At 32.3% G+C, this 57,671-nt stretch carries 54 protein-coding genes and 1 riboswitch; of the genes, 35 read left to right on the top strand and 19 right to left on the bottom strand.

Annotated elements, in window-relative coordinates; genetic code table 11:
* The first annotated feature begins 54 nt into the window (after nt 1–54).
* The 3 genes from IEW40_RS03235 to IEW40_RS03225 are packed head-to-tail and all read left to right on the top strand — an operon-like array spanning nt 55 to nt 2,218.
* A complete protein-coding gene (locus IEW40_RS03235; protein WP_188616642.1) occupies nt 55–1,269 on the top strand; it encodes a TCR/Tet family MFS transporter in 1,215 nt (404 codons plus the stop codon).
* Between the two features lie 32 nt (nt 1,270–1,301).
* Complete coding sequence (locus IEW40_RS03230; RefSeq protein WP_188616641.1) at nt 1,302–1,658, top strand: Sec-independent protein translocase subunit TatA/TatB; 357 nt, start codon at nt 1,302–1,304, stop codon at nt 1,656–1,658.
* Nucleotides 1,658–2,218, top strand: coding sequence for a phosphatase PAP2 family protein (locus IEW40_RS03225; RefSeq protein ID WP_188616640.1), 561 nt, complete (start codon nt 1,658–1,660; stop codon nt 2,216–2,218). Before IEW40_RS03230 ends, IEW40_RS03225 begins: the two co-directional genes overlap by 1 nt.
* A gap of 40 nt (nt 2,219–2,258) precedes the next feature.
* Here IEW40_RS03225 and rlmH read toward each other — a convergent pair whose 3' ends face one another.
* Entirely contained in the window at nt 2,259–2,732 is a 474-nt protein-coding gene (gene rlmH, locus IEW40_RS03220) for a 23S rRNA (pseudouridine(1915)-N(3))-methyltransferase RlmH (RefSeq protein ID WP_188616639.1), read from the bottom strand.
* A 35-nt stretch (nt 2,733–2,767) separates the two neighbouring features.
* Between rlmH and IEW40_RS03215 the strand changes: the two genes are divergently transcribed.
* Nucleotides 2,768–3,775 (top strand): YihY/virulence factor BrkB family protein, encoded by a 1,008-nt coding sequence (locus tag IEW40_RS03215; protein ID WP_188616638.1) that lies wholly within the window; start codon nt 2,768–2,770, stop codon nt 3,773–3,775.
* A gap of 58 nt (nt 3,776–3,833) precedes the next feature.
* Here the strand turns inward: IEW40_RS03215 and IEW40_RS03210 are convergent, their stop codons facing one another.
* The 5 genes from IEW40_RS03210 to IEW40_RS03190 form a co-directional block, all read right to left on the bottom strand.
* A complete protein-coding gene (locus tag IEW40_RS03210) occupies nt 3,834–5,750 on the bottom strand; it encodes a TonB-dependent receptor plug domain-containing protein (protein WP_188616637.1) in 1,917 nt (638 codons plus the stop codon).
* Between the two features lie 128 nt (nt 5,751–5,878).
* A riboswitch (cobalamin riboswitch) is annotated at nt 5,879–6,103 on the bottom strand.
* A 76-nt stretch (nt 6,104–6,179) separates the two neighbouring features.
* Nucleotides 6,180–6,659 carry a cytidine deaminase gene (gene cdd / locus IEW40_RS03205; protein ID WP_188616636.1) on the bottom strand — a complete coding sequence of 160 codons (480 nt, stop codon included), beginning with the start codon at nt 6,657–6,659 and terminating at the stop codon, nt 6,180–6,182.
* Nucleotides 6,660–6,728: 69 nt separating this feature from the next.
* Nucleotides 6,729–7,889 (bottom strand): Na+/H+ antiporter NhaA, encoded by a 1,161-nt coding sequence (gene nhaA, locus IEW40_RS03200; RefSeq protein ID WP_188616635.1) that lies wholly within the window; start codon nt 7,887–7,889, stop codon nt 6,729–6,731.
* A gap of 3 nt (nt 7,890–7,892) precedes the next feature.
* Nucleotides 7,893–10,091: a RelA/SpoT family protein gene (locus IEW40_RS03195; RefSeq protein ID WP_188616634.1), complete on the bottom strand. Its 2,199-nt coding sequence runs from the start codon at nt 10,089–10,091 to the stop codon at nt 7,893–7,895.
* 149 nt (nt 10,092–10,240) lie between these two features.
* Entirely contained in the window at nt 10,241–10,675 is a 435-nt protein-coding gene (locus IEW40_RS03190) for a hypothetical protein (protein ID WP_188616633.1), read from the bottom strand.
* 242 nt (nt 10,676–10,917) lie between these two features.
* Here IEW40_RS03190 and dacB point away from each other — a divergent pair, with 242 nt between their 5' ends.
* Both dacB and IEW40_RS03180 read left to right on the top strand, forming a co-directional pair.
* Nucleotides 10,918–12,267, top strand: coding sequence for a D-alanyl-D-alanine carboxypeptidase/D-alanyl-D-alanine endopeptidase (dacB, locus tag IEW40_RS03185; RefSeq protein WP_188616632.1), 1,350 nt, complete (start codon nt 10,918–10,920; stop codon nt 12,265–12,267).
* Between the two features lie 55 nt (nt 12,268–12,322).
* Nucleotides 12,323–13,477, top strand: a complete 1,155-nt coding sequence (locus IEW40_RS03180; protein ID WP_188616631.1) for a sensor histidine kinase — start codon at nt 12,323–12,325, stop codon at nt 13,475–13,477.
* A 137-nt stretch (nt 13,478–13,614) separates the two neighbouring features.
* On the opposite strand, the gene IEW40_RS03175 is transcribed toward IEW40_RS03180, so the two are convergent.
* From IEW40_RS03175 to IEW40_RS03160, 4 genes are all read right to left on the bottom strand, one after another.
* Nucleotides 13,615–15,228, bottom strand: coding sequence for a M1 family metallopeptidase (locus IEW40_RS03175; RefSeq protein WP_188616630.1), 1,614 nt, complete (start codon nt 15,226–15,228; stop codon nt 13,615–13,617).
* A gap of 63 nt (nt 15,229–15,291) precedes the next feature.
* Nucleotides 15,292–15,816, bottom strand: coding sequence for a hypothetical protein (locus IEW40_RS03170; protein WP_188616629.1), 525 nt, complete (start codon nt 15,814–15,816; stop codon nt 15,292–15,294).
* Nucleotides 15,817–15,909: 93 nt separating this feature from the next.
* A complete protein-coding gene (locus tag IEW40_RS03165; RefSeq protein ID WP_188616628.1) occupies nt 15,910–17,094 on the bottom strand; it encodes a sigma-54-dependent transcriptional regulator in 1,185 nt (394 codons plus the stop codon).
* Between the two features lie 112 nt (nt 17,095–17,206).
* Nucleotides 17,207–17,860, bottom strand: coding sequence for a YggS family pyridoxal phosphate-dependent enzyme (locus IEW40_RS03160; RefSeq protein WP_188616627.1), 654 nt, complete (start codon nt 17,858–17,860; stop codon nt 17,207–17,209).
* A 123-nt stretch (nt 17,861–17,983) separates the two neighbouring features.
* Here IEW40_RS03160 and IEW40_RS03155 point away from each other — a divergent pair, with 123 nt between their 5' ends.
* The 5 genes from IEW40_RS03155 (at nt 17,984) to arsB (ending at nt 21,674) form a co-directional block, all read left to right on the top strand.
* Entirely contained in the window at nt 17,984–18,313 is a 330-nt protein-coding gene (locus tag IEW40_RS03155; protein ID WP_188616626.1) for an ArsR/SmtB family transcription factor, read from the top strand.
* Nucleotides 18,314–18,513: 200 nt separating this feature from the next.
* Nucleotides 18,514–19,353 carry an arsenite methyltransferase gene (locus IEW40_RS03150; protein WP_188616625.1) on the top strand — a complete coding sequence of 280 codons (840 nt, stop codon included), beginning with the start codon at nt 18,514–18,516 and terminating at the stop codon, nt 19,351–19,353.
* Nucleotides 19,354–19,381: 28 nt separating this feature from the next.
* On the top strand, nt 19,382–20,005 hold the full coding sequence (locus IEW40_RS03145) for a class I SAM-dependent methyltransferase (protein WP_188616624.1): 624 nt from the start codon (nt 19,382–19,384) through the stop codon (nt 20,003–20,005).
* Nucleotide 20,006: 1 nt separating this feature from the next.
* Nucleotides 20,007–20,621, top strand: a complete 615-nt coding sequence (locus tag IEW40_RS03140; protein ID WP_188616623.1) for an arsenate-mycothiol transferase ArsC — start codon at nt 20,007–20,009, stop codon at nt 20,619–20,621.
* A gap of 21 nt (nt 20,622–20,642) precedes the next feature.
* Entirely contained in the window at nt 20,643–21,674 is a 1,032-nt protein-coding gene (arsB, locus tag IEW40_RS03135) for an ACR3 family arsenite efflux transporter (protein ID WP_188616622.1), read from the top strand.
* A 21-nt stretch (nt 21,675–21,695) separates the two neighbouring features.
* Here the strand turns inward: arsB and IEW40_RS03130 are convergent, their stop codons facing one another.
* The 5 genes from IEW40_RS03130 to IEW40_RS03110 form a co-directional block, all read right to left on the bottom strand.
* Nucleotides 21,696–22,376, bottom strand: coding sequence for an SIR2 family NAD-dependent protein deacylase (locus IEW40_RS03130; protein WP_229663370.1), 681 nt, complete (start codon nt 22,374–22,376; stop codon nt 21,696–21,698).
* Nucleotides 22,372–23,937 (bottom strand): amidase, encoded by a 1,566-nt coding sequence (locus IEW40_RS03125; RefSeq protein ID WP_188616620.1) that lies wholly within the window; start codon nt 23,935–23,937, stop codon nt 22,372–22,374. The genes IEW40_RS03130 and IEW40_RS03125 overlap by 5 nt, the downstream gene beginning before the upstream one ends.
* 51 nt (nt 23,938–23,988) lie before the next feature.
* Complete coding sequence (locus IEW40_RS03120; protein WP_188616619.1) at nt 23,989–26,514, bottom strand: heavy metal translocating P-type ATPase; 2,526 nt, start codon at nt 26,512–26,514, stop codon at nt 23,989–23,991.
* 109 nt (nt 26,515–26,623) lie between these two features.
* Nucleotides 26,624–27,184 (bottom strand): helix-turn-helix transcriptional regulator, encoded by a 561-nt coding sequence (locus tag IEW40_RS03115; RefSeq protein ID WP_188616618.1) that lies wholly within the window; start codon nt 27,182–27,184, stop codon nt 26,624–26,626.
* Entirely contained in the window at nt 27,185–27,577 is a 393-nt protein-coding gene (locus tag IEW40_RS03110; protein WP_188616617.1) for an acyl-CoA thioesterase, read from the bottom strand.
* 185 nt (nt 27,578–27,762) lie between these two features.
* Between IEW40_RS03110 and IEW40_RS03105 the strand changes: the two genes are divergently transcribed.
* Nucleotides 27,763–28,629: an aldo/keto reductase gene (locus IEW40_RS03105; protein WP_188616616.1), complete on the top strand. Its 867-nt coding sequence runs from the start codon at nt 27,763–27,765 to the stop codon at nt 28,627–28,629.
* A gap of 208 nt (nt 28,630–28,837) precedes the next feature.
* Nucleotides 28,838–29,182 carry an RNA-binding regulator gene (gene rbp, locus IEW40_RS03100; RefSeq protein WP_188616615.1) on the top strand — a complete coding sequence of 115 codons (345 nt, stop codon included), beginning with the start codon at nt 28,838–28,840 and terminating at the stop codon, nt 29,180–29,182.
* Between the two features lie 70 nt (nt 29,183–29,252).
* Here the strand turns inward: rbp and IEW40_RS03095 are convergent, their stop codons facing one another.
* The 3 genes from IEW40_RS03095 to IEW40_RS03085 form a co-directional block, all read right to left on the bottom strand.
* Nucleotides 29,253–31,028: a DUF4153 domain-containing protein gene (locus tag IEW40_RS03095; protein ID WP_188616614.1), complete on the bottom strand. Its 1,776-nt coding sequence runs from the start codon at nt 31,026–31,028 to the stop codon at nt 29,253–29,255.
* A 78-nt stretch (nt 31,029–31,106) separates the two neighbouring features.
* Nucleotides 31,107–31,490, bottom strand: a complete 384-nt coding sequence (locus IEW40_RS03090; protein WP_188616613.1) for a BlaI/MecI/CopY family transcriptional regulator — start codon at nt 31,488–31,490, stop codon at nt 31,107–31,109.
* A 12-nt stretch (nt 31,491–31,502) separates the two neighbouring features.
* Complete coding sequence (locus tag IEW40_RS03085) at nt 31,503–32,111, bottom strand: phosphatase PAP2 family protein (protein WP_188616612.1); 609 nt, start codon at nt 32,109–32,111, stop codon at nt 31,503–31,505.
* 170 nt (nt 32,112–32,281) lie between these two features.
* Here IEW40_RS03085 and pdhA point away from each other — a divergent pair, with 170 nt between their 5' ends.
* From pdhA to IEW40_RS02975, 22 genes are all read left to right on the top strand, one after another.
* On the top strand, nt 32,282–33,283 hold the full coding sequence (gene pdhA / locus IEW40_RS03080) for a pyruvate dehydrogenase (acetyl-transferring) E1 component subunit alpha (protein WP_188616611.1): 1,002 nt from the start codon (nt 32,282–32,284) through the stop codon (nt 33,281–33,283).
* Nucleotides 33,284–33,287: 4 nt separating this feature from the next.
* Entirely contained in the window at nt 33,288–34,889 is a 1,602-nt protein-coding gene (locus IEW40_RS03075; RefSeq protein ID WP_188616610.1) for a dihydrolipoyl dehydrogenase family protein, read from the top strand.
* 474 nt (nt 34,890–35,363) lie between these two features.
* Nucleotides 35,364–36,029: an ABC transporter ATP-binding protein gene (locus IEW40_RS03070; protein WP_188616609.1), complete on the top strand. Its 666-nt coding sequence runs from the start codon at nt 35,364–35,366 to the stop codon at nt 36,027–36,029.
* A 127-nt stretch (nt 36,030–36,156) separates the two neighbouring features.
* Nucleotides 36,157–36,834, top strand: a complete 678-nt coding sequence (radC, locus tag IEW40_RS03065) for a RadC family protein (RefSeq protein ID WP_188616608.1) — start codon at nt 36,157–36,159, stop codon at nt 36,832–36,834.
* A gap of 77 nt (nt 36,835–36,911) precedes the next feature.
* Entirely contained in the window at nt 36,912–37,424 is a 513-nt protein-coding gene (locus tag IEW40_RS03060; RefSeq protein ID WP_308421279.1) for a DUF7935 family protein, read from the top strand.
* 31 nt (nt 37,425–37,455) lie between these two features.
* Nucleotides 37,456–38,073 carry an inorganic pyrophosphatase gene (locus IEW40_RS03055; protein WP_188616607.1) on the top strand — a complete coding sequence of 206 codons (618 nt, stop codon included), beginning with the start codon at nt 37,456–37,458 and terminating at the stop codon, nt 38,071–38,073.
* Between the two features lie 176 nt (nt 38,074–38,249).
* On the top strand, nt 38,250–40,571 hold the full coding sequence (locus tag IEW40_RS03050; RefSeq protein ID WP_188616606.1) for a sodium-translocating pyrophosphatase: 2,322 nt from the start codon (nt 38,250–38,252) through the stop codon (nt 40,569–40,571).
* A gap of 167 nt (nt 40,572–40,738) precedes the next feature.
* Entirely contained in the window at nt 40,739–43,834 is a 3,096-nt protein-coding gene (locus IEW40_RS03045; RefSeq protein ID WP_188616605.1) for a sensor histidine kinase, read from the top strand.
* Nucleotides 43,831–44,574, top strand: a complete 744-nt coding sequence (locus IEW40_RS03040) for a LytR/AlgR family response regulator transcription factor (protein ID WP_188616604.1) — start codon at nt 43,831–43,833, stop codon at nt 44,572–44,574. Before IEW40_RS03045 ends, IEW40_RS03040 begins: the two co-directional genes overlap by 4 nt.
* An 88-nt stretch (nt 44,575–44,662) precedes the next feature.
* Nucleotides 44,663–45,739: a T9SS type A sorting domain-containing protein gene (locus IEW40_RS03035; RefSeq protein WP_188616603.1), complete on the top strand. Its 1,077-nt coding sequence runs from the start codon at nt 44,663–44,665 to the stop codon at nt 45,737–45,739.
* 7 nt (nt 45,740–45,746) lie between these two features.
* Nucleotides 45,747–46,178 carry a hypothetical protein gene (locus IEW40_RS03030; protein WP_188616602.1) on the top strand — a complete coding sequence of 144 codons (432 nt, stop codon included), beginning with the start codon at nt 45,747–45,749 and terminating at the stop codon, nt 46,176–46,178.
* 35 nt (nt 46,179–46,213) lie between these two features.
* On the top strand, nt 46,214–47,071 hold the full coding sequence (locus tag IEW40_RS03025) for a hypothetical protein (RefSeq protein ID WP_188616601.1): 858 nt from the start codon (nt 46,214–46,216) through the stop codon (nt 47,069–47,071).
* A gap of 7 nt (nt 47,072–47,078) precedes the next feature.
* Nucleotides 47,079–48,503, top strand: a complete 1,425-nt coding sequence (locus tag IEW40_RS03020) for a ricin-type beta-trefoil lectin domain protein (RefSeq protein ID WP_188616600.1) — start codon at nt 47,079–47,081, stop codon at nt 48,501–48,503.
* A 128-nt stretch (nt 48,504–48,631) separates the two neighbouring features.
* A complete protein-coding gene (gene dnaX, locus IEW40_RS03015; protein ID WP_188616599.1) occupies nt 48,632–49,717 on the top strand; it encodes a DNA polymerase III subunit gamma/tau in 1,086 nt (361 codons plus the stop codon).
* Nucleotides 49,718–49,743: 26 nt separating this feature from the next.
* Nucleotides 49,744–50,313: a DUF8439 domain-containing protein gene (locus IEW40_RS03010; protein WP_188616598.1), complete on the top strand. Its 570-nt coding sequence runs from the start codon at nt 49,744–49,746 to the stop codon at nt 50,311–50,313.
* Nucleotides 50,314–50,315: 2 nt separating this feature from the next.
* Entirely contained in the window at nt 50,316–51,593 is a 1,278-nt protein-coding gene (locus IEW40_RS03005) for a TIGR00341 family protein (protein WP_188616597.1), read from the top strand.
* A gap of 174 nt (nt 51,594–51,767) precedes the next feature.
* Complete coding sequence (locus tag IEW40_RS03000) at nt 51,768–52,844, top strand: chorismate mutase (protein WP_188616596.1); 1,077 nt, start codon at nt 51,768–51,770, stop codon at nt 52,842–52,844.
* A 77-nt stretch (nt 52,845–52,921) separates the two neighbouring features.
* Nucleotides 52,922–53,704: a Fic family protein gene (locus IEW40_RS02995; RefSeq protein WP_188616595.1), complete on the top strand. Its 783-nt coding sequence runs from the start codon at nt 52,922–52,924 to the stop codon at nt 53,702–53,704.
* Between the two features lie 27 nt (nt 53,705–53,731).
* Nucleotides 53,732–54,658: a ribosome small subunit-dependent GTPase A gene (gene rsgA / locus IEW40_RS02990; RefSeq protein ID WP_188616594.1), complete on the top strand. Its 927-nt coding sequence runs from the start codon at nt 53,732–53,734 to the stop codon at nt 54,656–54,658.
* Between the two features lie 3 nt (nt 54,659–54,661).
* Nucleotides 54,662–55,306, top strand: coding sequence for an alpha/beta fold hydrolase (locus tag IEW40_RS02985; RefSeq protein ID WP_188616593.1), 645 nt, complete (start codon nt 54,662–54,664; stop codon nt 55,304–55,306).
* 78 nt (nt 55,307–55,384) lie between these two features.
* Nucleotides 55,385–56,311, top strand: coding sequence for a GHMP family kinase ATP-binding protein (locus tag IEW40_RS02980; protein WP_188616592.1), 927 nt, complete (start codon nt 55,385–55,387; stop codon nt 56,309–56,311).
* 85 nt (nt 56,312–56,396) lie between these two features.
* Nucleotides 56,397–57,284, top strand: a complete 888-nt coding sequence (locus IEW40_RS02975; protein WP_188616591.1) for a UbiA family prenyltransferase — start codon at nt 56,397–56,399, stop codon at nt 57,282–57,284.
* A 74-nt stretch (nt 57,285–57,358) separates the two neighbouring features.
* Here the strand turns inward: IEW40_RS02975 and IEW40_RS14120 are convergent.
* Nucleotides 57,359–57,671, bottom strand: a 313-nt coding sequence (locus IEW40_RS14120) for a GDP-mannose 4,6-dehydratase (protein WP_229663356.1), incomplete at its 5' end; no start/stop codon positions are given.

Here is a 57,671-nt window from a genome sequence, read left to right as displayed (position 1 = left end):
TATTGGAAGTTATTTTTTAATTAGAAAAAGTGTAAATTCGTTTTTATTAAATAAATGGAAAGTTCAAAAAAAACAGTCGGGATTTGGTTTATTTTTATCACCTTAATTATAGACATTACAGGTTGGGGAATCATCATTCCTGTAGCTCCAAAACTGATAGAAGAATTAATTGGAGGTGACATTAGTTTGGCCTCAAAGTACGGGGGATATTTGGTGCTTATGTACGCTTCTATGCAGTTTATTTTTGCATCGGTTATGGGTGGTCTTAGTGATAAATTTGGAAGAAGACCCATCATTTTAGCGTCTTTACTTGGATTTTCTATTAATTTTTTAATTCAAGCTATAGCTCCCAATATTTTTTGGCTTTTTGTAGGAAGAATTTTTTCTGGAGTTACAGGAGCTAGTATTACTACAGCCACAGCATATATAGCAGATGTTTCTACAGATAAAGATCGAGCCAAAAATTTTGGTCTAATAGGGGTGGCATTTGGTTTAGGATTCATTATAGGTCCTGTTTTGGGAGGTTTATTGGGGCAATATGGAGCTAGAGTTCCTTTTTATGCAGCTTCTGTACTATGCTTAATTAATTTTGTTTTTGGTTATTTTCTTTTACCCGAAAGTTTAGATAAAAAACACAGAAGAGATTTTGATTGGAAGAGAGCCAATCCTTTTGGTGCATTATTAAGATTAAAAAAATATCCTCAGATTTTAAATTTAATTGTTGCTTTGGTTTTAGTTTATATTGCAGGTCATGCCATACAAACCAATTGGCCTTATTTCACCATCTTTAAATTCAATTGGGATTCTAAGATGGTAGGATTGTCATTAGGTGTTTCAGGAGTGATGGCTATTCTGGTACAAGGAGGATTGATACGATATCTTAATCCAAGAATTGGCAATGAAAGAAGTATTTATTATGGATTGTCTATTTATGCCATGGGTATGCTGATGTTTGCTTATGCACAAAAAGAATGGATGATGTTTGCCATACTCATTTTCTATGGATTGGGCGGTATTGCAGGACCAGCATTACAATCTGTGATTTCTACTCAAGTTCCTAAAAATGAACAAGGTGAGTTACAAGGTACCTTAGCAAGCTTAATGAGCCTAACTTCTATGATTGGGCCTCCGCTGATGACCAATTTGTTTTTTTACTTTACGCATAACTCTGCGCCTTTTCAGTTTGCTGGTGCACCATTCTTTTTAGGATTTATTTTAATGTTTGCCAGCGTATTTTTTGTATATTTTGCTTTTCAAAAGAAAAAATAGAATAAATTTGTACCCTATAAAATATTAGTAGTATGGAACTAAGTTTTGGAGAAATGTTGATGATTGCTTTGGTAATCGTTGTTCTTTTTGGCCCAAATAAAATCCCTGAAATCGCAAGAGGATTAGGACAAGGTGTAAGAAAAATGAAAGATGCCATGGAAGATGTAAAATCTGAAATAATGAAAGAGGCAGATAACCCGGTTTCTGAAATTAAAAAAGAAATCGAAAAAGTGAAAAAAGCAGCTCAAGAATATGATCCAACCGAAAAAATAAAGCAAGAACTTGACCTAAGAAAGCAGTTTGACCTTAATGCATCTGATTCTAATAAAGCAACAGAAGAGAAAATAGACCAATTGAGTGATGATTATAATGGGCCAGTAAGTAGATAATGGAAGAAATTATTTTAGAAGACAAAAAAGCCATGATTTTCCTAAATAATTTAGGAAATTCTACTTTTGACCAATTTTGGATTTTAGTCTCTGAGAAGTGGTTTTGGATTCCACTTTATATCATTTTTCTTTATTTCTTGTTCAAAAATTTTAGCAGAAAATCTTTTTTATACATTCTTCTTTTCATCGCATTAGGCATTACGGCATCAGACCAAATTGCCAATATTTTTAAATTCGGATTCGAGAGATTAAGACCTTGTCATGACCCTTCACTAGAAGGTTTAATAAGAGAAGTGAAATGCGGTGCTCAATTTGGCTTCTATTCTGCACATTCTTCTAATTCCTTTTTTATAGCAACATTTTTGACCATTTTATTGGGGAAAAGACTAAAATGGTTGCCTTACTTCTTACTAGTTTGGGCTTCTACGGTTGCCTACAGTAGAATTTATTTAGGAATGCACTTTCCTGGAGATGTACTTTTCGGCGCTTTTATGGGAATTGTTTTAGGAATCTTCTTTTCTTTTTTAGCTTTGAAAGTTGTTAATAAAAGTTTGAAATAGTTTGAAGTGGTTTGAATAATTTGATTCCCAACATCTAACATCAATCATTATGATAAGGTTTTCCTTGCAAGATTTGGTCTGCTCGGTAGATTTGTTCTACGAAAAATAATCTAATCATTTGGTGAGTAAAAGTCATTTTAGAAAGAGACAATTTTTCATTAGCTCTACTATATATTTCATCAGAAAAACCATAAGCTCCGCCGATTAAAAAGCAAACTCTTTTGATGGAATTGTTTTGATAATGATTCAGTTTCTGAGCAAATTCTCGGCTGGTAAATTCTTTGCCTTTTTCGTCTAAAAGAATCACTAGATCTGAGTTTTCTATTTGATTAAAGAATAATTTAGCTTCTTCCTTTTTTAGTAAATCAACGCTTAAATTTCTGGCATTTTTAGCATCTGGAATTTCTATCATTTCAAAATTCCAATGCTTTGGCAATCTAGCAATGTAATAGGAGATGAGTTCTGTGATTTTTTTGTCATCTGTTTTCCCGATACAAAGTAGGTTTATTCTCATTTATTATTATATTTGTGTATTGCAAATATAGAATAATGCGCCTCAAAACCCCTACATTTATTTTAAAAATTCACCGTTTTTTAGATGAATTGCATATTCCGATTTTGGGAATTTCACTCTGGAAAATGTTTGAAATATACGGTGAAGGTATTTTTAAAAATAAAATTTTGAGACAAGCCGCAGCAATCTCTTGGAGTTTCTTTCTCAGTTTGTTCCCTTTTATTCTCTTTTTGTTGTCTATTTTGCCGTATTTACCACATTATGACAAGCTTCAGTTCTATATTTTTGAAGTATTAATGCACAAGGTTTTTCCTGCGCATATGCAAGCAGATGTGTCTAATTATATTCAAAATAGTATCATCCCAAATATGAAGAGCATCAGTAATTTCACGATTGTTATTGCCCTAATATTTGCTACTAACGGAACTTTTTCTTTGATTAATGGTTTTAATGAACATACAGAAGAGAAAAAAAGTGATGTTAAGGAATATATAACCTCATTTTTTATTACTATTGGTTTTATAAGCATTATTTTTCTTTCTCTTTTGGGTATTTATTATTCTGAAGTGGTACTTAAGCTTTTTACCCCAGAATATGATATTACATGGTTAGTTGATAATCTTACCAAAATCATCAGTTTTATTTCTTTTCCGTTGTTTTATTTCTTTTTGTTGGCCCTTTTCTATTGGGTAGGAACAGAGAGAATTACACGATTCAGGTATGCTATTCCTGGTGCTATTTTTTCTACCATTTTATTTATTGTAACCACTTATTTGTTTGCTTTTTATGTGAGTAAAATTGCCAGATATAACGTTCTATATGGTTCTATAGGTTCTATTATTATCTTAATGATTTGGGTGAATTTTAATGTGATTCTTCTACTTTTAGGAAATGAATTAAACCTAGCTTTCAGAAAATTGAGAATGGAAAAACTTTTAGCAGATGAACTTAAAAAAGATGTAGAAGAATTTCATCAAGATATTCCAGAATTTCTAGAAAATACAGATGAGAATGCAATTATGATAGATGATAAAAGCAAATAAAAAGCTCCGAAAGACCGAAGTCCTTCGAAGCTAACACATAAACACAAATGAATGATATCTAAAATTTATAATCAATTCCTAAAGTAAAAGCTCTTGGTTTTGTCTTAAAACCGATAACATCTACATAACTGGTATTGAATAAATTACTTACATTAACAAAAGCTTCAACGTTTTTTCCCAATTTTTGATTGATGTTTACATTGAATAAATTAAATGCATCTAAAACTACTTTTTGGGTACTGTATGTTGAGCTATCGTAGTACGCATCGTCTCTCTTAGAAACATATTGGTAAGCAATATTGATTCTGCTATTTTTAAAAGGAAGAACTTCTACAAATGCATTAGCTCTTTGTTTAGGAGCACGCAATCTGGTTGCGACATTACTTTTTTCAGCAAAACTAAAATTCCCTCCGAAATTAACTGTTTCGTTGATTTTATATTTTAACCCAAATTCTAAACCTCTTATATTATTTCTGTCCACATTTAAGAATTTACCTGCATAAGTCGTAAAATCTACTGTTTGGTATGCAAAAACATCTCTTTCTTCTCGTAGAAAAGCACTTGCATTGATCACAAAACTTTGGTCTGGTTTTCCTATGCTAAAATCAATTTCGTAAGAACTGTTGGTTTCTGGTTTTAAATCAAAATTAGCCAAGGTATAAGGCAAAGAACCATACGTTTGATACAACGTAGGCGCAATAAATGCCGTAGCATAAGAGAATCCTATTTTGTAATAATATTGCTCTAAGTTTTTCAGATAATAGGGATTAATGCTATATACGAAATGACTGTTGTATTTAGAGTGATTATTTAATCTTCCGCCTAAATCCAAATGAAAATCAGAAATTTGTAAATTGGTATTAATAAAAGCATCAAAAGTGGAAACTCGGGTATTGTCAAAGTTTAAAACATCTTCTAAAGCAGCACCTCCCCAAGGTAAATTTTCAGAGCCTAAATTCTGAACTTCATATTGTAATCCGCCTACTACATTAATATTTTCTGAGATTTTGTACTGATTGTAAAGTTCGGTAAAAATGTTTCTTCCTTTGTAGCTGTATTGGTCTTGGTAAGAATTGCCCGCTAAATTTTGTACCAATCTATCATTTCCATTAATTCTGCTATTGAAGACTAAATTTCCTTTTTCGTATTGAAATTGAGCATTGATACCTCCAAAAAGTTGCTCGTCATTTCCTCTGTACGTTCCATCTGAAAAAGCACCATTGTCAAAATCATAAAAATGATGCTGATAACCACCATTAAAATTCAAGTTAAGTTTTCCTAATTGAACGCCAAATTGGGTATTAATGTTTTGTTTTTCGTAGCCATCTTTATCGAAAGAATCTGGTCCTTCAGCCGAAGAAATTCCGTCTGATTTTTCGTTAGAACCAGTAATTTGATAATTAAATTTTTCTATTTTTCCGTTCACTAGAGCGTTTTGAGAAAAAGTACCAAAACTACCTATTCTAGCTCCAATTCTGCCTTCTATGTTTTTTTGTGAGTTTTTCTTAGTTTTGATATTGATTACAGATACCGTAGCATTAGAACCATACAAAACCGATGATGCGCCGTTTAGAATCTCAATGCTCTCAATGTTTTCAGCGGCAAAAAGTCTTAAATCTACTGCGTTATAATCGTTTCCTGTAACATCTTTTAGCGGAACTCCATCTACTAACACAACTACGTTTGCCATTTTTCCGCCTCTTATTTTCAGAGATTTTGGTTCGGTATTGTTATTTAAATTTCCAGTGATTTGAAAACCAGAAACTTGGGATAGTACTTCACTCAGATTTTGACCTTTGTACTTTTCTAAATCTTTAGAAGTAATGAGTTGTACATTTTTTCCGGTTTTGTGCAATTGTTGGTTAGATTTTGCAGCAATGGTAACTTCGGGTATGTTACCTTCTTTTTCTTGTGCAGTCATTTGCGATACGCCCGTCACAAATAATAAACCTGCAAAGACTAGGTTTTTCTTCATTTTTTTTTGATTTTTAGTTAAACATTCTAAAAATCAATGCCTCTAAAAAGAGTAATACAGAAATTTTAGAAAACACTTTATCAAGTGAATTCTTTTGAATTTCTCTACTTTTCCTCCGAAAGTATTGATTTTTTGGATTGTTTTTGGCAGGTCTCCTGACTTTCGCATTTTCTACGCCTTCTCATCTCGTTTAAAAATGAAACAATGGCTTTTTTGTAGAAAATTAATAAACTTCGGTATTCTTTCAGACTTCCGACTTTTATACGATTTACAGTTGCGGGGACAGTTTCGGATTTACACCAAATTCCCTTTTACATCCCGATATTTCGGGAACCAAAAGCAATGCAAAGATATATTTTAATTTAAGATTGATGAAACTATTTTTAATAAAAAATCCATCAATTGGTGAACTGATGGATTTTCAATATTTTATAAAAAACTTGCGTCAAAAGAAAATGGTAGTAAATCTTTTACAGAATTGCATTTATAAACGCTGCCTTCTAACCCAGAAAAATAGATTTCTATAGGAAGGTTTTGCTTGGTTTCGTATTCTAGTAAACTTTGTCTGCATCCTCCACAGGGTGGAGTAGCGGTATTGAAGGTTGCTAATCTAGACGGGCCTCCTATGACAAACAATTTAGTGATTTTCACATCAGGATAGTTAGCTCCTATGTGAAAAATAGTCACTCTTTCTGCACATAATCCAGAAGGGTATGCTGCGTTTTCTTGATTATTACCGGTGATGATTTCGCCATTTTCTAAAAGTACGGCACAGCCTACATGAAAATGAGAATACGGAGCATAAGCATTTTCTCTTGCTTTTTTAGATGATTCGAAAAGTTGTCTTTCGATTTCTGATAAATCGTTAATTGCTATCTGAGAAAATTTAATTTTTAATTCTTTTTCCATTTTAAAAAATCGGAGAGTAAAGATACAATTTTTTTCTAAATCTGTTTTTATTATTGATAAAGGCTACACTTAATCGTGTTCTAGAGAATCGTATTTGTCAGATATCGCTTTTAATAAAAAATATCCCATAAATCCCGATAGGGCAGATGCTACCAAAATAGCAAACTTGGCCTCATCTTGAATTTCTATGTCATTTTTATAAGAAAGTAAAGCAATAAAAATAGACATAGTAAAACCAATTCCTGCCAATAAACCTGCTCCTATCATTTGAGACCATTTGCTATTATTAGGCAAATCACTCAAATTTAATTTGATGGCGATAAAAGAAAACAGATTGATACCGATTACTTTTCCTAATACCAAGCCTAAGATAATTCCATAACCAAAGTTGGTAAACAGCCCATCTACCATACCATCATGAAATTTAATATTGGTATTGGCCAATGCAAAAATCGGCATTATAAAATAATTTACTGGCGTGTGAAGTTTTTCTTCTAGTTTTTCTAACGGAGATATTTCTGTGTCACTGTCATTAGTAGGAATGGTAAATGCTAATAATACACCTGCAATTGTAGCGTGAATACCAGAATGGTGCATAAAATACCAAAGGAAAACTCCTGGAATTAAGTAAAAAATATGTCTTTTGACCTTAAAGAAATTTAATGCCACTAAAATAAGCATCACCAAGCCGCAAAGCAAAAGGTAATTTGTTTCGAGTTTTTCGGTGTAGAAAATTGCTATAACTACTATAGCGCCTAAGTCATCTACTATGGCCAAAGCAGTAAGAAAAATTTTGACAGAAACCGGAACTCTTTTTCCCAACATAGAAATTATAGCTAAAGAAAATGCAATGTCTGTAGCCATAGGAATTCCCCAGCCGTTTTCGTACTTAGAACCTTGATTGAAAAAATAGAATATAGCAGCAGGAACTAGCATACCGCCAAGAGCTGCAAATATGGGCAACGTGGCGTTTTTAAAACTAGAAAGTTCTCCTTCTAAAATTTCACGTTTTATCTCTAATCCTACCAATAGAAAAAAAATGGTCATCAATCCATCATTAATCCAAAGGCTAATGCTGTAACTTCCTAGTTGGTAATCTAATAATTCTTGAAAGCTACTTCCTAAAGAAGAGTTAGCAATCATAAGAGATAAGATTACACAGATAATGAGTAAATTTCCTGAGGATTGTGCAATTTGAAAGAATTTTTTGAAATAATTGGTGATAATCATGGCTTACATTCTTTTTACGGTTGTTACACTAAAAACACCTTTTAGTTGTTTCAGGGTTTCTTCTAGTTGATTTTTATTTTTTACCTCTAGTGTGATGGTGCCTAAGAAAATACCATTATGACTTTCAATAGAAATACTTCTCATATCTATATTCATGGCATTACTAATCACTTCTGTAATGTCGTTTACCAACCCTTTTCTGTCTATGCCTTCTATTTCTATTTTTACTCTACTGCTGTATCTTTGCTCGTTTACCCACTTTGCAGGCATTACCCTATAGTCATAATTAGCACGCAGATTAATAGCATTAGGGCAACTATCATTATGGACTTTGATGCCATCAGAAATGGTGATAAATCCAAAAATTTTGTCACCTGGGATTACCGTGCAACATTTAGCAAAGGTGTAATTGAGTTTTTCTTCATCTTTTCCAAAGACAATTAAGTCTAAATCGGTATTAGGAGCTTCCTCAAAAGCAGTAGGAGACGATTTTCTAAATTTTTGTAAAAATGTTTTGATAGCACTTTTAGAATCTACATATTTTTTAAGGTCTGTGGTATCATAAGTGCCATCATAAAATTTCAAGAATAAGTCTTGAGAAGTTTTTAGGTTGAAATATCGTTGTATATTATTGACCTCTTCTTCGGTATAATTAATTTTGGCATGTCTTAATTTTCTTAAGAAAATTTCTTTACCTTCTGTAACTTGATTGTTTTTTTCGGAGTTGAGCGCAGCTTTTATCCTAGATTTTGCCTTAGAAGTGATTACAATATCTAGCCAATCTTGTTTGGGTTTTTGGTTTTGCGAAGAAAGTATATCTATTTGGTCACCATTTTGTAAAACATAAGAAATAGGAACTAATTTGCCATTTACTTTAGCTCCAAGACATTTCATTCCCAAGTCTGTGTGTACAGAAAATGCAAAATCTAATGCAGTAGAGCCTACTGGCAATATTTTAATCTCGCCTCTGGGTGTGAAAACAAAAACTTCCTTAGAGTATAGATTTAGTTTGATATTGTCTAGAAGTTCTGTAGTAGAGAGGTTTTGTTGTTGTTCTATAACTTCCCTTATTTGGGTAACCCATTGTTCAAAGTTTCTATCATCACTATTTTGTTTGAAACCTTCTTTGTATTTGTAATGAGCCGCAACTCCTTTTTCGGCAATTTCGTCCATTCTTTCAGAACGAATTTGTACCTCAATCCATTTTTTATCAGGCCCTAAAACGGTAAGATGAAGGCTTTCATAGCCTGTAGAACGCGGGTTGGTAATCCAATCTCTCATTCTTTGCGGATTGCTGTGGTATAAGTCTGTTACAATAGAATAAATTTTCCAAGCGATAAATTTTTCGTTTCGGGCATCAGATTTGTAAATGATTCTAATGGCATAATTGTCATAAACTTCCTCGAAAGAGACATTTTGCTTGAGCATTTTTCTGTAAATAGAAGAAATGGCTTTGGCTCTACCTTTAATGGTGAAGTTTAGATTTTCTTCTTTCAACTGCTCAGAAACTTCTTTTTTAAATTCTTCTACGTATTTTTCTCTTTGGTCTCTTGCAACTTCTAGTTTATCTGCAATTTCATAATAAACATCAGGATTGTTGTATTTAAGAGATAAATCTTCAAGTTCAGATTTAATATTGTACAAACCTAAACGGTGGGCTAGAGGAGCGTAGATGTATACCGTTTCTGAAGCAATTTTTTTCTGTTTGTCATCTCTCATGCTTTCTAGCGTTCGCATATTGTGCAAACGGTCTGCAATTTTGATGAGAATCACTCTGAAATCTTCTGAAAGTGTAAGAAGAAGTTTTCTGTAATTTTCGGATTGTACAGAGATGTTTTGATGGTTCATTACCGAGATTTTGGTAAGTCCATTTACAATGTCTGCTATTTTTTTTCCAAAAATCTTTTTTAAATCTTCATAGGTATAATCAGAATCTTCAATTACGTCATGCAACAATGCACAAGCAATAGAAGTAGTACCTAATCCTATTTCGTTGGCAACAATTTTGGCAACTTCTATCGGATGATAGATGTAGGGTTCACCTGTTTTCCTTCGCTGGTCTTTATGAGCATCTAAAGCGATATCAAAAGCTTTACGTATAATTTTGTTTTGCTCTTCATCCAGGGTTCTATAAGTATTAGAAATCAGGTTTTTGTACCGTTGCTGAATTTCTTTATTTTCTTTTTCTATATCATATACCATCTTCAATTGTGATTTTAACTTAACGAATATACAAAAATTGCATCAATGCCTATCGTTAATGATTGTTAAAAATCAAAAAACCCGAACCAAAATTCGGGTTTTGTAGAAAAAATTAATTTGATATGAAATAATTTAGATAAATTTCGATTTTATGAACCTACTTCAGATGAGATACCTGTATGGATGTCTGTGCTAGAAGTTTTGGCTTGTGGCATAGCATAGATTAAACTTTTTGCTTTTAGCGCAACCACTTTTTTTACATACTCTAGGTCAACTGCTTTTCCGAAGTCTAATTCTTCTAAAGTGTAAATATTAACTACACTGTTGTCTTTAAAAACTTTTTTAGCATTTTCTAATTCGTCATTATTGTTGATCCCCACACTTACGATCAGAGAATCTACATTCATTGCTTCTTCGTCTATATTTTCAGTAAAAAGTTTAGCCCAAAAAGATTTATGCACTGGTTTTTTCTCTTCTAAATAGATAATATAATCTTCATTTTTAAAGCCTATATTTTCTAAACCTTCCGAAACTTTTTTCGAATTTTCTTGGCTAGGAAAAAGCCCAACAATTGTGTATGCCATGATTTTTAAGTTTTATGTTTTTGTTGAAACAAATGTACATATAATTTGCGTTAAAAATTGTTAAAAAATACAATATTGTTGAAAAATTGATAAAAATCAGATTTTATTTTGTGAATTTGATAATTGTAAATACTGCGATTATTCGCTATTTTAAATACTATTTGTCTTTTACGATTTCCCGGAAGATATTTTTATTTATCTTTGAATTGAATAGTAGTTTTTTTATTTAAAATCACTTCCAAATGAAGAATTGTCTTTTTTTACTTTTTTTTATTGTTTCTCAAGCTTTTTTAGCTCAAAAACCAATTTCTGAACAGTTGGATGATAAAGTAAAACAACTTTTAGAATCTGAACCTATGTTTTCTGGAAGTTTATCTTTTTATGTAACAGACGAAAATGGCAATCAAATCTACGATTATCAATCCACAAAAGGACTTTCTACTGCTTCTACCATGAAGGTTTTTACTGCAGCTGCTGCTCTAGAAACTTTGGGGAAGGATTATCAATATAAGACCAAAATAGCTTTTGATGGTAATTTATACATTACTTCAAACGGTGATCCTACTTTAGGAAATGACAGGTTTGATGGGTATAAAGCAGAAAATTTTAAACAAAAAGTAATAGAAGCCATAAAAAAGAACAAAATTTCTAAAATTTCAGGAGATATAGTTATAGATGATACTTTTTTTGATTTTCAAAAAATACCTGGTGGTTGGCCTTGGAATGATATAGGCAATTATTACGGAGCTGGAGTTTGGGGCGTAAACTGGCGAGAGAATGTTTTCGAAGTCAATACTTTTGGCAAAGAAATTAAAAATTTTTCATACCTGAATGATGTAAAGTGGGTCAATGAATTAAGAGCAGAAGGCAGCTCTGACAAGAGTATAATCTACACTTCGCCCTATTCTGAATTTGCCCATATCAACGGAAGTTTGCCTGCAAAGGCGATGAAAGTTTCTGGCGCAATGCCTAATCCACCCATGCAATTGGCAATAGAAATAGCAGAGGAATTGAAAAAACAAAATATAGATTTCAAAGGGAAAATAATGATTAATTCTGAAAAAGTAATCAATGGTGAAAAGCCGATTTCATTTCCTGATGATAAAGTGATTTTAGAATATAAATCGCCTACCTTAGACAAAATAGTGTATTGGTTTTTAAAGAAAAGTATCAATCTTTTTGGGGAAACTTTCGTAAAAACTATGGCGAAAGAAAAAACAGGAAATCCTAGTTTTGAAAGCGGTATAAAATACCTTAAATCTTTCTGGAAATTCAGAGGAATTGACGAAAGAATGATTAATTTTGTAGACGGAAGCGGACTTTCGCCACAGAATTACGCTTCGGCAAAAGCAGAAGTTCAGGCATTACTTTGGGCAAAAAAACAACCATGGTTTTCGGCTTATTATGATGGTTTCCCAATAATGGCAAACGGGATGAAAATGAAAAGTGGAAGCATAAAAGACAGCAGAGCATTTGCTGGTTATCACACTTCTGCAACAGGAAAAAACTATGTTTTTTCTATTATTATGAATAATTATCAGGCAACAGACCTTAGTAATGCACTCTATAATGTTTTAAACGTTTTGAAGTAGCTTAATTTTTTAAATCGTAAATTGTAAATCAAAAGTCGTAAATATTTAAGTCGTTTTGAGAAAAAACCTTCTTTCTAAAATTAATAATTGGTTTGTTTTTACAGTCCTTACCATCATTGTAATTGGTTTGGCGGTGTCTTCTAATTTTCTGATTAATCATCTTAGAGAAAAAGAATCCGAAAGGATAAAATCTCTGGCTACCGCAATGAAATATTTGCAAGATAATGAGGATTTTGACTCTAGACTTAATGAACTTTCTCTCTATGTAATCAATGAAAACGAAAACATTCCCATTATTGTAACAGACAAGAATAAAAACTTAATTCAAAGTAAAAATATTACGGATGATATTCTGAAAAATCCCGAAAAACTGAAGCAAAAAATTAGTGAAATGGAAGATAAATATCCTCCGTTCGAAATTCAGTTGCCCAATTTTAACAATCAATTTGTTTTTTATGATAACTCAGATTTATTAAATTATCTCAGGTATTATCCTTATGGTTTGGCGCTATTTATTGGAGCTTATTTATTGTTTTCGTTTTGGTTTTTGAGAACGATTAAAAAATCCGATGAATCTATGCTTTGGGCAGGTTTGGCAAAGGAAACAGCACACCAAATTGGCACGCCGTTATCTTCTATGATTGGTTGGATTGAGATTATGAAACTCGATAAAAACAGAAATGATGATGGTTTGGTAGAAATTAATAAAGACATCAATCGTTTGAAAACCATTTCTGAGCGTTTTTCTAAAATTGGTTCGGTTCCTGAGTTGAATGATTTGAATTTAAAGGAAACCATTCAACAGAATTTTGATTATTTAAAGTCAAGAATTTCCAGAAAAGTAATTTTTGATTTAAAAACTCCTTCATCAGAAGTTCTTACTCCTCACAATAGAATTTTGATAAGTTGGGTGATTGAAAATTTGGTTAAAAATGCTGTAGATGCAATGAAAGGCGAAGGAAATTTGACCATAAATCTTTATTATAAGAACAAAAATATCTTGATTGATGTCAAAGATTCTGGCTCTGGAATGAGCAATGCACAAATTAGAAATGCTTTTAAGCCAGGCTATTCTACCAAAAAAAGAGGGTGGGGATTAGGTTTGTCTTTGGCAAAGCGTGTGATACAAGAATACCACAATGGCGATATCAAAATTGCAGAATCCGAAGTAGGAAAGGGTACTACCTTTAGAATTGTACTCAAATCCTAATATTTGGAGTAGAGTAGGTTCCCCTCTTTCAGAGGGGTGGCTGAACGAAGCGAAGTCGGGGTGTTAAAGAATTAAAAATCTTTTTTTTGAAAAAAAATTGGCTCCGTTTGGAGCCGAAAGTCATTGAATATTTAGCATTAATTTTTTTGATATTTCACGTAATAATTATCATCAAATTTTACATCAGAATTATCTTTTAGACTCATTGTTTTCCAATCTTTCGATGGCGAAATCGTTTCCGTTCCGTTAATTCTAATCGGCATATCAAAACCATCTACGGTGTTTGTCCATCTGTATTTCAGGATATTTCCTTCTTGAGAATATTCCAAAGTTGGGATTTGGGTGGTTCTGAGATATTGGTCAAAAACTTTAGAAAAGTTAATTCCAGATTTTGTAGAAATGTAATTTTCAATTTGCACTGTAGTTACCGTTTGATGGTAAAAATCTTTACCTAAACCTCTTAAAATTTGTCTGAATTTTTCATCATCATTAATTACAGTTCTAATGGTGTGTAACATATTTGCACCTTTGTAATACATATCGCCACTGCCTTCATTTCTTACGCCATATTTTCCAATAATAGGACTGTCATTTTGAATATTATTTCTAATTCCTTTGATGTAAAGTTCCGCTTTTTCTTTTCCGAGTAAACTCTCTGTGTAAAGTGTTTCAGAATAACAAGTAAATCCTTCGTGAATCCACATATCAGCTTGGTCTTTTGCGGTAATATTGTTGGCAAACCATTCGTGTCCGCTTTCGTGAATGATAATAAAATCCCAAGCTAAGCCCACACCAGTTCCTGATAGGTCGTTTCCTAAGTAACCATTTAGATAATGATTGCCATAGGCAACGTTAGATTGATGTTCCATTCCTAAATGGGGCGTTTCTACCAATTTATAACTGTCTTCGTAAAAAGGATAAGGACCAAACCAATATTCAAAAGATTTCAACATAGATTTCACTTGTTGAAACTGAATTTTTGCTTTTTCTAAATTATAATCCAAAACATAATAATCGCAATTGAGCTTTCCTTTTTCGCCATCGTAGATTTCAGAAAAATGAGCAAATTTCCCAATCACAGGAGCTAAATTGTACAAATTAATAGGATTTTTAACCTCCCAAACGAAAACGTTTTTGTCATTTTCTGTAGTTTTGGAAATCAATTTTCCATTTCCTACACCTGTTAAGTCTTTTGGCGTGATAATTTTCATTTCTACACCATTGTCTGGTTCGTCATTCCAGATATCTTTAGAAGGCAACCAAAGGCTAGTTCCGTCTCCTTCCTGCGCTACCGTAACCCAAGGATTTCCTTGTTTGTCGGTAGTAAAAACCCAACCACCATCCCAAGGTGCACGTTTTGCAATTCTAGGATTTCCTGAATAATCGATATCTATGGTGTATTTTTCACCTTTTTTAAATTTCTTTTTGGCATTAATGTAAATAAAATCTCCATCTCTTTTGTAGCTGTCAACCGTTGGAAAACTTGCAATAAGTTTCTCTACTTTCATAGGTTGTTGTAGGTCTATTTGAAACGTAGGATTAAGGATGTCTTTGGTAATGGTAAATTCAATTTTATTGCTTCCTTTCAAAGATTTTTCTGAAATATTGGGCTCTACAGAAAGTCGATACTTTTTAACATCCCAAAAATTTCTGAATTTAGTATCAGAACCTTTTAAAGTATCTATTTTGGTGAAAGTTTGTGCAATAGCAATCTGACTAATGACTACGAAAAGTAAACCTATTTTTTTCATGAATTTATTTTAAAGCATAAAATTAAGAAAAACCATTTAATTTAATTGATTTTTGAGCGAAGTTTAAATTTTTGATTTTATATAAAGAGGAGTTTTTGAAGAACCATCTGACAAAACTTCAGAATCATACAATTCATTTTTGTTGATGTTTTTATTCAATTCATTTTCGAATTTTTCAATTCCCATACTTCGTTCATCATTATTATGAATTTTATAGATTTTATGGGAAGTCGAAATCTCAATACCTGTACTATTTACATTCTTAAGGATATGATAATCAAAGTAAATCACACTTTCTATTTCTATCCATTTAATATATTCTCTAGTCTTATTTTGTTTTAGGTAAAATCCATCACTTTTGTATTCAAAAATGCCATCATTGTTATTGATTTTATCAAATTTTTTTTCAGTTTCTTCAAAAGTATTTTCATCATTTAATGCACTATCTGAATATATTTTTGCTATTGAAAATGCTATAATACTCAAACAAACAAGAAAAACAATCAGTGGAAAGCCTTTGTTCACATGATAATTGTATGCGGTATAAAACAGGACTATAGAGGCTAGTACTATAATTTTTTTGGCCATTAGGATTTTGGTTTTGAAATTTAAAAATAAGAAAAACCACACAAACTAGTATGGTTTTATATATTTTTGTTAAATCTTCCGTCTTAGGGATTATTATTTTCTTACAAAAGCAGTTACATCTTCTACAGTTACAGGATTTGCACCGAGAATAATCAAACGTTCTACTACGTTTCTCAGTTCTCTGATATTACCTGTCCAACTAAATTCTTGTAAAGCTTCTATGGCTTTTGGGTCGAAAGCTTTCACGGCATTCCCTTGTTCGTCTGCAATAGCCTGTGCGAAATGAGCAACCAAAAGCGGAATGTCTTCTTTTCTTTCGTCTAGCGCTGGTACATAAATTTCTATTACGGACAATCTATGGAATAAATCTTCACGAAATTTTCCTTGTTCTATTTCTTTTTTTAAGTCTTTATTGGTAGCGGCAATCACTCTTACATCTACTTTTATTTCTTTGTCACTTCCTACTGGCGAAACTCTGCTTTCTTGTAAAGCTCTTAATACTTTTGCCTGAGCCACCAAACTCATGTCTCCAATTTCATCTAAAAAAATAGTGCCACCATTGGCGAGTTCAAATTTACCCTGCTTGTCTTTAATAGCACCTGTAAAAGAACCTTTTACGTGGCCAAATAATTCACTTTCAATGAGTTCCGAAGGAATAGCGGCACAATTTACCTCAATCATTGGTCCTCTGTTTCTCTCACTTTGGCTATGAATAGCGTGTGCTACCAATTCTTTACCAGCTCCATTTGGTCCGGTAATAAGTACTCTAGCATCAGAAGGTGCTACTTTTTCTATCATTTCCTGAATTTTTGAAAGTGCCGCAGATTGACCAATCATTTGGTATTTTTTGCTCACTTTTTTCTTCAGTTGAGTATTTTCTTTAAGTAAAGTATTGGCTTTTTGTACCAAGTTTTTTCTATCTAATGCATTTCTTACACTGGTAATCAATCGGTTGATGTCAATGGGTTTCGAGATAAAATCATAAGCACCATCTTTTAGAGCACTTACTGCAGTGTCTATATCTGCATGACCAGATATCATCACAAAAGTAGTGTCTGGCTTCAACTGTAAAGCTTGTTTTAGAAGTTCTAAACCGGATAATTTAGGCATTTTGATATCAGAAATTATCAGTGCGAAGTCATCTTTTTCTAATAATTTATAGGCTTCTAGCCCATCTTCTGCCACTAAGATTTCATAATCTGTAAGTTCGTCTGATAAAATGCTATGAAGGACGCCAGAAATGGCTTTTTCGTCTTCTACGATTAATACTTTTTGCATAAGGCAAATTTAGTTAATTTTTTTTGCGTTTATTGATAGAATTTTGATGTTTTTATCAAAAAAAATGTGATTTTTCTATATTTTGACACTTTTAGAGACATAAAAGAAAAATTTAATAATTTCTAATCCCGAAAATTGCTGAACCTATTCTTACTGAATTTGCCCCGCATTCTATCGCTAATGGAAAATCATCACTCATGCCCATAGAGAGTTTTTCTAATTTTTTGAATTTTGACAGTTCATCAAAAAGTGATTTTAGAACCATAAATTCCGCTTTAACTTGGATTTTGTTATTGGTAAAAGTAGCCATTCCCATCAATCCAGTAATTTCTACATTCGGGTATTTTTGTTCTAAATAATTGCTGAAAATTTCTTTTGCTTCCTGAATTTCAAGACCATATTTGGTGTCTTCTTCTGCGATTTTTACTTGAAGCAGAACTTTTATTTTTCTATTATTTTTGACTGCTTCTTTGTTGATTTCTAAAAGTACTTTTTCACTATCCACACTTTGAATAGTGTCTATAAAAGGAGCAATGTATTTCACTTTATTGGTTTGTAAATGTCCTATCAAGTGCCATTGGATATCTGATGGGAGTTCATTTACTTTTGTAAGAAGCTCTTGAACTTTGTTTTCACCAAAAACACGCTGCCCACAATCATAAACTTCTTTGATTTTTTCTATAGGATGAAATTTAGAAACCGCTACTAATTCTACATTTTCAGGAATTAATGCTTTTATTTTATTGAAATTTTCAGGAACTGACATAATTAGATTTTACTTTTCAAATTTATGAAGAAAATTTTTGTTTTAAAAATTATTATTGTAATATTGCAATATGAAAATATGAATTAATATCATTCATCAATCATCAATCATCATTTATAAAACATGGGAATTTCTAAAACAGAACATTTTACAGAAGAACAAAACGAAGTAGCCAAACTGATGAAAGCACTTTCTCATCCTGCAAGAATTGCAATTGTAGAATATTTGCTTTCTGTAGACGCTTGTATTTGTAACGACATAGTTGAGGAAGTGAAATTGGCTCAACCTACCGTTTCTCAACATCTGAAAGAATTGAAAAACGCAGGAATTATACAAGGTGAAATTGATGGAAAAGCCATTTGCTATTGCATAAATCCCGAAACATTGAAAAAAATGGAACATTTTATTTCTGAAATTTTCAGGAAAATAGACAAGCAGAAATCTTGCTGTTAAAGTACTTTTGAAAACGAAACGTAACCAGCCCTGATTGAACGGCATGTTTGAGCTCTTTTTATAAATTAGAAATGGGCTAGAATAGGAGAATTTATAAAAAAGCGAGTAGTGAAAGCAGGAATAGCTGCTAAAAATTAATCTAAAATACAAAATTTATAATCTAAAATTAATTATCAATCATCAAAAATCATTTATCAATTATGAATACCAACGAAGAAATTAAAGAAATGGTGAAGCAAAAATATGCAGAAATTGCTTTGCAAAACCAAGATACTAACGCTTCATCTTGTTGTGGAAGTGGCGGTTGCAGTACAGAAGTTTATAATATAATGACGGATGATTATGACCATTTAGAAGGGTATAATCCTGATGCAGATTTGAAATTAGGTTGCGGTTTGCCCACAGAATTTGCAAAAATAAAAAAAGGCGATTACGTAGTAGATTTAGGAAGTGGAGCAGGAAATGATTGTTTCGTGGCACGCGCAGAAACTGGCGAAACTGGTAAAGTAGTTGGGATAGATTTTACGCCAGAAATGATAGAAAAAGCGAGAAATAATGCAGATAAATTAGGTTTTAATAATGTGGAATTTAGGTTGGGTGACATAGAAAATATTCCTTTGATGAGCAATGTTGCCGACGTTGTAGTAAGCAATTGCGTGATGAATTTGGTGCCGAATAAGCCAAAAGCATTTGCAGAAGTGCAAAGAATTCTGAAGCCAACAGGTCATTTTTCGATTTCGGATATTGTTTTGGTAGGTGATTTGCCAGAAAAAATAAAATCTGCTGCCGAAATGTACGCAGGTTGCGTAGCTTCGGCCATTCAAATGGAGGAATATTTGAAAATTATCGAAAATTCTGGTTTTAAAAACATTACTTTACAGAAGAAAAAACCGATTATAGTTCCTGATGATATTTTGAAAAATTATCTGAACGAAGAAGAAATTCAGCAGTATAAAGATTCTACCACCAGAATTTACAGCATCACAGTGTATGCAGAAAAAGTAGTAGGTTGTTGTACACCGAATACGGGTTGTTGCTAAATCCTTGAAGGATTGTTTACTTTAAACTATGGAAATAAATAAAAAGCAACATTGGGAAAATGTTTTCGCCACAAAAAAAGAAACAGAAGTAAGTTGGTATCAAGAGAAACCTGAAACTTCTCTGCAATTTTTTGAAAGAAATAAAATACCAAAAACTTCCAGAATTTTAGAAATTGGTGGAGGAGATAGTTATTTGATTGATAATCTTTTAGAGCAAGGTTATGAAAGTCTTACTTTACTTGATATTTCTGAAAATGCAATAGAAAGAATCAAAAAAAGATTAGGTGAAAATGCAGAAAAAGTCAATTTTGTAGTATCTGATGTTTTAGATTTTACAACCTTTGAAAAATTTGATGTCATTCATGATAGAGCGAGTTTTCATTTCTTAACAAAACCTGAAGATATTCAAAAATATATTGACTTGATTAATCATATTTCTGCGGAAAATGCCTATTATTTTGTAGGAACTTTTTCAGAATCTGGCCCTTTGAAATGCAGTGGTTTAGAAATTACTCAATACAGCGAAGATAAATTTCAACAAATTTTCGGACATCATTTCGAAATGCTCAACAGTTTCGAAGATGTTCATAAAACACCTTTCGAAACGACTCAGAATTTTATTTTTTGTGAATTTTTAAAAAAAATAAGTTAAAATGTATCTAAAAATCAATGAATTAATTACCCAACTTTCCACTGTTAATATTTCAAGTGAAAGAAAAGCAGTACTTCAACCTTTAGTTGATTATATCAATTTTAAAACATCTAAAAATGAAGAAGTTAGGTTGAATTTTATTTGCACTCATAATTCCAGAAGAAGTCACCTTTCTCAAATTTGGGCACAAACTATGGCTTATTATTTTGGAGTGAAAAATGTGTTTTGTTACTCTGGCGGAACAGAATCTACAGCAATGTTCCCGAAAGTTGCAGAAACGCTTCAAAAGCAAGGTTTTGAAATTCTAAAACTTTCTGAAACCGAAAATCCTGTTTATGCGGTGAAATTTGCCGAAAATGAACATGCTGTGGTTTGTTTTTCTAAAAAATACAATGATGATTTCAACCCAAAGTCTGAATTTGCCGCCATTCTCACGTGTGATTCTGCTGATGAAAATTGCCCAATTGTTTACGGTGCAGAAGCTAGAATTTCAATAAAATACGAAGATCCTAAAAAATCTGATGGAACTGCTGAAATGAACGAAACGTATTTCAACAGAAGTTTAGAAATCGCTACAGAAATGAAATTTGTCTTTGAAAATTTAAGAAAATCATAAAACAGACTCATAAAAATTAACATGAAACCCAAACTGAAATTTCTCGACAGATATTTAACATTATGGATTTTTTCAGCAATGATTTTTGGAGTTTTGCTCGGGAAATTTATTCCAGCGATTCCAGAAACCATTAATCATTTTTCTAGTGGAACCACTAATATTCCATTAGCTATTGGTTTGATTCTGATGATGTTTCCACCGTTAGCCAAAGTAGATTATTCACTTTTGCCAATGGCTTTTAAAGATAAAAAGGTGATGGGAGTTTCATTGCTCCTCAACTGGATTATTGGACCAATTTTGATGTTCGTCTTGGCAATAATTTTCCTAAAAGATGAACCCAATTATATGGTGGGATTAATTTTGATTGGTTTAGCAAGATGTATTGCAATGGTGATTGTTTGGAATGATTTGGCTTCCGGAAACAGAGAATACGCCGCTATGTTAGTCGCGCTAAACAGTATTTTTCAAGTTTTTACTTATAGTTTTTATGCTTGGTTGTTCATCAATTTTTTACCCAAATTTTTTGGTTTTGGAGATTTTGCCATCTCTGTTCCCATGAAAGATGTAGCCATAAGTGTCGCCATTTATTTAGGAATTCCTTTTGTTTCAGGCTTTTTAACGAGATATTTCTTGATTTTACAAAAAGGAAAAGAATGGTACAACAGAAAATTTGTTCCTAAAATTTCGCCAATTACCTTGTATGCATTGTTGTTTACGATTGTGGTGATGTTCAGTTTAAAAGGCGACAAAATTGTAGAATTGCCCTTAGATGTGCTTAAAATTGCCGTTCCTTTGGTGATTTATTTTGTATTGATGTTTTTCAGCAGTTTTTTTATCAATCGTAAATTAGGCATTTGTTACGATAAAAACGCTTCGGTTTCTTTCACCGCCACTGGAAATAACTTTGAACTCGCGATTGCTGTTGCCATTGCTGTTTTTGGGATTCATTCTAAAGAAGCTTTTGCAGGAGTCATTGGTCCTCTTATCGAAGTTCCAGTGCTTATTTTATTGGTGAAAGCCAGTCTTTGGTTAAAGAAAAAATGGTATAAATAAAGCGAGATTTTTTCTCGCTTTTTATTTTAATAATCGTTCTCTTAAAATCTTTATTCCTTCGGTAGCAGGTGTTTTCAAGAAATTTTCGTGTTTGGTGAACTGGTTTTCTAAATGCGGGTCAATTACATAAATTTCACAATTCTTAGGAACGTAATGAATCAATCCAGCAGCAGGATAAACTTGCATAGAAGTTCCTATCACGATAAATATATCAGCTTCAGAAGCTATTTCTGCCGCATTATCCATTTCTGGAACCATTTCTCCAAACCAAACTATATGCGGACGAAGTTGGTCGCCTTTTTCATCACAATCACCCAAATTACAGTCATCTTCCCAATCATAAATTTGGGTTTCATCTTTTACAGAACGTACTTTTTTCAGTTCACCATGAAGATGAATTACGTTTTTAGAACCCGCTCTTTCGTGTAAATCATCTACATTTTGAGTAATGATATAAACTTCAAAATTCTGTTCTAATTCTGCTAAAATTTCGTGAGCGAGATTGGGTTTTACTTCTTTCAATTGTCTTCGTCTCAAATTATAAAAATCTAAAACCAACTGCGGATTTCTTCTAAAACCTTCAGGTGAAGCCACATCTTCGATTCGGTGATTTTCCCAAAGTCCGTTAGAATCTCTAAATGTAGAAATTCCGCTTTCCGCAGAAATTCCTGCTCCTGATAAAACAACGAGTTTCTTTTTAATTTCCATTTTTAAATTGAGGAACTAATCTTTGAGGATTTTTTTGTTCAAAAGAATACGCCATATTGATGAGTTTTCCTTCGCTCCATGCTTCTGCGTAAAACAAAATTCCAACCGGTAATCCATCAATATTTCCCATAGGAACGGTAATGCTAGGATAACCAGCAATCGCAGCAGCGCCAGAACCTTCAAAAATATAATTGTCGCCATTTACCATATCCGTTTTCCAAGCTGGACTGGTAGAAGCAGCGATGAGAGCGTGTAATTGATATTTTTTAAGTGTGGCATCAATTCCGTTTTTACGGCTTCCTTCCTGAATTTCTTTTAACAATTTAGCATAATTTTCATCTTGCATTCCTTTGGTAGCCTGTGTCATTTCTAGAAATTCTTGTTTGAAATATTTCATTTCTTCAGGACTATTTTTGTTGAAGGCAATCAATTCTTCTACCGATTTTATTTTGGCATTTGCTCCTAAAGATTTGAAATATTGGTTCAATCCATCTTTGTATTCCAAAACCATCAATTCAAAAGATTTTCCTTGAATTTCATTGGAAACAGGCTCCTCTGAAATTTCAACTAAAATAGCGCCTTCTTTCTCCAAAAATTTTAAATTTTCTTGAAATAAAGCATCTACTTTTACATTCCCACTTGATTTTTTAGAATAGCCAATTCGTTTTCCTTTTAAACCGTCTGGTTTTAAGAAAGATGTATAATCTGTTTTTGTCTGATTTTTTGATGCTAAAGTATGGCTATCTTTTTCATCTACACCTGTCAAAACACCAAGAGCAATCGCAGCATCTTTTACCGTTCTCGTCATTGGTCCTGCTGTATCTTGCGAAACAGAAATAGGGATGATTCCGCTTCTGCTCACCAAACCAACCGTTGGTTTTAACCCCACAATTCCATTCACGCTACTCGGACAAATAATAGAACCATTGGTTTCAGTTCCAATGGCGAAAATTCCCAAATTTGCAGAAATGGCAGCGCCGGAACCAGCACTAGAACCACAAGTATTTCTCGTTAAATCATATGGATTTTTAGTTAAACCACCATTTCCACTCCAGCCAGAAACAGACATTATTCCACGGAAATTGGCCCATTCAGAAAGATTGGTTTTCCCAATGATGATAGCACCTGCTTTTCTTAATTTTTCAACCAAAAAAGCATCACGTAACGGAAAAGAATCTTTCATCGCCAAAGAACCTGCAGTGTTTGGCATTTTGTCTTTGGTATCGATATTATCTTTCAATAAAACTGGAACGCCAAAAAGTGCGCCTTTTCTTAAGGGAGCAGGAACTTGGTCTAGACTGTCTGCAATCTTCATTGCATCAGGATTTACCGTAATTACAGCATTGAGTTTTGCTCCGGTTTTATCCACTTTTTCAATTCTTTCCAAATAAGATTTTACAACATCTGTAATTTTATATTCTTTGTTTTGATAGCCTTTTTGAAGCTTTTCGATGTCATATTCTAAAAATTTAAAATCTTTGTTGTAATCTGTATTTTGTGCATTCATTATTATAAATGATGCAATTGAAAGCATTGATAAAAGTTTTCTTTTCATTTTTTATAGTTTATTGATTTCAAAGTTACATTTTTAGGTTAAAAAATCAAGTTAAATTTTCAACTTCACATTATTCAATCTCAAAGAATTGGCAATTACCGAAACCGATGAAAAACTCATGGCAGCAGCGGCAAACATTGGCGACAATAAAACGCCAAAAATAGGGTAGAGTAAACCTGCAGCAATCGGAATTCCGAGGGTGTTGTAAGCAAAAGCAAAAAACAAGTTTTCTTTTACATTTTTCATCATTTTTTCACTCAATATTTTAGATTTTGCAACGCCCGAAATATCACCTTTCAGTAAAGTAATTTCCGCAGAATTCATCGCAATATCCGTTCCTGTTCCCATCGCAATTCCTACGTTGGCTTGTGTTAGAGCAGGAGCGTCATTAATTCCATCACCTGTCATGGCTACAATTTTCCCTTGATTTTGGAGGTTTTTAACCTCATTTATTTTATCTTGAGGAAGACAATTAGCAACATATTTTTTAATGCCCAAATTTTCGGCAACATGTTTTGCAGTAGCTTCGTTATCACCTGTCATCATGATGATTTCGATGCCTTTATTTTGTAAAAATTGGATGGAAGATTTAGCATTTTCTTTAATTTGATCTTTAAAACCAAAAACACCAACTGCTTTTCCATCAATTGTTAAATAAGAAACAGTATTCGCGTCGTTTTCTAAAATTTCAGCTTTTTGAAGCAGTTTTTCAGAAATTTCAAATTGATTTTCTTTGAGATAATGAATATTTCCAAGGAATATTTTTTTAGCATCTATCTGCCCTAAAATTCCTCTTCCTGAAATGTTTTCAAAGTTTTTAGCATCTTTCAATTCTAAATTTTTTGCATGGTTTAAAACGGCTTGCGAAAGTGGATGTTCAGAATTTTTATTAAGAGAAGCAGCCAATTGTAACGCTTCATTTTCGTTAAAATTTTCTGTGAAAATTTGTGTTAAAGAAGGTTTTCCCTCTGTTAAAGTTCCTGTTTTGTCAGTGATGATGACGTTGACTTTTTCTAAATTTTCCAGTGCTTCTGCGTTTTTAATTAAAATTCCGTTTCTGGCACCTTTCCCAATTCCTACCATTACAGACATTGGCGTTGCCAAACCTAATGCACAAGGACAAGCTACAATTAAAACCGCCAAAGCATTTACTAAAGCAAAAATTGCCCGATTTTCTCCCCCGAAAATGAACCAAAAAATAAAAGTTAATACTGAAATTGCAATCACAACAGGAACAAAAAATTTAGAAACTTTATCTGTGAGTTTTTGGATAGGAGCTTTACTTCGGCTTGCAGAATTTACCATTTCTATAATTTGTGAAAGAAGCGTGTCTTTGCCAATTTTCTCTGTTTTCATCAAGAAAACTTGGTTTCCGTTGATGGTTCCAGAAGTGACTTTGTCGCCTAATTTTTTTTCAGAAGGAATCGGTTCACCCGTAATCATACTTTCGTCTATTGTGGTATTTCCTTCGATAATTTCTCCATCAACAGGAATTTTTTCTCCAGGTTTTACTTTTAAAATATCTCCAATTTTTACTTCCGAAATCGGAATGTTTTTTTCTACATTATTTTGAATAAGATGTGCTTCTTTTGGCGAAAGGTTCATCAATTCTTTGATGGCATTTCCTGTTTTTTGATGGGCTTTTGCTTCCAACATTTGTCCGAAAATCACCAAAGTTAAAATCACGGCAACTGCTTCAAAATAAAGCGGAACTTCATGATGATTGTGCATGAATTCGTGAGGAATTAAACTCGGAAAAAATAATGCGAAAATACTGTAAATAAAAGCAGCACTTGCTCCCAAACCAATCAATGAAAACATATTAAGATTCCAAGATTTAAAAGAAATCCAAGCTCTTTTAAACAAAAACCATCCTGTGAAAAATACAACAGGAATCGTGAAAATTAATTGTAAAATTCCAGAAACTCTAGCGCTGAAAGGAAACTCAAAAAACATTCCTCCCATCGATAAAATAAAAACTGGGACAGTAAAAGCTACAGAAATCCAGATCTTTTTTTTCAGATTTCTGTAAGTTTCATCTTCAGATTCATCGTCATTTCCTGTGATTTTCACCAAATCCATTCCACAAACTGGGCAACCTACATTTTCGGGATAGGTTTTATCGCCTTCACAAAACATAGGACAAAAGTAACCGCTTTTTGCTTCTAGCTTCTGGCTTTTAGCTTCCATCTTCCATCTTCCATCTTCCGTCTTTTCCTCAATCGGAACGCAATACATGTTGCAAACTGGACAACGTTTTCCTTGCACGAAATAGACTTTTTCGCCTTCGCATTCCATCGGACAATAATAAACTGAACTTATAGAAACTCTGTCTTGAGGTGGAATAAATTCTGTAGATTTTGGTTTTTCGGGATCTTCTAAAACGTAGTTTCCTGCATTTTTAAGCTCTGAATTGAGTTTTTCTAAGTCGATTTCTTGTTCAGAAGTGATTTCAACGAAGTTTCCTGCGAGATTTACATCTGCTTTTATTCCTTCAACATTATTTAAAGCAGAAGAAATCTTTTTCTGACAGCCTTCGCAAGACATTCCCAGAACGTTATATTTTTTGGTATTCATCTTTCTTAATTTTGATACAAATTTCAAAATTAATCAAATAAAAACCATTATCAAATCATGGCAGAATGTTATGAAATTTAGATTTTTAAGATTTTGGCAAATGAAAATTTTAAATCAAATCAATAGGAAGTCTCTTTTTTTCTTTGAGTTCTTGAAATTGTGATGGCGAAAATCCTGTGATTTTTTTGAATTGTTGAGAAAGATGTTGAACCGTTTTATAACCTAATTTATCAGCAATCTGAGAAAGGGTGAGTTCGCGATAAATCAAAAGTTCCTTTACTTTTTCAATTTTTTGAAGAATAAAATATTGCTCTAAAGTAATGTTTTCGGTTTGTGAGAAAACTTTAGAAATACTGCTGTATTCTTTGTTGAGTTTTTCTGAAAGGTATTTAGAAAGCAAGAATTCTTCATTAATATCAAGATTTTGAACTTTTTCTAAAATCAGTTTTTTGATGTTTTCGATTTGTTTTTGTGATGCATCTTCTAGAATTTCAAAACCTAATTTTTTTAGATTTTCGTTGAGTTTTTCAAACTGATTTTTTGAAATTTCTGTAGAAATATCCCCCCAACCCAAATTGACCGAAACGAAATCAATTTCAGAATTTCGGAAAACATCTTCCACTGCAGAAATGCAGCGGTTACAAACCATATTTTTAATAAAAATTTGCATTTATCCTTTGCCTAATCGGTCTTCTACATATTCCACTTCGGTTTTTCCGTGGGGTTGTGGATTTCCATTTTTATCCAAAGATACAAAAACAATTTTGTCAATAGTAATAATGGTTTGGTGCGTCATTTTGTTTCTTACCTCGCAGCTAAGCGTAATAGAAGTTCTCCCAAAATTGATTACTTCAATCCCGATTTCTATAATATCTCCTTGTTTTGCAGAATTTACGAAATTAATCTCGGAAATATATTTGGTAACAGTTCTCGGATTTTCTAATTGAATAATGGCGTACAAAGCGGCTTCTTCGTCTATCCATTGTAATAATTTGCCTCCAAAAAGCGTGTGGTTGGCGTTTAAATCTTCTGGTTTAATCCATTTTCTTGTGTGATAATTCATCTACATTGTTTTTTTCAAGCCACAAAATTATGCTATAAATATTAACTGATGGTTAATTTAAAATACTTTCTTTTCATTGATTTTATCGAAGAAAACTATAATTGTATAGATGTGAAGGTTCTGTTTTTACAAATAATTGCTTCACAATTGAAGAGATAATTTTAACTTTGATGAAAATTAAAATTATGGATTTTTCTAAAATTATCATAGGGGTAATGCGATGGGGAATTTGGGGTGCAAATCATTCTGTAAGTGGAGTTCAAAAATTAATAGAAACCTCATTAGAAGAAGATTTATATACTTTTGACCATGCGGATATTTATGGTGGTTACACTACTGAAGAATTATTCGGGAGCGCTTTTGCTGAAATGAAAATTGACAGAGAAAAAATTCAGTTAATTACCAAATGCGGAATTTGTATGCCTTCGGAAAAGAAAAATTTTCCTTTGAAATATTATAATTATTCTAAAGAATATATTCTAAATCAAGTAGATGAGAGTTTGAAAAATCTGAAAACAGATTATATCGATTTGTTATTGCTTCACCGTCCTTCACCATTGATGAATCCTGAAGAAATAGCCGCTGCATTCGGAATTTTGAGAAGTTCTGGTAAAGTGAGAGATTTCGGGGTAAGCAATTTTTCGGTTACTCAGTTTGATTTAATTTCTAAATATTTTCCACAATTGGTGACCAATCAAGTGGAAGTTTCTTTGACGGAAACCAAAGCATTTTATGATGGAACAATAGACCAAATGATGATGAAAAAAATGCTGCCAATGGCTTGGAGTGTGATGGGAACTTATTTTTCTGAAGATTCTGAAAAAACAGCTAGAATAAAATCTGTTTTAGATGATTTGACTACAAAATACAATGCAGATGAAGCACAATTATTGTTGGCCTTCGTTTTGAAACATCCATCTAGAATTTTACCGATTGTAGGAACCTCTAAAATAGAAAGCATAAAATCTCTTAAAAAATCTTTGGATATAGATTTAACAATTGAAGATTGGTTTGCTTTGCTAGAATCTAGTCAAGGGCATAAAGTGCCATAAAACAGATGCATTGCATTGGTTTTTAAAATATTATGATATGTGAAATTTTTGTAAATTTTTACTAGAAGCGAAGAATTATTATCAAATTATAAAATAAAAGATGTATATTGCGGAAGATTTTATAAATGCACTTCAATTAATGTTCATTCGTTTTTGACTTTCCTTTATAATCTATCAATTTTTTTATTAATTTAATTTTTTTTAAACAATGAACATTTTTGTTTCAAACATCAATTACACAACTAAAGATTATCAATTAAACGAGTTGTTTTCAGAATTTGGAGAAGTACAGTCTTGCAAAATCATCACAGACAGAGAAACTGGTAAATCAAGAGGATTTGGTTTCGTAGAAATGACTGACGAAGAAGGAGGTCAAGCAATTGAAGCTCTAAACGGTAAAGAATTTAACGGAAAAGAACTAAACGTTTCTGAAGCTAAACCAAGAGAAGAAAAACCACGCAGAAGTTTTGATAACAACCGTGGAGGTGGTTATGGAAATAACAGAGGCGGAGGTTATGGAAATAACAGAGGCGGCGGAGGAAGCCGTTGGTAAAAAATAGAAAGCGACTTTTTTAAGTCGCTTTTTTTATGGATATTAAAATCTACTTTAACTTAGACGGCTTTTATTTCTTCTTGATAAGAACCAAAATATCATTATTGATAAAATAAGTTCCTCTTTTGCCAGCATAACGATTGTAATCTATTTGCTCTATAAGAAATTTTAATTCGTAGTTTCCTACCGTTTTGGTAAAAGAAATTTTAGGAACAATGATTTCTCCTTCTTTATTTTGGTGTTCTTTCACAATTTTTAAAATGTCTGGTGATAAATCAATGTCTTTGTTGTTATAATAAAGCGTTAGATTTCCATTGAAGCCCTTCAATGAAAACGTATTCCCATCAAATCCAAAATCTTGATTATCATAATTATAGACTTTGAATATTTGCTCGTAATCTCTTACATCATAACTAAATTCTTCGGTCATTATACTCACTCTTGTGTATTTTTCACCTTTCTTAATCTCGTTGTTGTACTTGATATTTTTGAACTCGTCTTTGATTTGAAATCTCATTTTTCTTTGGTTAAAAAATGAGATATTTTTTAGTTCTTTTTCATTGAAATATTTTTTCAAATAATTTATTTCATTTCTTTCTCTTAAAAAATTAAATTTTTCGGAAATTTCGTTTGCGTCAGAATTATTGATTCGTTTATTAAAATTAATTTTACCATTTTCTAACAAGTTATTTTTAACCAAAATTTCTTCTAATTCTTTTTTCTGACTGTTTTTAGAAACCGAAAAAGTATTGAAATACGGAAAAACCAATGAGAATAAGCCAAAAATGAAAAGCGAAATAGGGATAAATTTAATATTTGGATGTTTCCAAAAACTGAAATATAAAACGATTAAAGTAAGCCAAATGGCCAATAGTAAGACATAATATCTATTTTCTGTAAAACCATATTCTAAAATTCTGGTGAAAATAGCCACGAAAAGCAAAACCAAAAGAGGAAGCAACGCAAAATAAAAAATTTTAGAAAATCCCTTAACCCAAGATTTGGTAGAGATTTCCTTTAATGGGAATACAAGCAACAAAGCCAATATTCCAACCAAACTATAAGCTAATATAAGATAAGAGACCCAACCTCTTGGCAAATCCCATTTAATCAGTATTTTGCCGCCATAGAAATATAAAATCACCGCATAGATGATAAGAAGTGGAATCAATATAAATTGTACGAAAAATTTAAGAATGTCAGGATAATTTCCATCTTTTTCTAAGAATTTTATGCCATCTTCATTGAATAATAAAAAGATAAAACAGCTGCCAAAAATAGCCAGAAAAAAGAAGGTTTTAGGATATATTTTTTGGTCTAACTCTAGGTCAAAAAGTTGGTCAACTGCGGTAATGGCAAGCATAATTCCACCCACCAAAACTGCCGTGAAAATACCTGTTAAAACTACATTTACAAAAAGATTTTTATTGAATTGCCAAAAAGATTTTTCATTGTTTTTGCCCAAAAAACCAATAAATGAAACCAGAAGATGACTCAGAATAAAACTAACGGCTATCAGAACTCTGTGTACATCTGTAAAACCTGAGTTATGATGAGGAAGGAAAAATTGATAAAAGACAACCAGAAATCCTATTCCAAAAAGGCTAAGGATTGTTGTTTTGCCAATTCTTTCGGCTAAAATAGTCAGAGAAAAAAGCAACGAAATTCCCAATAATGAAACAATAATAACCCGGGTATAAACGTTCAGGCTTTCTTCTTTTAAAGAATCACTTTCAATCAATAATGTCATAGTAATTGCGGCCAATAGCGCCATCAATAGCACGTATGCATAATTCTGAAAAACACTTCCAGCTTTGCTCAGAATTTCTTGTAATTTGGATTTCATAGTGTTTAGGATGTTTTAGAATCTAGAGTGATTTTATTTTCGGGAATTTTAGCATTTACCATCCTTCATTTGGTGAGTTTACTTTTTCTTTTTTTTCTTTTTCTTTTTGTCTTTCTCCTTCTCCTTCTCAGCAACAGAAAGTTGAATCAAACCTTCACTCATAAGGTCTACCAATAGCTCATTCGGATTGCTATTGTAAAAGTCTTGAATGAAATTTTTAAGCAAAAATAGTTTATAGGATTTCTTAGAAACAGCAATTTCATACCTGAAAATTCTACCTTCTAGAGTGGTCATCAAGTAATTTTTTTCGACCAAATTTTTCAAAAATGTAGAAATGGTATTTTGATGGGGTTTGGGCTCTGGGTAAACAGCTAAGATGTCTTTTAGGTATTTTTTATCAGAATTCCAGATGACTTTCATGAGGTTTTCTTCGCCAGTAGTCAAAGGTTTCAAGTGTTCCATTTCTAATCTAAATTAATGATTCTGAATATCGAAATAAAGATAAACAAAAGAAATGACAGTGGCAATTAATGCACCCATTATTACTTCTTTTACCGTATGTCTTTTTAAAATAACTCTAGAAATAGCCACTAATAATGTCAAAAATAACCATATCAATCCATAAATTGGATTTAAACTAAAGAATAAAGCACTTACAAAAACATTAAAACTGGTATGCATAGAGCTTTTAATAAATAAATTGCTCAGAAACATTACCACTAGCAAAATCAGTAAAAAAATGATGATTAAAATGTAATCAAAATTTTGTTTGGTGTAGAATAGTGCTGCTATATAGATGCTGATAATGAAGAAGTTAAATAGATACAAGCTGTTTCTTTGTTCTCTGTTAGAGACATCCATATTGGTGTAATTCCCCTTTTTTACATTCCAGTAAATCCATCCAAAAATGGGGATTACTACCAGAGCAATAGGTAAAAGGAAACTTGTTAGATTAAATTTGCCATCGCTTTTTTCATAAGAATAGACTGCTAAAAAAATCAGTAAAGAAAATAGTGGATTCAGAACATTAGATATAATATTAGAAATCGTGATAAGAACCGGAAAGCTTTTGTTTATTGACATTTTCATATTTTGAATTTCAAAAATACGTTTTTTCATTGATAAAAACATTCGTCATTATTTATTACATAAGTTTAATAATAATAAGAAAGAAATTTACTATTTTTGCACAGTAATTTACACAAGCTATGTTTAGGCATAGAATTTAACAAAAAATAAATATTACGAAATAGATGAAAGAGTTTTCTAAAGAAGTCTATCTACAATGGTATGCAGATATGACAATGTGGCGAAGATTTGAAGATAAGTGTCGATCACTTTACCTTAAACAAAAAATTAGAGGTTTTTTACATTTATACAATGGTCAAGAAGCCATTCCTGCTGGTTTTACCCATGCAATGGATTTATCTAAAGACTCTATGATTACTGCCTACCGTTGTCACGTACATCCTATGGCAATGGGTGTAGACCCCAAAAGAATTATGGCAGAACTTTGTGGTAAAGCTACCGGAACTTCGCAAGGAATGGGAGGTTCTATGCACATTTTCAGCAAAGAGCACAGATTTTACGGTGGTCACGGTATTGTAGGAGGACAAATTCCTTTAGGAGCTGGTATTGCTTTCGCAGATAAATATTTTGAAAGAAATGCAGTTAATATTTGTTTCTTCGGAGATGGTGCCGTAAGACAAGGTTCTCTACACGAAACTTTCAATATGGCTATGAACTGGAAACTTCCTGTAGTATTTGTAGTAGAAAACAACCAATACGCCATGGGAACTTCTGTAAAAAGAACAGCCAACCACGAAGATATCTACAAACTAGGTCTTGGTTATGAGATGCCTTGTATGCCAGTAGATGCTATGGACCCAGAAAAAGTAGCAGAGGTAGCTTACGAAGCAATCGAAAGAGCAAGAAGAGGTGATGGACCTACTTTTATTGAAGCTAGAACTTACAGATTTAGAGGTCACTCTATGTCTGATGCTGAACCATACAGAACCAAAGAAGAAGTTGCGGTAAAAAAAGAAGAAGACCCTATCGTTTTGGTGAAAAACAGAATTTTAGAAAATAATTGGGCTACTGAAGAAGAATTAGACGCAATCGAACAAAAATCTAGAGAATTTGTAGATGTTTGTGAAGCATTCGCTGAAGAATCTCCATATCCAACTCCAGAGAAAATGTATGAATATGTTTATTCTGAACCAAATTATCCATTCTTAGACAAATTAGAAAACTAAAAATATGGCTGAAGTAATCACTATGCCAAGACTTTCTGATACAATGACGGAAGGGAAAGTATCAAAATGGCATAAAAAAGTAGGAGATTCCGTAAAAGAAGGCGATGTTTTAGCCGAAATAGAAACTGATAAAGCAGTACAAGATTTCGAATCTGAATTCAATGGTACTCTATTATATATTGGTGTTGAAGAAGGAAGCAACGCTCCGGTAGATAGCGTTTTAGCAATTATTGGTAACGCCGGCGAAGATGTTTCTTCATTGATTGGTGGTACCGCAGCTGCACCAGTTGTAGAGGCTGCCCCGGTAGCTCATGAAACTCCAGCACCTGCTGCTTCTGCTGCTGCAGAAATTCCTGCTGGCGTAGAAGTAATTACTATGCCAAGACTTTCTGATACCATGACGGAAGGTAAAGTAGCTAAATGGCACAAAAACGTAGGCGATACCGTAAAAGAAGGCGATATCCTTGCAGAAATAGAAACCGATAAAGCAGTTCAAGATTTTGAATCTGAATTTAATGGTACACTATTGTTTGCAGGTGTTGCAGAAGGTAGTTCAACTAAAGTAGATGATATTTTAGCCATTATCGGCCCTGCGGGAACAGATGTTTCTGCTGTTGTAGCTGGTGGTGGTAAAGTAGCTGCTCCTGTTGCTGCAGAAACTTCTCAAGCTTCTGCTCCTGCGGTTGCTGCTTCAGCTCCTGTAGTTGCAAGTGCTTCAACTGGCGGTAGAATCAATATCTCTCCTCTAGCCAAAAAAATGGCTTCTGAAAAAGGAATTGATATTTCTACAGTTAAAGGAAGTGGAGATAACGGAAGAATCGTTAAAAAAGATATAGAAAATTATCAACCAAGTGCTGCGCCTGCACAAGCTGCTTCTACACCAGTTTCTGCTCCTGCTGCACAAGTTGCCGTAAATTTCGTAGCTGGCGAAACTACAGAAACTCAAAATTCTCAAATGAGAAACATAATTGCGAAGAGATTAGCTGAAAGTAAATTCACTGCTCCTCACTATTACTTAATGGTAGAAATTAATATGGACAAAGCTATCGAAGCTAGAAAAGAGCTTAATAGTTTACCAGATACCAAAGTTTCTTTCAACGATATGGTGATCAAAGCTACTGCTTTGGCACTAAGAAAACATCCTCAGATTAATTCTTCTTGGGCAGGTGATAAAATCATCCACCACGGGAATATCAATGTAGGTGTTGCAGTAGCAGTTCCAGATGGTTTAGTAGTTCCTGTACTTAAAAATACAGATTTTATGACCTACAACCAGATTTCTGCATCGGTAAAAGATATGGCTTCTAGAGCTAAAACTAAAGCTTTGAAAGCCAACGAAATGGAAGGTTCTACTTTTTCTATTTCTAACCTAGGTATGTTTGGTATCGAAACATTTACTTCAATCATCAATCAACCGAATTCTTGTATCCTTTCAGTAGGTGCAATTATAGAAAAACCAGTGGTTAAAAACGGACAAATCGTTGTAGGAAACACCATGAAATTGTCTTTAGCTTGCGACCACAGAGTGGTAGATGGTGCTACAGGTGCTCAGTTCTTACAAACTTTGAGAACTTACCTAGAAAGCCCACTTACCATGTTACTGTAAAATCTCACAGTTATATTTTACAAAATCCTTCCAAATTTTTGGAGGGATTTTTTTGTCTGGGCGTATCCCGTTATAAAACCAAAGCTAATATCCAAAGCTATTTTATAACGGGACCGTGCTTTCCGCTACAACTCCTCATTCATCGCCGCTCGCTTCGCTCGCGCCATTCATTGCGGGGTTTCTGCTACAATCACTTACGCGGAAACGCTCCTTTTTTTATAGAAATATACTTTTTCATAGGAGAACTCTCCATTATCAAACAAATTTTACCTTGATTTCAGTAAGCAACTTTTGATGAAATTTAACATTTTCTAGTGAAAGATCCAACTTTGTACTCCTAACTTCTGACTTCCATCTTCCAACAAATTTGAAAAAATCTCAAATCTCGAATCTCAAATGCGGAGCATTCACAAACTCCAAAATTATCAAATAAAATCGTGAGTAAATCTCAAATCTATTTACTATTTTTGAACTATGATTAAAGCAACCAATATTCATAAGTCATACGGGCAATTAGAAGTCTTAAAAGGTGTAGATTTAGAAATCAAAACGGGCGAAATAGTATCTATAGTAGGAGAATCTGGCGCTGGTAAATCTACCTTGCTACAAATTCTAGGCACACTAGATTTGCCTACCAACCCGGATAAATACAATACCCAACTCACTTTGGCAGAGCAATCTTTCCTGAAAATGAGTGATAGAGAAATTTCTAAATTCAGAAATCAAAACATAGGATTTGTATTTCAGCATCATCAGTTGTTACCAGAATTTACGGCACTAGAAAACGTATTGTTGCCCACTAGAATTTCTGGAAAAAATGAAAAAGAATCGATGGACAAAGCTTTTCAACTCTTCGAAGAATTGCACATTGCCCATAGAGTAGACCATAGACCCAAAGAACTTTCAGGCGGTGAAGCACAGCGTGTAGCTGTTGCTAGAGCTTTAATCAATTCACCAAAAATTATCTTTGCAGACGAACCTACAGGAAATTTAGATTCCAAAAATGCAGATGCACTTCATCAATTATTTTTTGATTTAAGAGATAAATACAACCAAACTTTTGTAATCGTAACCCACAACAAAGAATTAGCGGAAAGCACTGATAGAAAATTAGTCATGAAAGACGGAATGATTTTATAAGTCAGAAGTACGAATTCAGAAGTACGAATTCAAAAGTACAAAATTAGAAGTACGAAGTTTGAAAGTCAAACCATTTCAAACCATTTCAAACCACATCAAACCACATCAAACCAAACTAATAACGAATATGAGCATTAAATTTCTTGCAGAAGATGACAGACCAAGAGAAAAATTTCTTTTGAAAGGAAAATCTTCACTTTCAGATTCAGAATTATTGGCCATCATTTTAGGAAGTGGAAATAATGAAGATTCTGCAGTAGAATTAGCAAGGAAAATTCTGGCAAGTGTAGATTACAATTGGCAAAAACTGAGTAAACTATCTATCAAAGATTTAATGAAATTCAAAGGAATAGGAGAAGCAAAAGCCATTTCTGTAGCTGCTGCACTAGAAATTGGGAGACGAAAAGCGGCACAAGAAATTCCAGAAAAAGAAAAAATAACTTCTGTGAATGATATGTATAAAATTTTCTCTCAGTATCTTTCAGATTTACAAACTGAAGAGTTTTGGGCCATTTTTTTGAACCAAAAAAATCATGTCATTTATAAGACTCAAATTTCAAAAGGTGGTATTTCAGGTACTTTGGTAGATGTAAGGGTTATCTTTAGAGTTGCAATAGAGCATTTTGCAACCTCAGTAGTAGTTGCTCACAATCATCCTACAGGTAATTTGAACCCTAGTCAAGCAGATATTTCTATCACCAGAAGAATAAAAGAAGCAGGAGATTTGTTAGATATTAAACTTCTAGACCATTTCATCATTGGTGAAAATTCTTTTTTTAGTTTCTCAGAACAAGGTTTATTGTAAGCAGAAATGTTGAATTTCTAGATAACATTTTCATTAAACACTAATTATCATTACATTTGCACCACATTTCTTATTAAATGATGGATTTTGAAAATTTAATGCCCTATGCTTTTGCACTGATTATTGCACTTCCTATAATTGTACTTTTAAGGCAATTTGTGTACAATTACATTAAATTAAAGAACAGAGAATTAAAGCTTTTGACCATTAAATCTAATGGGAATTTAAAAATACAAGCATACGAAAGAATGACGCTCTTCCTAGAAAGAATGAAACCGTCTAACTTAGTAGGCAAATTTGATTCAGAATTAGAAATTCATGAACTGATCTATCTGCTAGAAAAAAGCATTTCAGAGGAATTCGAGTACAATGCTTCTCAGCAATTGTATATTTCTAAAAATTCTTGGGAAAATATCGTAGCTTCTAAAAATAATATTCTTTTACTCCTAAGAAAGACCTATGAAAATCTTAATTCTAATGCGACATTGAAGGATTATAAGACCGTGTTATTGATGAACTATGTAGAAGGAGGTGATTATATCGCAGAAACCATAGAAGATTTGAGAAAAGAAGCGTTACTAGTCAATTAAATGAATTAATATATAAAACTAAAAAAAAATTATGATTCCAAATTTTAAAGCACATCCATGGCACGGAATTTCTGCAGGAGAAGATGCTCCAAATGTGGTAAATACTTTCATTGAGATTGTTCCTTCGGATACCATAAAATACGAAGTAGATAAAAAAAGTGGTTACTTAAAAGTAGATAGACCACAGAAATTTTCAAATATTATTCCAGCACTTTATGGGTTTATTCCTAGAACATATTGCCACGAAGAAGTAAAAAAATTAGCCATTAGAGAAGGTGCTACAGATGTTTCTGAAGGTGACCACGACCCACTTGATATTTTGGTACTTTGTAGCCACAATATTCACTCTGGTGGTTTGTTAATGGATGCTATTCCTATTGGTGGTTTTAAAATGATTGATAAAGGGGAAGCTGATGATAAAATTGTAGCGGTAATGGTTGGAGATCAAGTATATGGGCATATGAAAGATATTTCAGAATTGCCTCAAGCTGAAGTTTTCAGACTGAAGCATTACTTCTTAACTTACAAGAATTTACCATACGAAGAAGCGACTTGTAGAATAGAAGAAATATATGGTGCTGAACATGCAAAAGAAGTAATTAATGCTTCTCTTAAAGATTATTCAGACAAATTTGGTGGTTCTTTATAAAAAAGTACAAAATCAATCAAAGTTATAACATGCCGAGCAATTAGCTCGGTTTTTTTATGATTTTTATCGAAAAATAAGATAAAAATCAGTTTTTAAATATGATTTTTATCATATTATTTTTTGTTTGAGAGATTTTATTATATTAGAGCCAACTAAATTTTAACAAAAATTAATATATGGATTTACTATTTTATTTGGTGCCTGTTTTTGGCTTAATTGCTCTTTTTTACACTTTTATTAAAGGGACTTGGGTCAGTAAGCAACCTGCAGGAAGTGAAAAAATGCAAACAATCAGTGGTCACATTGCAGATGGTGCAATGGCTTTTTTGAAAGCAGAATATCGTATACTTACGTATTTTGTGATTATTGTTTCTATTTTATTAGGAATTATGGGCTATAGCAATGCCAATTCACATTGGAGTATTGGGGTAGCTTTTATTATTGGTGCTGTTTTCAGTGCAACTGCTGGCTTTATTGGGATGAAAATTGCTACAAAAGCCAATGTAAGAACTGCAGAAGCTGCCAAAACATCACTTTCAAAGGCCCTCAAAGTTTCTTTTACGGGAGGTTCTGTAATGGGAATGGGGGTTGCAGGCCTTGCTGTTTTAGGTTTAGGAGCTTTATTTTTAATTATCAAACAAATTTTTGCTCCAGATTCTAATGTAGATACTGTGGCAATGGAAAGAACCATAGAAATTCTTACTGGCTTTTCTCTAGGTGCAGAATCTATTGCACTTTTCGCTAGAGTAGGTGGTGGTATTTATACCAAAGCTGCTGATGTAGGTGCTGATTTAGTAGGAAAAGTTGAAGCTGGAATTCCTGAAGATGACCCAAGAAATCCTGCTACCATTGCTGATAATGTAGGAGATAACGTAGGAGATGTTGCAGGTATGGGAGCTGACCTTTTCGGTTCTTATGTGGCAACGGTTTTGGCTACCATGGTTTTAGGTAGAGAAACAGAATCTATAGATAATTATGGAGGTTTTGCTCCAATTCTTTTGCCAATGCTAATAGCTGGTTTAGGAATTATATTTTCAATACTAGGAACTCTATTTGTGAAAATTTCTGATGCTTCAGATGATACAACTGCAAAAGTTCAAAAAGCTTTAAATCTAGGAAATTGGGGAAGTATTATTATCACCGCTATTGTTTCATACTTCTTAGTGAATTATCTTTTGCCAGAAAATATGACTCTTAGAGGTTTTGAATTTACTAAACTTGGGGTTTTTGGGGCCATAATGGTAGGTTTAGTAGTTGGTACTCTAATGAGTTTTATTACAGAATATTATACAGCAATGGGAAAAAGACCTGTGAAGAGTATTATTAATCAGTCTTCTACGGGCCACGCTACCAATATTATTGGTGGCTTATCCGTGGGTATGGAGTCTACACTTTTTCCAATGATGGTCTTGGCTGCTGGAATCTGGGGCTCTTATCTTTGTGCTGGTCTCTACGGTGTAGCAATTGCTGCTGCCGGAATGATGGCTACCACGGCTATGCAATTGGCAATAGATGCATTTGGACCTATTGCAGATAATGCAGGGGGAATTGCAGAAATGAGCGAATTGCCAAAAGAAGTAAGAGAAAGAACAGATATTCTAGATGCAGTAGGAAATACCACAGCTGCTACAGGGAAAGGATTTGCGATTGCTTCTGCTGCTCTTACAGCACTTGCTTTATTCGCAGCTTTTGTGGGGATTGCTGGGATAGATGGAATAGATATTTACAAAGCTGATGTACTATCGGGTTTATTTATCGGAGCAATGATTCCTTTTATCTTTTCATCTTTAGCAATTAATGCCGTAGGACAAGCAGCAATGGCAATGGTAGAAGAAGTAAGACGTCAGTTTAGAGAAATTCCAGGTATTTTAGAAGGTACAGGGAAACCAGAATACGATAAATGTGTAGCAATTTCTACAGATGCATCTATCAAAAAAATGTTATTGCCAGGTTCTGTTGCTATTGTAACGCCTCTATTAGTAGGTTTTATTTGGGGACCTGAAGTTCTAGGAGGTTTCTTGGCTGGTGCTACTGCAAGTGGTGTTTTACTTGGAATGTTTCAAAACAATGCTGGTGGTGCTTGGGATAATGCCAAAAAATCTTTTGAAAAAGGAGCAGTAATTCACGGAGAAACCTTCTATAAAGGTTCAGACCAGCACAAAGCTTCTGTAACAGGAGATACCGTAGGAGACCCTTTCAAAGATACTTCGGGACCATCAATGAATATTTTGATTAAATTAATGTCTATCGTTTCTTTGGTTATTGCACCTACTTTAGCTAAAATTTATTCTGAAAAAATTCAAGAAGATAGAAAAGAAAAAATAGAAATTTTGCAAAAAGCAGTTTCTAAGAACACTGCATCATTACACGGGAGTTGTTGTAATACCGCAAGTAAAGAAAATTGCGATAGCAAAATCGCTTGTTCTGAAGAATGTAAGAAAGAATGCAAAGCAGAAGGAAAAGATTGTAAAGCATTACATTACGAATGTTGTAAGTAACTTTCCGAGAAATATTTTTTAAACGTCACTTTTTAAGTGGCGTTTTTTGTTTAATTAAATTTAAATGATTTTGAAATAAAAATATATAAACTGTTTATTACTCAATTCTTTTGCCAAATACTCAAAAAAACATCTTAGTTTAATCCTTTTTAGTAAATTGCATTATAATGAAACGATGTTTTTTTCTCTTTGTGCTTTTCTTTTTCTCGCTGATTCATTCGCAAGAATTGGCTTATCGTTTCATCAATTTTTCTGAAAAAGATGGTATTTCTGATAAGTTTGTGTATAATATTTCACAAGACAAAAAAAATAGAATTTGGATAGGCACACAAAGTGGTTTGTATCTTTTTGATGGGGTAAAGTTTAAGAATATTAAAAGTGATAAAGATATTGCAGGCCATCAAATTTCTAATATTTTGCAAAATGTTTTTGTGGATAGTTCAGGAGAAATCTGGCTTTCTAGCATCAATGCTCTTCAAATTTTAAATCCAGAAACTCAACAATTCAGAAGCTTTAATTATAATATTGAAAAATTAAATGAAGCTATTTCTTCTAATATTTTAAATTTTTGTGAGGCCGAAAAAGAAAATGTTTTTGTAGGAACGATGAAAGATTATTGGTTTTTCATCAATAAAAAAACAGGAAAAACAAAGCATTTTATTCCCCAAAGTCAATATTTATCAGATGAAAGTAAATTGATTACCAAAATCATCAAAGCAGGAAATTGGTATTACGCACTTTCTAACAACGGAATTTTTAAATTCAATTTAAATGGAGTTATTGTCCCAATTTTCAATTTTGAAAACGGAAAACCTACTAAAAATAGTTTTGAAGACGGTTATTTCAATGCCAAAATCAATTCCTTAATTTTAGCTTGCGGAATAGATGGAATTGCTACACTTAATTTACAAACCAACCAAATTTCTTATAACACGCTAAAAGAAGAGAAGACAGAAAACGCAGACAATCGCTATTTTGTGAATTTAGTTTTACCAAAAGCGGGAGATGAGATATGGTTTTCTTCGGGAACTTTAGGCATTTATAATCTCAAAAACAAAAAGATTCTTAGTTTTAAAAATAGTTTTCAAGACGATTATTCATTCAAAATTTCTAATATTTGTAAAATTTTTGCAGATAGAGAAAATAACATTTGGATAGGTTCTTACAATGGACTCGCTATGTTGCCTTGGCAAAATTTTCAGATAAAAAACGTCACACTTTTCAATCCTTTTGCAAAATATTTTGTAGAACCTTTTGGAAGTATGAAAATTGGAAACGAAGTTTTAATTGCTAATAATACCAGCAACGGTTTGCTTTGGCTCAACGAAAAAAATGAGATGAATCTCATAGAAAATCCTCTTCTTAAAGGTAATTTTAAAGCTTTAAACGGAATTCAATATTTAACAAAAACCAAAAAAAATCAAATTTTTGGAACGTCTTCGCTCAATCTTTTTCAGGTAGATTTTCAAAGTAAAAAATTGAATTATATTCCTATTAAAACCTCTGGTGTTTTAGGCAGAATAGAGAATGATAACCTAGGAAATCTTTACATTGCCTCTTCAAATAACGGATTTTATATCTACAATATTTCTAACAAAAATCTACATCATTTTAATCTTTGGGATATTGATAAAACCATAAAAACGAACTCGCAAAATACGATTTCGCCAAGATTTAAAGATAAAAATGGCAATATTTGGTTCGGGAAAACAGAAAGTGTTTATCAATACAATCCTGTTGTTAAAAAATTTAAAAAATTAGCCAACCAGAAAGCAGAAAATACAGGTGCTAAAATTAAACTATCGCAATTTTTTGCCGAAGATTCTGTAGGAAATATTTGGATTTCTACCAATGATAATGGTATTTTTAAGTTGAGTAAAGATTTTAAAACACTACTTAATTTTAACAAACAAAATTCTGGTTTACCTTCAGATTTTTGTGGAAATTTGTTTTTCGACAAGCAAGGATTTCTCTGGATTGGGACTTTGTCTGGTTTAGCAAAATTTGATGCTAAAAAAGGTAAAAACATTTCGGTAATTACAATGCAAAATGGTTTGAAAGAAAGTAATAGTGCAGTTCCTATCAATTTTTCTGATGACGGAAATGTGTATATCAATCATTATGCGTCACTTTCGGTAATTGATTTGAATCATTACCAACAAAATCTTTTGAAACCAAAAACCACCATTTCTGCTATCAAAATATTGGATAAAGAAATTCCGTTTTCTGAAAATTTGAAATTAAAATACTTTCAAAATTTCATCACTATTGATTGGTTTTCAGATGTATATAATAATTTTAATCAAAATACTTTTGCTTATAAATTAGAAGGTTTAGACAAAGATTTTGTAGAAACCAAAAGCAATACGATTTCTTATTCTAATCTGGAAAGCGGAACTTATACTTTTTGGGTAAAATCTGCCAACAATGAAGGAGTTTGGGGAGAGCCTACTAAAATTACTTTTACCATTTCCGCTCCATTTTGGAAATCTTGGTGGTTTTACACCATTTTAGGAACGTTGATTTTTGCTGGAATTTATTTCTTTAATCGTTATAAAATCAATCAGATAAAAGAACGAGCGAAGTTGAAAACAAAATTTGCACAAGACATTGCAGCATTAGAAATGAAAGCACTTCGCGCGCAGATGAATCCTCATTTTATTTTTAATTCTCTTAATAGTATTCAGAATTATATTTTGAAAAATGATTCGGAGAAAGCGTCTCAATATTTAACCAAATTTTCAAGATTAATTCGGTTAATTTTAGATCATAGCAATCAGAATTTCATCACATTAAGTAGTGAAATTCAATTGCTTACTCTGTATATAGAAATGGAAGATATGCGCTTCGAAAAACATTTTGAAAGCGAAATTTCTGTGGATGATAATTTAGATGCAGAACATATTTTAATACCTTCTATGTTGATACAACCTTCTGTAGAAAATGCAATTTGGCACGGTTTACTTCATAAAAATGAAAAAGGATTTTTGAAAATTTATTTCAAAAAAATAGATGAAAACCTTTTAGAAGTAACGATAGAAGATAATGGTGTCGGAAGAAAAAAAGCTGAAGAATTGCGCAGTAAAACATCACTCAGAAAGAAAAGTTATGGCACAGAAATTACCAAAAACAGAATAGAAACCCTTAACAAAACTTCTGAATTGCAGACTAGTTTTGAGATTATCGATTTGTATAACGAAAATGAAAATGCAGCAGGAACTAAAGTTTTAATAAAAATTCCTTTTCAAAAAACAATGCTATGATTAGAACGATATTGATAGACGACGAAAATAACGCTTTAGAAGTTTTAGAAATTTTACTAAAAAAATACTGCCCAAATGTAGAAATTTTAGAAAAATGCAACGGTGGAAAAGCAGGAATTGATGCTATAGAAAAGCATCAACCAGATTTGGTTTTTCTTGACATAGAAATGCCTCATATCAATGGTTTTGATGTGTTAACGGCTACTAAAAATTATAAATACAAAGTCATTTTTACCACTGCTTATAATCAGTTTGCGATAAAAGCTTTTAAATTTTCGGCATTAGACTATTTATTAAAACCTATTGATTTTGAAGAACTTAAAGAAGCAATAAACAAAATTTCAAAATTAGAAAATCATTCTGTTTTTGACGAAAGTTTACAAAAATTAATGTCTCAATTGCAAAAACCAAAAGAAAAAAGAATTGCATTGCCGGTTAATCATTCTCTTCAATTTTTTGATTTTGAAGACATTATAAGAATTGAAAGCGAGAGCAATTATTCTCATATTTTTTTGATGGATAAACGAAAAATAACGCTCACGAAAACCTTGAAAGAAGTAGAAGAGAAATTTTTAGGGCAAGATTTTTTCAGGATTCATCAATCACATTTTATCAATCTTAATCATATCGACAAAATCTATAAGGGAGAAAACGCCTATCTCGTAATGAAAGACGGAACCCAAATTTCTATAAGCAGACATAGAAAAGATGAGTTTTTGGATTTAATTAAAAAGATATAGCCAAATTCTAAAAACTTCCGCCAAATTCTCAAAATCATTGATTAGCTATTATGTATTGCATTTATTTTGAATAAAAATACTTGCAATTATGAAAAACTTTTACATTATTATCATTTTCCTAATTTTCGGGAAAATAGTTGCTGCTCCTACAGTTACTGTAGCTCCGCTTTCTGGAGTTCAGGATGTTAATTCTACCAAATCTGTTGTTTATTTTCAAGTAAATTTTAGCGAACCCGTTGCAGGATTTACAGCTACAGATGTTGTGATTTATGGCTCTGCAAATCCTATAAAAGCTTTTATAAAACCAAAAGATTTAATAATTGCTGAAACACAGAATTTTATTGTAGGAGTGATGGGTATGAATGCTACTGGTACCGTTTCTATGTTTATTCCTTCTAATGCAGCAGGTTCTCTTAGTGAAGGAATAGGAAATGTAGTTTCTAATGATGCCACTGTAAATTATAGTATTCCTTTATTGGGTTTTTCTATCAATGTAGGAAATACAATAAACTATTCAATGAATAATTTTTTCACAAAATTTCATTTTTATCCTTCTTCTCAATGCAATACTCAAACAATCACTTTTTCTACAGATGGAATCGCTTCTAATCAATACGGTTTAAGATATGTAAACAATACCAGTTCTGGAGTTTGTGTAGATGTTAAGGTCTACAAATTAGGTGCTTTTTGTCCAGAGTTTAATGTTTATAAAGATTTTTTACCTACCAATAATACTGAACAAGTAACACAATGGATTGCTGGTGAAGCTTTTACAGATTATCAATACGTAAGAAATGGCCACACTTACAGAACAGCAAGTTTTTTTGTAAATCCAGGACAAACGTTTTATGTAATGGCTAATTCCCCTGATTCTGATTTTTTTATTCAGGTTAATAATCTTCCTCTTTCTTCACTTAATTATCTTTCTATAGACGAAAATACGACAAAAAATAAGGTGAAAATTTATCCAAACCCTGTAAAAGATTTTCTCAATATCGATGCTAAAAATATAGATTGGATTAAAATTTATGATGTTTCAGGTAAGTTGGTAAAAACCTTTTCTAAACAATCTAAAATCAATATTTCTGAATTGCCAAAAGGTAATTACCTCACAGAAATTTCAGAAAATGGAAAAATTTCTAAACAAAAATTTATTAAATACTAAAATAATTATGAGAACACAACTTTCAATTTTAATGATAATGTTTTGTGCTTTATTTTCTGCACAAACAGTAATGAAAACCACCAAACCAATTCCGCAAAAAGAATGGGAGAACTTCAAAGCAAAACACGAAAAAAGTGTGTATGGAGATTTCAGAATTTTAGAAACTAAAGGTAAAATTGCGCAAATTTTGGGAGATAAACCCGTTAATAAATTGGATAAAGCAAGTTGGAGACCACCAGTAATTCCGCCTTTAATGGACGCGGATTATGTAGGGAAACCTATTGTAAAAAGCAACAATAATCCTAAATTTTCGGTGACCAACATTAGACCGAAACCCGTAAATCCTAATTGTGAAACTTGTTCTACCATTGTGATTTCTGAAAATGTTTCTAAAGCTGAAATGATTGAAATAGAAAACTTTCTAAAACAATATCAATAACCTTTTTTAATAAAAACCTTACAAATATCAATACTATGAAAAAAAATATTTTAATGGTTATTACCATAATGCTTTTCGGTTTTTCTAACGCTCAATTTGGCGATTTACTAAAACAAGCAGGTAATAAGACTAAAGAAAAATTAGAAAAAAAAGCGAAAGAAAAGGTTTCTGGAAATTCTTCAAAATCTAAATCTTCTAAAGAATTTTCTGAAGGAAATACCGTTTTATTTTCTGAAAATTTCTCTGCAGGTAAAGGATTTCCTGTAAGTATGATGACTAATTCTTCGGCTCAAATTGTAGAGTTAGATGGCAAAAACTGGCTTCAACTAGGAAGTGAAGGCGCATTTACATTTAAAACTTTAATTCCCGAAAAATTAATTAAAGATAAAGTTTTGAAAGATAGAAACCTTCCAGAAAATTTCAGTTTTGAGTTCGATGTTTATACCAATGAAAATTTTAAATACAATACCAAAGAATTAGCAACAGTATTTGCATCGTTAAAGGTTTTAAAAACAGATTTCAAAAAATGGGGAGAAAATAGATATGATGGAACTGGCGTGAAAACAGGAATTCACCCGATAGAATTTGGTGATAAAGACAAAGGACAAACCAGAATGATGCTCTACGAAAACGGAAAAGAAACATCAAAAACCGAAAAAGCGCAACGTGTTTTCACCATCGAAAAGAATTTGGGAAAAGTACAATTTATGCGAAACGGAACGCAATTAAAAGTTTTCTTGAACGGTGAAAAAATTTGGGATGTGCAAGATGCTTTTGAAGAAAATGTAAAATACAATGCTATTATTTTTACCACTGGTGAATATAAAGATGATAATAAATTCTATATCTCAAATATAAAACTCACTACCGATATTATTGAAGAACCTAAATAAAATACAAATGAAAAATATATATTTCACCTGCATTACTTTGCTTTTTTGCACTGGTTTCAATGCACAAATAGGAAAAATTAAAAATGCACAAGCTATTAATACCAAAGGAAATTCATATTACAGAGTTACTGCTAAAGGTTTTATCTGTAATCGTGAAACGGTAGATGATATGCTAGAAAGAGACGGGAAACACGACGAAATTTATCTTACTTCTACTGCGGTTCTCATCAATTCTAGCGGAATTTCTATGCCTTCAACAGCAATAAAACTTCGTTCCAGAACTTTCGGAGATGTAAACGCAAGAGAAACGCAAGAAAAACGAGCAATGGCAGGAAGCGCAGTAGGAAATTTGGGAGGAATTCAAACTGGAGACCAAATTCCTGATGTAGAGCCTTGGAAAAATAATGCTTCCGCGAAAGGTGATTTGTTACCTTTTATTCTTTGGGAAGGAGATTTGTCTAACGGAAAATCGGTGTTAATTACACCTTCAATTATGGAATGGGACGGACCTGCAGATTTCCTCACTACTTTTTGGCACGATAGTTTTGTTGGACATTTATTAAACGCTCCTGTTGCTTTAGCTTCTGTTCCTTTTAAAATGTTTACAGGAACTGGCATTAATGATCCTTTTAACTTAGGCAGTTATGATGATTCTACACCTGGAGTTTTTCCGCCTCCAACTGTAATTCAGCAATTTCAAAATTTTTACAAAGTCAATTATGAAGAATTTGCTCCTCAAGACAAACAAAAATTTATAACTGCAAATTCTGTAGATGCAGGAAGACCAAATGATAGACCAATTGGTATGAATAACGGAATGTACAATCCGCTAAATATACAATTAGATGCTTCTTCTTTTAATAGAATTGCTAATACAGATTTTGGTTATGGAAAAGGAATTATTCCGCTAAAATATAAAGATGCTTCTGGTTTAAACGGAGATTACACGGTTTTTTATTCTTTTGAATTGGTTACGAATGATGCTGAAAAAAATAAGATTAACGTAACAAATCCAGATGCTTTCAATCCTTCAGTTGCCTATAAATTCAGGAATGCTTTTGCTCCTAATTTCACCACAGATTTATTAAATGGAGGTGATGTAATAGTGATGAATGATGATAAAAATCTACAAAGCGAAAAATGGTATATTAGAAAAGCAAATCAATTTTATTATCATTTTATCAATCCTTATAATAATCAGAAATTAGGATTTCAGTTCAATGGTGATACACAACCTTTACTTGCAAAAACGAACGGACAAGGTGAAGAAATGGCCTTTATAAGATATTGTGATGGAAGTTGGATTATCAAACTTTCTGGAGACAGAAAACACGTTCTACAAACAGATAACCTGAATATTCAGTTAGGAACACCTGTGAATTTTTCTCCATATTTTGGCGGAAAAAACCAGCGATGGTTTATAGAAGAATAATTATTTTAAATTTTAAATTAAATAAACTGCTTCAGAAATTATTCTGATGCAGTTTTTTGTTAGTAACTTTTCTAGGTTTATTTCTTTAGAATTTCTAAAATTCAGAAAAAAATCAATATTTTTGACCAATGGAAAATTTTATTGTATCAGCAAGAAAATATCGTCCGCAAGAGTTTGACACTGTTGTAGGGCAATCTCACGTTACAGATACTCTAGAACACGCCATAGATAACAGTCAATTGGCTCAAGCTTTGCTTTTTTGCGGACCAAGAGGAGTTGGTAAAACTACTTGTGCCAGAATTTTAGCAAGAAAAATCAACGAAAAGTCTGGTGCTTCAGATGATAGCGGTTTTGCATTTAATATTTATGAATTAGATGCAGCTTCTAATAACTCTGTAGATGACATCAGAGAATTGATAGATCAAGTTCGTTTCGCACCACAAGTTGGAAAATTCAAAGTGTATATTATAGATGAGGTGCATATGCTTTCTGCAGCAGCTTTTAATGCTTTTCTTAAAACGTTAGAAGAACCGCCTGCACACGCTATTTTTATCTTAGCAACTACAGAAAAACACAAGATTATTCCTACTATTTTATCGAGATGTCAGATTTATGATTTTAAAAGAATCACCATCGAAGACATTCAGGAACATCTTAGAAAAATTGCAGACAAAGAAGGTATCACTTACGAAGACGATGCACTTTTCCTTATCGCTCAAAAAGCAGATGGTGCACTTAGAGATGCGCTATCTATTTTTGATAGATTGGCCACTTTTACTCAGAAAAACATCACGCTTGCCAAAGCTGCCGAAGTTCTCAATATTCTAGATTACGATCAATATCTTACGATTGTAGATTTAGCGAAAGAAAATAATATTCCAGGTGTTTTATCTGCATTTAACGAAATTGTGAAAAAGGGATTTGATCCTCATATTTTTATCGCAGGTCTAGGAAGTCATTTTAGAGATTTAATGATGGCGCAGAATGCTTCTACACTTGCCTTAATAGAAGTAGGAGAAAAAACAAAAGCTAAATATGCTGAACAAGCCCAAAAATGGAATGCTCAACAATTAATAGACGCTATTGAAATCTGTAATCACGCAGATATCAACTATAAAAATTCTAAAAACCCAAGACTTACAGTAGAAATTGCACTGATGCAATTGTCAAGCCTTACTGCAAATGGAGCAGATGTAAAAAAAAAAAGTTCTTAATATTAGCTCCACTTCTTAAAGGTAAGTTGGTAGAGAAAAAAACAGAACTACCTAAAGTTGAGGAAAAAAAATCTGAATCATCTACTACAACTCCAGAAAAAGTCATAAAAAAAATAGCTGAACCTATCGCTAAAAAAGTGATAAATTCTGAATTCAGCATTCTGGCAAATCTTAACAAAAAAGAGGAGCAAGAAGAGGTACATGTAGTTGCAAAAAAAGAAGAAGATTTACCTGACCACCACTTTTCTGAAGTAGATTTACAAAGAGAATGGAAAATTTTTCTAGACGATTTGCAACAAAAAAATACCGTTCTTTTCTATGCAGTAAACACGCTGAAAATTCATAAAAAAGACGAAAATCTTATCCATATTCTGTATCCCTCAGATTCAGTGAAACACGAATTCGAAAAAGTACAAACCGAGTTTTTCAACCATTTTAAAAGAAAAGTAAATAATTATAAAATTGTAGTGGAGTTTAGCAATGATGTTTCCTTAAAAAAGGAGATTGTTACCAAAAAATCAATTTTTGAAAAATATGTAGACATTAATCCAGTTTTGAAGGAATTGGATGATTTATTAAAATTAGATTTAAGCTAAAAATGAATAAGTTTTTTGATTTACACAAAGGCGAAGAAGATAAAAGAGCAGTCCTAGAAAATGTAAGAAGTAATATATCTTTTACAGGCTCTAATCTTTGGATTTTAATGGCAGCAGTTTTTATAGCTTCCATTGGGCTCAATGTAAATTCTACTGCAGTAATCATTGGGGCAATGCTTATCTCTCCCTTAATGGGACCTATCGTAGGAGCAGGTTTTGCATTGGGTATTTTTGATTTTCATTTGCTTAGAAAATCCCTCAAAAATCTTTTAATTGCTACCATAGCCAGTCTTTTGGTTTCTAGCATTTATTTTCTTTTGAGTCCATTCAAAGAAGCACAATCAGAACTTTTAGCAAGAACATCGCCTAATATTTATGATGTTTTAATTGCCTTTTTTGGTGGTTTGGTTGGCGTAATTGCCATTACTAGAGTCGAAAAAGGTAACCCAATTCCAGGGGTTGCCATAGCCACTGCTTTAATGCCTCCACTTTGTACCGCAGGCTACGGTTTGGCAACGGGTAATTTAAAATTTTTCTTCGGAGCATTGTTTTTATATACCATCAATTGCGTTTTTATAGGGATATCAACTTTTATCATTGTTAAATTTCTAAAATATCCACCTGTTAATTTTGTGGATAAGAAAGAAGAAAAAAGAGTACAGAATATCGTTACCATAGTGTCGGTTCTTATTCTTATTCCTAGTGTTTATTTTGCTTATTCTCTTTATCAAGAACAAAAATTTAGACTATCAGTTAATGAGTTTTTAGAAAAAGAAATTGTAGACAAAGGGCATACCCTAATCTATAAAAAGGTTAGTTTTTCTACCAATCCTAAAAAAATAGAATTGGCACTTTTAAGTAAAAACTATTCTCAAGATGAAGTGGATATGCTAAATAAAAAACTCAATGATTTTGGAATTGAAAATACAAACATAGAGATTAAAAAAAGTGCTTCTGATGATACAAGTCTTTTAAAAGATGATCTTCTCAATGAAGTTTCTAAAAGTGATGAAAAAGACAAAAAAATAATAGAGTTAGAACAAGAATTATCCAAAAATATATTTGATAATACTCAACTACTTAAAGAAAGTAAAATCTTATTTCCTAATATAAATGCCATTACGGTCTCTAATAATAATTTTGCGCAAGGAGATAGCCTAGTAAAGAAAACCATTCTTATTTACAAAGCCGAAACTCCGCTTTCAGAAGAAGATGAATTGCAATTTAAAAATTGGATACAACAAAGATTAAATATAAAAAATGTAGAAGTCTTCAAATAAATTCTAATTTCTACTTCCTTTAATGCAAAAATTGAGAAATTTTCTTGATTTTTTGAGAATTAGAAACCAAAATTTAACTAAAATTTCTATCTTTGAACAAAATTATAAGAGCAATAACCAAAACGCATTCTTTGCGTTTTTGTTTTTTAAATAATCAGAAGAAGCATAAGTAGAATGGATTTAAAAGATTTAGACAACAGTTGGATTAAAGAATTTCCAACTCCGCTTATCATTGCGGGACCTTGTAGCGCAGAATCAGAAGCGCAAATGCTAGAAACAGCTCAAAGATTAAAAGAAAGTGGGGCAGAGGTTCCTATTTTTAGAGCTGGAATTTGGAAGCCTAGAACCAAACCTTTCGGTTTCGAAGGTGTTGGTGTTATCGGTCTTAATTGGCTTAAAAAAGTAAAAGACGAATTTGGTTTTAAAACAGCTACAGAAGTGGCAAACGCACATCACGTGTATGCTGCTCTAGAAGCTGATGTAGATATTCTTTGGATTGGAGCACGCTCTACCGTAAATCCTTTTACGGTTCAAGAAATTGCAGTAGCTTTGAAGGGAACCAACAAACCTGTTTTGGTGAAAAATCCGGTAAACCCAGATTTAGCACTTTGGATTGGTGCTCTTGAAAGACTTTTAGGCCAAGATGTGAAAAATCTAGGGGTAATTCACAGAGGTTTTTCTTCTTACCAAAAAACCAAATACAGAAACGTTCCCAATTGGCAAATTGCTTTAGATTTTAAAAATCAATATCCAAATATCCCTATGTTTGTAGACCCTTCTCACATTTGTGGTAGAAGAGATTTATTGAAAGATATTACCCAAGAAGCGTTCAACGTAGGTTATGAAGGGGCTATGATAGAATCTCACCCGAATCCAGATGCAGCGTGGAGTGATGCTTCTCAACAAATTACACCAGAAGTTCTAGCAGATATGCTAGGAAGTTTACAAATTAGAAATTCTGATATTTCTGGTTTTGATGACGAAATGGGCAAACACAGAGCTTTAATTTCTGATATTGATTTCCAATTAATTAGCTTACTATCAAGCAGAATGAAGATTTCTGAAAAAATCGGGACTCTGAAAAAACAAAACAATATCGCCATCTTCCAACCAGACAGATGGAAGGTAATTACAGAATATGCCAACCAAAAAGCTTCTGAAACAGGGATGTCTCAAGAATTTATAGAAAAAGTTTTCAAAGCAATTCACGAAGAATCTATTGAGGTTCAAAATAATATTATGATTGATTAAAATTATCAAAATATATTGTAGGAACGCGCCAAAAAAGGCGCGTTCTTTTTTTAACAAGAATTTTGTAAATTGCAATGATGAATTTGAAAATTTTAAATACCAATTTATTAGAAGATTTTAAGGAGAAAATTGATTTTTCTGTTATAGATGTTTTGAATGAGAAAGCAGAGGATGAAAGCGGATTTATTGTTGATTTTTTTAGGTTTTATAACTCTGTTTCTTCCATATATTCATCTAAAATTGAAGGAGAACCAATGGAAGCAGACAGTTATTTGAAATATAAATTGTTAAATATTGAATTTGTTCCAGATTTAACAAAGAAAATTGATGATTTATATGATGCGTATATTCAATTGCCTGAATTAGAACTTAATTATGATAATTTTTTAGAATTGCATAAACTTTTGAGCAAGAATTTATTACCTGAAAATTCGAGAGGGAAAATAAGAAATTCATTAATGTTTGTTACGGATCATAATGATAGAATAGTATATACCGCTTGTAATCAGTACAATGTAAAAAATGAATTAGAAAAATTATTTTCTGATATAGAGTTTTTATTAGATGAAATGTTAGATGAAAATGAAGTTTTCTATTTTGCATCTATGATACATTTAGTTTTTGTAAATATTCATCCAATGAATGATGGAAATGGAAGAAGTGCAAGATTATTAGAAAAATGGTTTTTGCTTTCAAAATTTGGTTTAAATGCTCAAGCTATAACTTTAGAACGAAATTATTATCAAAATCATCAACAATATTATCAAAATATTCAAAAATTAGGTGATAATTATGATGATTTAGACTACAACAAGTCTCTAGATTTTCTATTAATGACTGTAAATTCACTCAAAAATTAGTCAATTATCACTCATCAATTATAATTAATGAAAGGACTCATCACAAAATCAACAGGAAGTTGGTATCAAGTTTTAGATTTGGAAACCCAAAAAGTTTTCGAGGCGAGAATTCGTGGGAAATTTAAATTGATAAAAACCAGATTAACCAATCCTTTGGCTGTGGGCGATTTTGTGGAATTTCAACTCGAAAAAGATGACATTGCGTGGATTACCAAAATAGAACCGCGCAAAAATTATCTCATCAGAAAATCAGTGAATTTATCTAAAGAAGCGCACATCATTGCAAGTAATCTCGATTTGGCTTGTATTATTTTTACACTGCAATCTCCCGAAACTTCTCTAGGTTTTTTAGACCGTTTTTTGGCGTGTTGCGAAGCGTATAATATTCCTGTTTTGATACTTTTTAACAAAATAGATTTATTGAATTTTGAAGAAGTAGAACTGGTAGAAGAATTACAAGCAATGTATGAAAATCTGGGTTATCAAACGCTGCAAGTTTCTTCTGAAGACAAACTGAATTTAGATAAACTTCAGACCATTATTAAAGATAAAACTTCTGTGTTTTTCGGACATTCTGGTGCTGGGAAATCAACTTTGGTAAATGCACTTCAACCCGATTTGAATCTTAAAACCAATATCATTTCTGAAACACATAATAAAGGGAAACATACCACTACTTTTGCTCAAATGCATTTTTGGCATTTCGGTGGCGCTGTAATAGATACTCCTGGAGTTCGAGAATTTGCAATGATAGATGTAGAAAAAGAAGAAATTCAGCATTATTTTCCAGAAATTTTTGAAAAAGGAAGAGATTGTAAATTTCATAATTGCAAACACATCAACGAACCAAAATGCGCCGTTTTAGAAGCGTTAGAAACTGGCGAAATATTAGAAAGCAGATACATTACTTATTTGAAATTGATGGAAGAAGCAGAAGAACAAAATCAAATGTAATTTTTGAAACCTACCATCTACATAATCAGCGGACTTGGCGCCGACAAAAGAATGTTCCAAAATTTTTCTTTTGATGGTTACAATGTTATCCATATCGATTGGATTTTTCCTCTTGAAAAAGAAACTTTGCAAAACTATGCTTTAAGAATTTCTAAAAGCTTGACTGATGAAAATGCTATTTTAATCGGACTTTCTTTCGGAGGAATGTTAGCCGTAGAAATTTCAAAAATTAGAAAATTTAAGAAAATTTTTCTTTTATCTTCAGCTAAAACAAAGTTCGAAATTCCTTTCTATTACAGAGTTTTAGGCAAATTAAATTTATTGAAAATTATTCCAATTTCATTTTTTAAGAGTGTTAATTTTCTCACTTACTTCGTATTTGGAGCAAAAAACATTTTTGAAAAAATTCTCTTGAAAGATATTGTAAAAAATACAGATGAGAGCTTTTTGAAATGGGCTTTACACCAAATTATCAATTGGAAAAATGAAAATTATTTCAAAGATATTATTCATATCCATGGAAATAGAGATTTAATTTTACCTCATTATTTCGTAAAGTATGATTATTTAATTGATGGTGGAACTCATTTTATGACACTTAATCATTCAGAAAAAATAAAACGAATTATTTTAGAAAATTTGGCTTGAAATTTGTTGAAAATCAGTATATTTATAATTGAAAAAGATTTTTTATTATCTTTGCATTACCAAACATAAAATGAGTTAATGACCAACCCGTTATTTTACGCTAAAATATTACTTTTCGGAGAGTACGGAATCATAGAAGATTCTCAAGGACTTACCTTACCCTATAGTTTCTACAAAGGCACTCTCAAATTCTCTGATAATCAATCTGATTTTGAAAAAAAATCTAACGAATCCCTACAAAAATATTCTGATTATTTATCAACTTTAGAGCTTCCGAAAGATTTTAAAATTGATGTAGATGCATTCAAAAAAGACATCGAAAAAGGATTGTTTTTTGATTCTAACATACCGCAAGGTTATGGTGTAGGTAGTTCTGGAGCTTTGGTAGCCGCAATTTTTGAAAAATATTCTTTCATAAAATATATACCAGAAAGTATTTCTAAAATTCAACTGAAAGACTTGAAAAAAGTTTTTGGTGAATTAGAATCTTATTTTCACGGTAAATCATCAGGAATAGATCCATTGATTTGTTACATGAATCTTCCTATTTTAATCGAAAATAAAGAAAGTGTAGACAAGGTCTCAATCCCTAAAGAAGAAGCGGGAAAAGGTGCTATTTTCTTAATAGATTCTGGCTCTGTAGGTGAAACCGGACCAATGGTGCAAATTTTCTTTGAAAAATTGAAAAACGAAGGTTTCCGCAAGACTTTGAAAGAAGAATTTATCAAGTACAACAACGCTTGCATAGACTCGTTCCTCAATAAAGAAATGACGCCTTTTTTTAAGAATCTCAAAAACCTTTCTAAATGGGCGTATGTACATTTCAAACCCATGATTCCTACCAATTTGTATAACGCTTGGAAAAACGGGATTGACACTAATGCTTATTACCTTAAACTTTGCGGTAGCGGCGGTGGTGGCTACATTCTAGGTTTTGCTAAAGACTATGAAAAAGCCGAAAAAATGTTAGAGGGTTTCAATAAAGAAGTTATTTACAGATTTTAAGATTTGCAAAATCGTTTAGTTGTAAAGTCGCAAAATCGTTTTTAATTTTCTTAACAACTTTACGATTTCTCGATTTTACAAAACAATGAAAAACAATCCTATTCTTTATCGTCTATCTCAATTGATGAGCCTGCTTCTTGGAGCTAGGATTTTCGTGCTTCTACTTTTTACTTTTGCGTTATATGTTTCTACCTTTTTTTTGTTCAATCAAGAAGAAAGTCTAAGAAAATTTGTTTTTGATTATAAAGTTCATGGCATTATATTTTGCTCTGTTCTCAGCATTGCCGCAGGCGGTATTATCAACAGATTTTATGACAATGAAAAGGATAGGGTGGCAAGACCTTTCAGAACCAGATTACAAAGTTTTTTAAAGGAAAAATATTTTCTATATGGCTATATTACTTTGAATTTAATATCCCTTATTATTTCTGCTCTTCTTTCGCCCAGAATTCTAATTTTTTTCTTAGTATATCAGTTCTTTATTTGGTATTACAGTCATAAATTAAGTAAAATTTTGATTGTTAATAATTTAACGTACGTAAGTTTGTCTTTGTATCCATTTTTTGGGATGCTGGTTTATTATCAGCACTTTTCTCTGAAAATCTTTTTAATGGCAATCTACCTGTTTTTGTTAATGTTAAGTATTGATCTAATTAAAGATTTATTGACAAAAAATGTAGACAAAGTTTTTGGATACAGTACTTTGGCCAATGTTTTTCAGAAAAAGGTTACCTACAATACCATTGCCATCGTTTTAGCCATTAATGTGGTTGTATCGGGTGTCATTGTAAATAATCAAAATGAATTGAATATTTTTTCTTGGTATTTTATTTTAAGTATGTTCTTTTATGGGTTTTTATTATTTCCCATTCTTACGCATCAGAAAAATAAAATGTTTTGGGTGATTAATCTTCTAAGAGTTTGGGTTTTTATAGGGGTTATTTTCATGCTCTTCAATGGATTATACGCATAAAAAAACTCGCAAAACCTATATCCTATGGAATAATGATAGGCTTGCGAGCTAAAAAAACACAAAAATTTTGTTATTTAGAGAGATGCTCTTGTTTCTAAATATTTTTGCCATTGCCAAGTGGTTCTCAAAGCTTCTTCTAGACTGGTTTCAGATTTCCAACCGAGTTCCCTCTCTGCCTTGTCTGCATTGGCATAGGCAATGGTAATATCACCTGCTCTTCTTTCGCATATTTGGTACGGAACTTTTACATCATTTGCACTTTCAAATGCATGAACCACCTCCAAAACCGAACTACCTTTTCCTGTTCCCAAATTGTAAATATCGATTTGAGTTTTTTCTGTAGAATTAATGAGTTTCTGTAACGCTTTTACGTGTGCTTTGGCAAGG

It is taken from the genome of Cloacibacterium rupense (genome assembly GCF_014645495.1).
Taxonomy (GTDB): domain Bacteria; phylum Bacteroidota; class Bacteroidia; order Flavobacteriales; family Weeksellaceae; genus Cloacibacterium; species Cloacibacterium rupense.
This window is presented reverse-complemented; position numbering and strand designations above follow the sequence as displayed.

What these genes read in the sequence shown, in the direction of transcription:
- IEW40_RS03000 (WP_188616596.1), top strand. Translation starts at nt 51,768, where the DNA reads ATGGATTTAAAAGATTTAGACAACAGTTGGATTAAAGAATTTCCAACT.
- IEW40_RS03045 (WP_188616605.1), top strand. Translation starts at nt 40,739, where the DNA reads ATGAAACGATGTTTTTTTCTCTTTGTGCTTTTCTTTTTCTCGCTGATT.
- IEW40_RS03195 (WP_188616634.1), bottom strand. Translation starts at nt 10,091, where the DNA reads ATGGTATATGATATAGAAAAAGAAAATAAAGAAATTCAGCAACGGTAC.
- IEW40_RS02995 (WP_188616595.1), top strand. Translation starts at nt 52,922, where the DNA reads ATGAATTTGAAAATTTTAAATACCAATTTATTAGAAGATTTTAAGGAG.
- IEW40_RS03210 (WP_188616637.1), bottom strand. Translation starts at nt 5,750, where the DNA reads ATGAAGAAAAACCTAGTCTTTGCAGGTTTATTATTTGTGACGGGCGTA.
- IEW40_RS03115 (WP_188616618.1), bottom strand. Translation starts at nt 27,184, where the DNA reads ATGCAAATTTTTATTAAAAATATGGTTTGTAACCGCTGCATTTCTGCA.
- rbp (WP_188616615.1), top strand. Translation starts at nt 28,838, where the DNA reads ATGAACATTTTTGTTTCAAACATCAATTACACAACTAAAGATTATCAA.
- IEW40_RS03085 (WP_188616612.1), bottom strand. Translation starts at nt 32,111, where the DNA reads ATGTCAATAAACAAAAGCTTTCCGGTTCTTATCACGATTTCTAATATT.
- IEW40_RS03070 (WP_188616609.1), top strand. Translation starts at nt 35,364, where the DNA reads ATGATTAAAGCAACCAATATTCATAAGTCATACGGGCAATTAGAAGTC.
- IEW40_RS03050 (WP_188616606.1), top strand. Translation starts at nt 38,250, where the DNA reads ATGGATTTACTATTTTATTTGGTGCCTGTTTTTGGCTTAATTGCTCTT.
- IEW40_RS03075 (WP_188616610.1), top strand. Translation starts at nt 33,288, where the DNA reads ATGGCTGAAGTAATCACTATGCCAAGACTTTCTGATACAATGACGGAA.
- IEW40_RS03060 (WP_308421279.1), top strand. Translation starts at nt 36,912, where the DNA reads ATGATGGATTTTGAAAATTTAATGCCCTATGCTTTTGCACTGATTATT.
- IEW40_RS03125 (WP_188616620.1), bottom strand. Translation starts at nt 23,937, where the DNA reads ATGAAAAGAAAACTTTTATCAATGCTTTCAATTGCATCATTTATAATA.
- IEW40_RS03120 (WP_188616619.1), bottom strand. Translation starts at nt 26,514, where the DNA reads ATGAATACCAAAAAATATAACGTTCTGGGAATGTCTTGCGAAGGCTGT.
- IEW40_RS03175 (WP_188616630.1), bottom strand. Translation starts at nt 15,228, where the DNA reads ATGAAAAAAATAGGTTTACTTTTCGTAGTCATTAGTCAGATTGCTATT.
- IEW40_RS03095 (WP_188616614.1), bottom strand. Translation starts at nt 31,028, where the DNA reads ATGAAATCCAAATTACAAGAAATTCTGAGCAAAGCTGGAAGTGTTTTT.
- nhaA (WP_188616635.1), bottom strand. Translation starts at nt 7,889, where the DNA reads ATGATTATCACCAATTATTTCAAAAAATTCTTTCAAATTGCACAATCC.
- IEW40_RS03170 (WP_188616629.1), bottom strand. Translation starts at nt 15,816, where the DNA reads ATGGCCAAAAAAATTATAGTACTAGCCTCTATAGTCCTGTTTTATACC.
- pdhA (WP_188616611.1), top strand. Translation starts at nt 32,282, where the DNA reads ATGAAAGAGTTTTCTAAAGAAGTCTATCTACAATGGTATGCAGATATG.
- IEW40_RS03215 (WP_188616638.1), top strand. Translation starts at nt 2,768, where the DNA reads ATGCGCCTCAAAACCCCTACATTTATTTTAAAAATTCACCGTTTTTTA.
- arsB (WP_188616622.1), top strand. Translation starts at nt 20,643, where the DNA reads ATGAAACCCAAACTGAAATTTCTCGACAGATATTTAACATTATGGATT.
- cdd (WP_188616636.1), bottom strand. Translation starts at nt 6,659, where the DNA reads ATGGAAAAAGAATTAAAAATTAAATTTTCTCAGATAGCAATTAACGAT.
- IEW40_RS03055 (WP_188616607.1), top strand. Translation starts at nt 37,456, where the DNA reads ATGATTCCAAATTTTAAAGCACATCCATGGCACGGAATTTCTGCAGGA.
- IEW40_RS03025 (WP_188616601.1), top strand. Translation starts at nt 46,214, where the DNA reads ATGAAAAAAAATATTTTAATGGTTATTACCATAATGCTTTTCGGTTTT.
- IEW40_RS03040 (WP_188616604.1), top strand. Translation starts at nt 43,831, where the DNA reads ATGATTAGAACGATATTGATAGACGACGAAAATAACGCTTTAGAAGTT.
- radC (WP_188616608.1), top strand. Translation starts at nt 36,157, where the DNA reads ATGAGCATTAAATTTCTTGCAGAAGATGACAGACCAAGAGAAAAATTT.
- dnaX (WP_188616599.1), top strand. Translation starts at nt 48,632, where the DNA reads ATGGAAAATTTTATTGTATCAGCAAGAAAATATCGTCCGCAAGAGTTT.
- IEW40_RS03145 (WP_188616624.1), top strand. Translation starts at nt 19,382, where the DNA reads ATGGAAATAAATAAAAAGCAACATTGGGAAAATGTTTTCGCCACAAAA.
- dacB (WP_188616632.1), top strand. Translation starts at nt 10,918, where the DNA reads ATGAAGAATTGTCTTTTTTTACTTTTTTTTATTGTTTCTCAAGCTTTT.
- IEW40_RS03020 (WP_188616600.1), top strand. Translation starts at nt 47,079, where the DNA reads ATGAAAAATATATATTTCACCTGCATTACTTTGCTTTTTTGCACTGGT.
- IEW40_RS03150 (WP_188616625.1), top strand. Translation starts at nt 18,514, where the DNA reads ATGAATACCAACGAAGAAATTAAAGAAATGGTGAAGCAAAAATATGCA.
- IEW40_RS03165 (WP_188616628.1), bottom strand. Translation starts at nt 17,094, where the DNA reads ATGCAAAAAGTATTAATCGTAGAAGACGAAAAAGCCATTTCTGGCGTC.
- IEW40_RS03155 (WP_188616626.1), top strand. Translation starts at nt 17,984, where the DNA reads ATGGGAATTTCTAAAACAGAACATTTTACAGAAGAACAAAACGAAGTA.
- rlmH (WP_188616639.1), bottom strand. Translation starts at nt 2,732, where the DNA reads ATGAGAATAAACCTACTTTGTATCGGGAAAACAGATGACAAAAAAATC.
- IEW40_RS03110 (WP_188616617.1), bottom strand. Translation starts at nt 27,577, where the DNA reads ATGAATTATCACACAAGAAAATGGATTAAACCAGAAGATTTAAACGCC.
- IEW40_RS03235 (WP_188616642.1), top strand. Translation starts at nt 55, where the DNA reads ATGGAAAGTTCAAAAAAAACAGTCGGGATTTGGTTTATTTTTATCACC.
- IEW40_RS03035 (WP_188616603.1), top strand. Translation starts at nt 44,663, where the DNA reads ATGAAAAACTTTTACATTATTATCATTTTCCTAATTTTCGGGAAAATA.
- rsgA (WP_188616594.1), top strand. Translation starts at nt 53,732, where the DNA reads ATGAAAGGACTCATCACAAAATCAACAGGAAGTTGGTATCAAGTTTTA.
- IEW40_RS02980 (WP_188616592.1), top strand. Translation starts at nt 55,385, where the DNA reads ATGACCAACCCGTTATTTTACGCTAAAATATTACTTTTCGGAGAGTAC.
- IEW40_RS03030 (WP_188616602.1), top strand. Translation starts at nt 45,747, where the DNA reads ATGAGAACACAACTTTCAATTTTAATGATAATGTTTTGTGCTTTATTT.
- IEW40_RS03090 (WP_188616613.1), bottom strand. Translation starts at nt 31,490, where the DNA reads ATGGAACACTTGAAACCTTTGACTACTGGCGAAGAAAACCTCATGAAA.
- IEW40_RS03190 (WP_188616633.1), bottom strand. Translation starts at nt 10,675, where the DNA reads ATGGCATACACAATTGTTGGGCTTTTTCCTAGCCAAGAAAATTCGAAA.
- IEW40_RS03230 (WP_188616641.1), top strand. Translation starts at nt 1,302, where the DNA reads ATGGAACTAAGTTTTGGAGAAATGTTGATGATTGCTTTGGTAATCGTT.
- IEW40_RS03105 (WP_188616616.1), top strand. Translation starts at nt 27,763, where the DNA reads ATGGATTTTTCTAAAATTATCATAGGGGTAATGCGATGGGGAATTTGG.
- IEW40_RS03160 (WP_188616627.1), bottom strand. Translation starts at nt 17,860, where the DNA reads ATGTCAGTTCCTGAAAATTTCAATAAAATAAAAGCATTAATTCCTGAA.
- IEW40_RS02975 (WP_188616591.1), top strand. Translation starts at nt 56,397, where the DNA reads ATGAAAAACAATCCTATTCTTTATCGTCTATCTCAATTGATGAGCCTG.
- IEW40_RS03005 (WP_188616597.1), top strand. Translation starts at nt 50,316, where the DNA reads ATGAATAAGTTTTTTGATTTACACAAAGGCGAAGAAGATAAAAGAGCA.
- IEW40_RS03225 (WP_188616640.1), top strand. Translation starts at nt 1,658, where the DNA reads ATGGAAGAAATTATTTTAGAAGACAAAAAAGCCATGATTTTCCTAAAT.
- IEW40_RS03140 (WP_188616623.1), top strand. Translation starts at nt 20,007, where the DNA reads ATGTATCTAAAAATCAATGAATTAATTACCCAACTTTCCACTGTTAAT.